Below are 57,671 nucleotides of genomic sequence, written 5' to 3' on the forward strand. Positions count from 1 at the left end.
TGGCGATGCGCACGCCGTCGACGTAGATGCCGATCTGCGTGTTGGCCGCGAGGAAGCCCATGCCGCCGGCGTAGTCCAGGCTGAGGGTGTAGGTCGCGCCGGCAATGGTGTCGACGCTGCGCTCCACACCGTGGGTCTGGTAGGAGGTGCTGCGCCGGCCGTTCATCAGCGCCAGCCATTGGCCACCGTTGCCGGGCATGGCCTGGACGGTGAAGCTGTTGCCGCCGACGTTGGTCATGCGGTCGCCGGATGCCCAGATTTCGAACGCAGCGGTCTTGCCGGTGGTCGGGGTCTGGAGGGTCCAGCCTTCCAGCACGCGGCCGGTGAGGACCGTGGCGGTCGTCGCCGTGTTGGCCGGCGTCTCCCAGCTGGTGGCCAGCAGCTCGCGGCTGACGGCGACGTCGCGCGGGCTCAGCACCAGCGTGGGCGCGTCGGCCACAGCGACGAACTGGGCCGTCACCACCTGGCTGGTGGTGGCATACGCGCCGGTGGCACCTTCGAGGGCGGTGGCCTGCAGTTGCAGGGCCACGCTGCCGTTGAAGTCACGCGGCGGCGTCAGCGTGAGGGCATCAAGCTGCCAGCCGGCGAGGTTGACGACGCGCTGCGTGGCCGTGGGCGTGAAGCTGTGGGTGCCGTCGGACAGCGTGAAGCCCTGACCATCAAGTACAGGCAGGCCGGTCAGCGTCAGCACCAGCGTCTCGGAGCCGTCGTTGTCGACGAGCCCGGCGACGATGGCGTGCAGCGCCAGCGCCACGTCCTCCACGCCGGCGACGGTGTTGCCGCCGGTGACGGTGAGGGTGGGCGCGTCGGCCACGGCCGCAATGTCGACAACCAGGCTGGCCGGCGCGCTGTAGAGCTCGCCGTCGAAGGCGCGGAAGCCGATGCGGGCGTAGTGCTCGCGGCGGTTGCCGTCGCCCGGCGTGGCATAGCCGGCGCCACCGGAGGCATTGGCCGCCGGCACGAAGCGCAGGCCGCGTGCGGCCAGGTCGGCTTCGGTAAAGCGCTCGCCAACCACGACTGCTGCCCAGCTGCCGTCGGGCTGCTGGCGTTGCAGCTGGCCGTCGGCGGGCAGGGCGGTGATCTCGATCTGCAGCGTGCCGGGTTGAGCGTCGGCGTCGCTGGCCGCGAACTGGCCCCAGGTGATGGGCAGCGCCTGGTCTTCCGTCCCCTGCACCTGGCCACCCGCCGCCGTGGGCGACAGGTTGCCGGACGGGGTGTCGGACAGCATGCGCACGTCGCGCACGGTGATGTGGCTGTCGGCCGCGGCGAAGCCGAGCAGGTCGAAGCTGAGCAGCGCAGACTTGCCGGCCAGCTCGGGCGCCAGCGTGACCAAGTAGGTGACGCTGCCGTCGGCGTTGACCTGCTTGCGCACGCTGGACGCCAGGCGCTCGACGGCCGGTTGGCCGTTGCGCGCGGTCTGGCGGTTCAGCAGCGCGTCGGAACCGGCCAGGTCTGCGCGCCCGGCCAGTGCCAGCCCGGAGTCGGCATCCAGCAGCGCGACCTCGAAGGCGTCGCCGGGGCCGCCGGCATTGGCCTGCAGGCCGGGACCGGCGATGGTGAAGCTGAGGACCCTGTCGCTGGCGCCGATGGCAAAGCCTTGCAGCAGGCGCGCCTGGCGGCCACCGGTCTCGCCCAGCGTGGCGCCGTCGGCCGAGAAGCTGACGTCGCCCTGCGTTGTCCAGCCGGCGCCGTTGGGCGTGCCGGACTGGCTGAAGCTGCCGTTGAGCAGGCTGGTGTTCACCGCGGTGGCGAACTGCGGCGCAGGCGTAACGTCGCCTGTGCTGCGGCGTGCCAGGCGGGCGCCGGACGCGCTGCGAGTACCGCTGGGCAAGCCCGGCAGGTTCGGTGACGACGGCACGAACGGCCCGTCCGTGTTGCCATCACGCTCTGCCTTCAACTCCGCAATGCGCTCTGCCATCCAGCCAAGCTCGGCCTCAGTTGGCAGGCGGCGCACGCCAGGTTGCAGCGTTGCCGCCATGAAGTCCGCCGAATCGCCGCTGTGCTCCAGCCCCAGCACATGGCCGTACTCGTGCAGCAGCACCGAGAGCAGGTCCATCTTGCCGTCGGCGGCGCTGCCGGCCTTGGCTCGCCAAATGGTCCTATCGGCCGTGGGGAGGAAGTCGTCGGTGTTGTCGAGGGGGGTGGGGGCGAGGTACCAGCCGTGGCCGGCTGCCGTCGAATTCAGCGCGATTGAGTAGGCAGCGCCATTGAAATCTGTTTGTCCAAGTATTTGAGACGAAAGACGTTCAAGAGAAACCTTGATCGCCCCAGCCTTGCCGTTCGCAGGAATAAATTGGGGATCCGGGCAGACGGCTGCGCCCCCATTCGCGCCATCTTCCCCAAAGGTGCGCAAATCCATCTTGATGGCGTATTGAGTTTGACCAATGCGAGCGCGGAAAGTCGCTAGGTCAGCACCTAAGTAGCCCGGCTCCGGATAATAAGCAAAGGTGTTGTTTCCATCGATTTCAATTCGCTGCAGTGTCCCATGCGCGGGTAAGGTGACGACCTCAACAGGGACGCTTTGACGATCCACGGATACGTTATTCCTTTCCTTTAAATATTCCAACAACTCAAAGGCGGGTGAAATTACGTGCTCTGCCGAGCCCGGCTCCATGTGATCAGTGAACTCTTTGCAAACAATGAGCGTGCCTGAGGTCAAGTCACCTTTCCGCCTAGGTGTCGAATTCTCATTCCGGGAGTCTTTGCTAACGGCGCTGAAGTAAGAAGGTGCTGGGTCCACAGGACCCCCGAAAAATCCAAAGGCATCCAACATATTCGATCCTGCAAAAATGTTTCCGTCATTGATCTCGGACAGCAACTCCACCAATGATGAGCCACTTGGCTCGGTCGATACAGCGCTGGGAGCCGCCTCTTCTGAGTTTGCAAACAGATGCGAGGTGCCACCGGCACCAATAGCAACCAGAGAAGGCACACGCAAATAGACGTGGAAGTGGTCGACGTTGTCCAGACCCGAAGGTATGCCTAGCTTTTCAAAAATCGCATGTATGTTTTCGTAACGATTTTGCGGGACAACCGTTTCAACGTTTTTTCCGTTTTTTTCTTCTTTCTTCGTAATGTCAGGCTTGCCCACAATAACTCGGCTGACCAAGGCGGAATTGGTCGATCCATCGCCGAACAAAGCAGCGCGGACCATGTTTTTTCGAGCTGCATCCGACTCACTTGTTATTGATATATTCTCCCAACTGCCAGCCGATGCCGCAGGATCGCTGCGCACGCTGGCATATATCGACAAAACATTTCTAATGGCGGAAACCTGGTCATTCAAGCTGACGGCCGCTTTGGCTGGGGTGCTTCCTGAGGCGGGCGTTGCGGCCTGCACTAGCGCGGGGAGATTTGCAGAATATGAGACTGCATTCGCAATACTCCAATAAGTCGTTTGCAAGGATTTTATTTCATCCGTTAGCGAATCGACCGTATCTTGATACTCCTTGCTAATGTGATTTCTTAGGCCGACATCCATTGCCATGCCGACATCGTGAGAATAATGTCCTGCCTGTTTGGTCGTGTTGCCAACGGTTTTCGTATGCGGTGGCGTAGCAAAATAATTCGCATCGGTCGCGCCGTTGAAAAGAATCTTCTTTTCCGTGCGCAGTGTTGGAGCTGCTTCATTTTGAAGCATCAATAGATCGCGCATCCAACTAGTGCCATAGACCTCTACATTTTCGTCATATGCCTTGAGCTGTGTATTCTCCCAGCGCTTGAGTGTTGCACTATTGACCTTATAAGGTTCAAAAATATGAACCCAATGTGGTGCGTTGTATGCATTCAACCAGGACAAGGACTTCTGCAGCTGATCGCCCGAAGCCTCCAGCATTCCGTCGGCACCTTGGCTTGACGTGCTGAACCGGGTGGAGGCTCGTGCATCAGCAATCGCTTTTTCTTTTGCAGCCTTCTCGGCCTGATTACGTGCCCGCTCCTTTGCGAGCTCTATGACTCGGGCTTCCTCAATCTCTTGCTCTGCCTTGTTAGCCATCGGTGTCTTTGATGGCTTGACCGCCACCTCATATTCAGGCGCGCCGTTCTGAGTTGTCGCCTCCGTTCCCTTCAGCGCTCCTAACGCGGTATATGAGGCCTTTGCTGTAACTGTGGCAATAGCGTATTTGCTATCGACCACGGTAGTTGTTACCTGAGCATTCGCAGAACCAACACCGATGCCATAGCGAACCACCTTCTCGAAAAGCTTGAGCGCCCGCTCTTCCTTGTCTCCGAAGGTCCCATCTACATCAAATGATTGCGGGGTGTTGTTGGAGGCGCTGGCTTGATATCCAAATGCTGGATATCCGAGATACATCAAACGTTGCTCAACTCTAAATACATCCAGGGGGTCATTTTCCTTGCGGCCTGACCGAACCTCGCCAAGCAGTGTAAAGGGCGAATAGCCAGGATTATCCAATGGGCGATCCCCAAACAAGGCAGCGGAACGCCTGTCGTAATCCAGGGCCACGATCCCCAGCTTCACCTTCCCCTCATATCCTGTGGGGCTGATCGGATAGTCACCAAATTCGCCGACGTTCCCATTGAGCTTGTAGGAAAGCTCAATATTCATCCATTTGCCGCCTGGCGACTCGCTGGAGTGCAGACGCTCCAAATCACTTTTGAGGCCATCTGTGGTGATCTTGGGGGCGACGTAGAACCTTCCCGTGTCGGAGAAATTTGCCTTTACTTCGGTTTTTCCATGGATTTCTCTGGAGTAGGGATTTTTCCCATCCTTCACCAAACTAAATTGGCTATTGTTTTCATCAAATTTATTGATTTCCGTGTTGGTAAATCCAATATCGAGGTTGTCTATCAGTATTTGGATCTTGTCTTTGTTGGCAGCAATTTCCGCAGCTTCTTCAGCCGTTAATTTCTCGCTGGGCATCGCAAGTCCCAGTAGCGCGTGCGCCACCAGACGCTTTGTATCTATCTCCAACACATCGCCTATATTTCCAAGCACGCGAATTTCAACGGGATCGTCGTCAAAGGACGTTCCTGCTGGCGCGAACCCGTCGCCGGCGATCAGTTGCTCGGCGCCCTGGGGCAGCTTGATGTGCTTTTTGAGCCTGTCATGCTCCGGTTGGGCATTGGCCGCCTCAATAAGCTGCTTGATGTTCCAAGCCCCGCTTTGATGCGGCAACTGCTTTGACCATTGGTCGCGCGCACTGAACCCGCCGTTGAGTTGCCCCAGCAGCACCTTGTGATCGGGTGACAGGCTGAGGTTCTGGATGCCATAGCCGTCCAGCGGCAAGGTGGCGCCCAAGTATTTGGGCTCGCCCTTGAGCCCGAACGGGTCCTTGACGATGCCCAACTTCCCACCCACGGCGACCTTCTTGGCGTCGACGCTGCCGCCCACCGCAAGAGGGAAACCTTTGGGCGTGAAGACGAAGTTCGGCACTGCAAACTGCGCCATGTAGAGCGGATCTCGGAAGTTGTAGTTGTCGTCCGCCACGACGGCGTATTCCTCGCCATCGAGTTCCACCAGCACGGCGCTTTGTGCGCGCTGGATGTCGAGCCGGTCGATGAGAGTGTCCTGGTCGGACTGGAACATCCGTACGGCGTTGAGGCTGGCGCTCATCAGCTTGCCCGTCTCGTCGTCTCGCTTGATGGTGAGCGTGCCCAGGCCGCGGTCGTAGTCCATCACGTTGTCCACCAGGAAGCGGTCTGAGTCCCGGGTCGGCGTAATGACCTGCGGCGCCTTGCCTGAGATGCCGTCGTTGGGCAGCGTGGCGATGATCGGCGCATCGATCTTGCCGGTGCGCAGATTCAGCGTGTCGAGGTCGAAGACGAGGACATTGCCCCGCTTGTTGCGATCAGGCATGCCGACTGTGTTGGCTTGGGTGGGCGCCGCTACAACCAGGGTGCGGCCGTCGGGGCCGATGGCCATGCCGGAGACGCCGAACGGGCTGCCGCTGAGTACGCTGCTGCCGATGTTGAACGTGATGGGCCTGCCGTACTGCTCGCTGTCCGGCGACGTGTTGATCGCCAGCAGGCGGTAGTTGCCTGGTGCGCCGCCGGCCGCACCGAAGCGGTTGCCTTCCCCGACGATGAGAAGGTCACCCACCGACGCCAGACTGGAAATATTCGTGGCATCGGCGGTGCTGACTGAGTACCCGTCCATGCGCCAGCGGTCGAGCACCTTGTAGGTCACCGTGTCGATGACCCAGATGACGCCCTTGCCGGCGACAAAGACGGTCGTGTTGTCGCTGCTGTAGACGATGGGCTGAACCTTGCCGCCGGTCAGGTACTGCTCGAGGTTGAATGACTCGAGGTGGTCAAGCAGCGTGGTGGTGCCCAGGTTCTCCCTGATGCCCTGGGTCTCCCGCACGAACTCGATGCCCGTGCGCGTGAGCACAGCGGCCATGTTGGCGATGGGTTCGAGCTGGCCGGTATTGCCCAGGACCTCAATGGGGTCGCCGTAGACAAGGCGTCCATGAGCGTCAACATCGACCATCGGCACCTGGCGCACAAGCTGCCAGCGGATCTTGCCCAGGGGGGCCTTGGTGAGAGCCTGCGTGAGGGCGGTGATCCCTGACTTGCCCTGGCTGGTGTTGACGATGTCCGGCGCCGTGATGCTGACCGTCATGCTCGTTGCTGAACCGGAACTGGCGCGGTACTGCACCCAATCCCCGCTGGGCAAGATGGCGCGAACCACGAGTTCCGAGGGGAAGCTGCTGCTCGAAGCGGGGGGACTCGTCGTCAACGTGACTTGGCCCTGACCATCCTGACTGAGAGTGACGATGGCAGGCGCTGCGACCTTGCCGTATGGCGTCTGCACCTCGGGTGCCGGTGCCAAGCTCATCACGGTCTTGGTGCGGCCCGCCACGGTGACCTGTTCGAACTTGACGTCGCGGAACTGCGGCACGCCAAAGTGGTATTCCAACGCCGAGGCTTGCCGTGCTCTCGCGGCGACGATCATGATCATGTCGATGGTCACCATCTCGGCCATCAACCCATAGCCAAACGTCATGCCGGCCATGCTCATCAGAATGTTGCCCGCGTCGGGCACCGCTTCGAAGGCACTGGCGGGAATGCCCGGCAGCTTCTTGCAGACCAGGTACTCGCCGGAACTGTCCAGCGTGGGATACGGCGGGCTGGCGGTGCGGATGACGCCATCGGCACCGATAAAGCCGTTGTCAACCACCCACCAGGTGTCGGCCATCCCCGTCGGCGTCTGCACCTGGCCCTTGCGCAGGATCAGCACTTCTTCGCCGGCGGTGTAGTCCGGACTACCTTGCATCGGCACCGCCATCTGCAACGCCGCGTTGGTGATCTGGCTGCCGATGTCGAGCCGGAAGGCGGCGACGGCCTGCAGCGTTTCCGGCGCGGGCAGGGGCAATCCCAGCGTCTGCGCGATCGTCGCGACATCGATACGCTCGATCTTGACCGCCGCGTCCTCCTTGAGGGCGCCCGCGCCGATGAGCACCGTTTCCCCAGTGGGCGCTGCCACGATGCCGCCTTGGGCCGCCTGCACGGCGATCCCCGCGGACGCGGCGATCTGGGCAGCCTGCACATTGACCCACATGTCCTGCTGGCCGACGACCTGCCAGATCACGTGGCCATCCCGGTCATGGCTGCTCGCGAGGTGGATGACGCTGACGATGACACGCCCGTTGGTGCGGGCCGTGATCAGGCCATCGGCGCTGACGGTGGCGACACTGTCGTCGCTGGACACATAGCGCGTGCCGGTTGCCGCATGCACATCCCGGGTCTCGCCCGTGTCCACATCCGCCACCTTGACCTTGAGCTGGCGGGTGCCGCCCAGCGCCAGGCTGATGGTGCCGGGGTAGACGTCCGGTTCGACGATCAGTGGCTCGGCTTCTCCCCCTTGATCTTCGCCGTCTTCATCGAACACCGGGTTCACTGACTGGGCGACGTTGATCACCGCCACAGCCCGCACCACACGCCCGTCAATGTCACGCCGCTCCACCTGCACCAGCGCCGGCCCGGCCTGGCGGGCCATCACGCGGTCGTGGGCGTCGTCGATGTCGACGGCATTGCCCATGACCGAGCCTTGCGGCGCCAGGTCGAGGGCGCTGAGCTTGAGGTAGCGGGCATCGGTGATCGCCACACCCTTCTCATCCTCGAAGTCTGCACTGACCTGCACGGCCAGGCCCTGGCCGGTCAGCATCGAACCCATCGGCCGCAGATGCAGGGCCACGAGCTTCGAACCGCTGACGTTGAAGTTCAGCGTGATGGGGCGGCTCGCCCCGTAGCCGTCGTCGGCCTGCAGCGTGATGGAGCCCAGGCCGGCGTAGCCGGCGTCGGGTTGGAACTCGATGCTGTGGCCGTCGGCGCTCAGGCGCGCCTGGCCGTGCTGGCTGCCGAGAACGCGCCAGAACAGGCGGTCACCCTCCATGTCCAGCGCGGCGGCGTCCAGGCTCAGCGTCTTGCCGAGGTCCACGTGGGTCAGCACCGGCGTGGTGCTGCTCACGTCGACGGGCGCAAGGTTGGCGCGCCAGCCGTAGTTGGCATAGAGCGCCTGGCGGTCGGTGTCATCGGCGGCGCCGTCACCGTTGATGTCCACGCCCGCGGTGGCGAAGGCGGCGGAATCCGTACCGTCGACCTTGCCGTCGCGGTTCAGGTCGCCGGCGATGGTGACCTTGATGCCGGCAGTGCCCGCCCCGGTGAGGCTCAACAGCTTCAGGCCGGACTCGGTCACGCGGATCAGCGTCACGGTCTTGCCGCTCTGGCTGGCCTGGCCCAGCACCGTTGCACCTTCCACGGCCAGCGTGGTGCCGGCCGTGGTTTCGACGGTGACGATGAGCGCGCCTGCCGCGCCCGGTGTCTTGACGGTGCTGGCAAGTTCGCTGTCGCGCACGACAAAGCTGAAGCGAGCGGTGGAGCCCGCCGTCAGGTTGCCGGTCCAGGTGTTGGTGGTCGTGGAGGCGCTGGCCATCCAGCCGGCAGCCGTGCCCAATTGCGCGGTGATGGGTTCGCTGATCACCGAACCATCGGCGTGGTAGCCGATGTTCTGGTTCAGGTCCGTCGCGCCAAACAGGCTGCGCGCCAGTGCCAGGCGGCCTTGCGCGTCATAGCGGTAGACCAGTGCGGCATCGCTGCCGCCAGCCTCGCGGCCGACGATGCGCTCGATGCGGCCTTGCGTGTCGCGCTCGAAGCTGACGCGGTTGGTCGGGTCGCTGCTGCCGGCCAGGGCCACGCCCGCGTCGGACACCAGCCATTGCTGGCCGTCGGCGAATCGAACGCCCTGCACGCGGCCTTGGGCATCGAGGCGGTAGCGGGTGCCATCCGGACCGGTCAACTCGTAGCCGCTGGGCTGCCAGGGCAGGCCTGTGCTGCGGTCGAGCAGGCGTTGGCCCTGGGCCTGCAGGGCCACGGACGTGGTCGGGTCGGCGTCCAGCGCGGTCAACGTCCACCCTGGGGTGTTGCCGGTGAAGATCGGGCGCAACACCTTGGGCGCGGTTGCGTCTGTGGACAGTGGCTGGCTTGCCGTGCTCAGGCTGAAGCTGAGGTAGGCGGTGGCCGCGTTGGCCGTGGCCAGGCTGGCTGGCATCTGCAGCCAGACGCGCGCGCCGAGCAGCCAGGCGGCCGAGCCGCCCAGGCTGTCGCCACCCGCCTGGTCATGGGTCAGGCGGGTGTCCAGCAGCGGGAGGGTCCAGTTGCCGAGGTCCCCGTGGCCGTTGACGTCAAGGCTTCGGGTCAGCGCCAGGTCGTGGTTGCCGAGGTGGAAGACCGCGTCGGTGGCTTGCGCCTGCACGAGCTGCTTGTTCGCCGAATCGACCAGCACGCGGGTGGTGATCTCGGTGGTGCGGCCGGTCAGGTCCCAGCCGCGCAGGCGCAGCAGGTAAACGCCGTTCGCCCAGCGCGACGGGTCCAGCGAGGCCAAGGTCACGTTGGCGTTGAGCGCTGCGCCGGCCAGGTCGGCCTGCGTCAGCGTGCGCCAGGCGGACTCATCCACCCGGTCGCCGTTGGACGGTGCGGCCTCGAGCACGTAGCCCATCAGCTGCAGGTCGGCGATGTGTGCGGACAGCGACGTGGTGCTGCCGATCACCGTGGGCGCCAGGCTGCCGGTGTCCAGTGCGCCGCTGAAGCTCAGCTGGGGCGCCGCGGTGTCCAGCGGGTCGCGCACGCGCACGGTCTGCGTGGTGGTGGACGAGAAGCCGTCGGCGTCGACAGCAGTCACCTGCAGCTCGACGAGGCCAGGCTGCGTGGGCGTGATGCGCACGCGACCCAGGCCGTCCAGCGTGACGGGTACCCAGTCGGCCTGGCCGAGGCCCGCACCGCGGACCTGCACATCCAGGCGGGCGACCGGGCTGAAGGCGTCAGCTCGCACGGTGGCAAGCACCACCTGGCCCGGCAGTACCGGGGTGCTGGGCGTCAGGTTGACGAGCAGCCTGGGCGCGTTCGCGGCCACCTCGGCAACGACGCGCAGCACGAAGCTGCCGGTCATCGTGTTCTTGCCGTCGCTCACTGTGGCAAGCACGGTGAAGTCGCCCACCTGGCCCGGGCCCGGGGTCCAGTTCAGGCGGCCATTGGCCGCGTCGTAGGCCGCGCCTTCGGGCAGCCCCTGGAAGGTGACAGCCAGTGCCGCGGTCTGTGCGCCGCCGTCGGCATCGGACACGCGCAGCGCGCCGGCAGGGCTGGTGGCGCCCTTGACGACCGGCAGCGAGAACGCCTGGCCCACCAGCAGCGCATGACTGGCGGTGCTGATCTCCGGCGGGCGGTTGGTGTCGAACACGCGCACCTGCACCGAACGGTTCACCGTGGCCTGGCCGTCGGTGGCGGTGAAGTTGAACGTGAAGGCGCGGGTGCCGGTGGTCGCGTTGTCGACGACGTCAGCGCCCGGCGTCCACTCGAAGTAGCCGGTGGTGGGGTCGAAATTGACGCCGCTGGGTGTGTTGGCGTCGTAGACCAGCGCGTAGCGGATCGCGTCGTTGTCACCGTCGTAGGCGCGGACGTTGAAGTTCAGCGTCTGGCCTTCGGGCACCAGCTGCAGCGGCAGCGGCAGCAGCAGCGGCGCCTGGTTGACGTTGGCAACGACGATCTCGAGGTCGCGCGAGAAGCTCGCGCTGCCGTCGCTGGCCTTGAGCTTGAGCAGGTAGTGGCCCGGAGCCACGCCATTCTGGTTGTCACTTTGCGCAGCGAAGAGGCCAGGTGTCCAGCGCAGTTGCAGGCGCGTCTGGCCGCCGCTGCCTTGGGCTGGCGTGAGCTGCATGCCCGCGGGCAGGCCTTCCACGGTCCAGTCCAGCAGGTCGAGGTCGGCGTCGATGCCGGCCAGGTCCAGCGTCAGCGGAGCGCCTTCGTCGACATTGACGACGGTGCGGTTGCCGGCGAGCGGGTCGCCCTGGATCGCGCCGCCCGTCGCGGCCACCGCGAACAGCGTCGGCGCGGCATTGCTGGCGCGCACGACGATGCGCAAATCCTTGACAGACACGTTGGGGACCGGTGGGTGGTCCGGATCCACGACGTAGCCGGCATCGGCGGGCGGCAGGCCGGCGTCGGTCACGGCCAGGCTGATGTCGAAGTTGCCTGTCGTGCCAACTGGTGGTGTCCACACCAGCGTGGCGTGCCCGTAGCGCGGGTCGCTCTCGATGCGGGCGCCGGCGGGCAGGTTGGTGGCGGCGTAGCTCAGGGCATCCTGGTCCAGGTCGGACACGAGGATGGGCAGGCGCAGTTCCGCGCCTGCCACGGCCACGACACGGCTGGGCAGCGTGATGACCGGGGCCTCGCTGGGGCTGCGCACGCTGACCACGAAGCTCTTGCCAGCAGCCAGTGCCTGGTTCTCGTCGCCATCACCATCGTCCTGCGCCACCACCGTGATGGTGTAGTCGCCACGCTGGTTGGCGCCGGGTGCGAAGCGGATCACGCCGGTCAGCTTGCCGGCCTGGTTCAGGGTCTGCGTATAGGTTGCGAATGAGGGCAGGCCCTGGAAGGTCAGCAGCAGCGGATTGCCATCGGGGTCGACGGCCTCGACCGGGATCTCCAGCACCGCGCCACGGTCGACGAAGGCGTTGGTGATGTCCCTGAACTCGGGCGAGCGGTTGGCGTTGGCCACGACGATGGGCAACGTCACCTGGCTGGTCTTCGGCTGGCCGGTACCGTTGCCGTCGTCGGTGGCGGTGACGGTCACGTAGTAGGTGCCGGCCTGCGCGTAGCCGGGCGTCCACAGGATTTCGAGCGTGTCGGCGTCGAAGGTTGCACCAGCAGGCAGTCCGCTCACCGAGTAGCTGACGGTGGCGGTGCCACTGCCGTCGAGCGCAGGGCTGCCCGGATTCAGGCGGATCTTGGGCTCGAAGCTCGGGTTGTCGGGGTCGAACGCGAACACGCTGATGCGCAGCGGCTGGCCTTCCATGACGCCCCAGGTTTGCACCGGGTCGAAGATGGGCGCGCCATTGGCGTTGGCGATGTCGAGCCTGAGGTCACGCTTGACCGAGGTGCTGGTGGTGGTGCCGTCGGGCGCGGTGAAGATGGCCGTCAGCGTGAGCGGGAGCGTCAACTGGCCCGCCTGGGCGTAGCCGGGCGCCCATGCGAACCAGCCGGTGTCGCTGTCCAGCGTGGCGCCGCCGGGCAGCCAGGCGGCATCCCATTGCAACCTGACGCTGCTGCCGTCGGGCTGCTGCAGGCCGCCCGGCACGCTGCCGGGCAGCTGCAGGCCGAAGCGATCACCTTCTCGCAGCGACTGGGTGGCCAGTGCCGGGAAGACCGGCGCCGGCCAGCCCTGCTCGACCGTGATGTTGAAGCGGTACTGCACCTCGTGCTTGCCATCGCTGGCGACGACGGTGACGTTGCGATAGGTGCCGGCCTGGTCGTACCCAGGCGTCCAGCTCAGCACGCCGCTGGCGGCGTCATAGAAGGCGCCGGCGGGCAGGTTGCGCAGCAGCACGGTGACGTTGTCACCGTCCGGGTCGCTGGCCAGCAGCGGCAGCTTCAAGCTCTGGCCCTCGACCAGCGTCATGTCGCCAAGCGACGCGATGACCGGCACATGGTTGGCGCCGGCCACCTGCAGCATGAAGCGTCGCAGCGCGACGCCGCCGCGACTGTCGATGACGCGCACCAGCACCTCGTTGTCCGCGCGATCGGTCGCCGTTGGCGTCCATTGCAGTTTGGCCTGGTTGCCGTAGCCGGTGGCACCGCTCTCGACGAGGGCATCCTGCGCGATCGTCATGCCGGCGGGCCCGCTGACGATCTCCCAGTAGAACAGCGTGCCGTCGGTATCCAGCGCGGACACACCGGTCGACCAGCTCTGGCCTGCCAGGGCCGGCGGCAGCGCGCTGGCCGTGACGTCCAAGCTGCCGTCGTCCCGGAGCAAGCCCAGCTGCGGTGGCGTGTTGTCATAGGGCACGGCGTACACGCCATGGCCCAGGTTGAACTTGACCAGTTGACCCGAGCCCGGCGACGTGCCGAAGCTGGACGCCGGGCGCACCTTCACCGTCTGGCGCGACAGCGTCTCACCGGTCTTCAACGGCTTGCCGCTCAGTGCCGGCGTCAGGTCCAGCACCCACAGGTCGGCCTGCGCGCCGTCGCCCACGGCAGCGCCAACGATGTTGCTTCCGAAATAGCGCCCCGGGTCCAGCAACAACATCAGCGGACCCTTGAGGTCGACGACGCCGATGTTCGTCAGGGCAACGTCGTAGCTGATCGTGCCCGTCAGGCGGTCGGCGCGCGTGTCGATGAACTCGATGCGCACGAGGTTGGAGATGTCGGTGACGGCCGTGAACACGAGATCCCAGTCGTCGCCCAGCTCGACCTGCTGCGCGCTGCGCAGGCCACCGTCCACCTCCAGGCGCCAACCGCCCGCAGGCAGGTTGGGCAGCGTCAGGATGGCGCTCTTGCTGGCCACGTCCCAGCGCACGCTCTCGGGCTGCAGCGTCAGGTTGACGTTGGCGCCGGTCGCGATGAGGCGGTAGTTGGCCGGGTTCAGCACCGAGGACGGACCGGTGGTGTCGGCGCCGTCGGCGCCGGTCCACATGGCCTGGTCGAAGCTGATGGCGAGTTGCGTCAGCGGCAGCGGCACGAGCGCGCCCTCGCCGATGCTGGATGCGACGACCTTGGGCGCCTTGACGGGCGCGAGTTCGTCGATGCGGGTGGTCTGCGCGATGAGGATGCGGCCGTCGGCGGTCGCGACGATGCTCTCGCCGCGCGTGCCGCCGTCGGCGAGCTTGAGCGCACGGCGGCTGCTGAGCTCGATGGCCCAGACGGCGCCCTTGTGCGCGGCCGTGCTGCTGCCGTCGGCGGCCGTCGGCCGCTGCGGCGTGTTGCTGCTGGCCAGCAGCAGGCCCGCGAGGCCCGTGCCGGCCCTGCCGAAGGTGATGCTGTCGACCAGGCCGGCCAGGCGGTACTCCAGCTCGGCGCGGCCCTTGGTGGCGCCGCTCATGGGGAAGCTGACGATGTCGGTCGTCGCCTCGGGCAGCGCGCCGCGCACGTCGCTGCCGGTCCAGCGCACCGCCCACAGGCGGCCGTCCGGGCCGAAGGCGAGGTCACCGACGCGGGTGTTGCTGAAGTGGGTCCAGGCGCGGTTGGCTTCGGCCTTGGGGTCGAAGATCTCGACGCCGTTGCCGCTGGCCACATAGATGAGGCCGGTGCCGGGCTGGATGGCCAGCGCGTGCGTCAGCGGCTCGCCGGCCGGGGCGCGGGTGCGGCTGATGACGGCACCGCTGGCGGCATCGATCATCATCAGCTCAGCGCCGGTCATGACCCACAGGTTGCCGGCGGCGTCCAGCGCCATGTCGAGGATGGCGGCGGTGGTCGTGAACAGCGGCTGCACGGAGCGGCCGCCGTCCTTGCCGAAGCGGAACACCTCGTTGCGCTCGGTGCCGGCGCTGGCCAGCACGCTGCCGTCGGCCAGTTCGACCATGGCCAGCGCACCGATCTCGCCTTGGCTGGCGGCGAAGCCGCTGGCGAAGCCGCGCAACTGCAGTGGCGCGAGCACGGACTGCAGGTCGCTGCCCAGGCCGCCCAGCGCGGGCGTGATGACGAAGCCGGGCAGGCGCTGTGCGGCCTGTGCGAACAGGTCGCTGGCGGTGTAGTTGCGGTCGGGCGCGGCGGCCGGCAGTTCGGCGGTCTGGTCCAGCGTGTCGGTGACGCCCAGGCCCTGCTGGGCCTCGCTGCGGCTGCCGTCGTCGGGCAGCACGGCGTTGCTGACGCTGGCGGCCTCGCGGTTGCCGGCGTTGTCGGTGGCGACCGCCAGGAACTCGTAGCGGTGGCCGGCCTGGCCGGTGAACAGCGCGGTGCTTTCGGCGCCGGCCACCTGCTTCTGCCAGATTTTGAAGTCGCCGCCATCGGTGGCGACGTAGACCGTCACGTGCTTGACGCCCGAGGCGTCGTCGGCAGCCTTCCAACTGACCTTGTAGGTCGGTTGGCCGCTGGCGTTGTCGCCGCTGCTCGTGACCGTCACCGTGGTGACGGGCGCGTCGGCATCGAGCGTGTGGCTGATGGCGGTGCTGGCGATGGGCGGCGTGGCGTCGAAGAACACGCGGGCCGAGGCGGTGATGTTGGCACCGCTCTTGGCCAGCTCGCTGGCGCGGATGGTGTACGACACGAAGCCGCCGGCGGCGCGGCCGTTGGCGTCCGGCGGCAGCAGGCCACGCGACGGATCGTGCATCACTTCGCCGGTGTCGGGATCGATGGCCTGGATCAGCCAGGTCGCGACACGGGCGCCGGCGTCGATGCCGGCGCTGACACGCAGCACATAGCCTTTGGAGCCGGTGAAGTCGAAGTCGCCCTGGAAGACGGCCTGGCCGTCGGGGACGTGGATGTTGATGTCGCCGACCTTCAGGTCGCCCAGGCGCAGGCTGTAGGCGTCCAGATCGCTGTCGATGGGTGTCACCAGACGGATTTCCCCCACCGGGCCATTCGTCGTGTTGTTGAAGTTCAGTGTGTAGGGCAGCGCATAGTCGGCCGGCACATAGGTCGAGCCGTTGGCCGACGGCAGCACCTGCGGGCCGCGCACGCTGATGGCGGCGGCCGCGTTGGCCTGCGCCTGCGCGGCTTGTTGCAGGTAGCTGGTCAGGTTCAGCGCCTGCGGGCCGACGGGACGGAACTCGCCGTCCAGCACGCCGATGCTGCGCAGGTACTCCAGCTCCGCACGGTTGCCCGCGAAGACGTCAAAGCTGATGAAGTGCGTCGCCTGCGAGGCGTGCTGGTCGTAGTCGGCCGGGTTGGGTGCGACCGGCACGGGCACCTCGACAGAGCTGCCGTCCGACACGTCACGGACTTCGACAGACCCCACCGGCGCATGCGCAGCCTTGTCGTCGCCGGCATAGCGTGCGGTGTCGCCGTACCACTGCTGCACCTTGGCAAAGAAGCCCAGCAGGTCGGCCTGCGTGCGGTAGCTGTCGCCGGCCTTGCCCAGCAGGATGCCGGTGGCCAGCGTGGCGTTCAGGCTGAGCACGAGCGCGTCGCTGCGGATGGCGGGCGCCTGGCCCTCGGGGCGCAGCAGGCCTGCCGTCTCCAGCGCGCCCAGCCAGCCCTTCACCCACTGAGCCTCGTTGGCGGCCAGCACGGCCAGCGCGTTGGGCGCGGTCGCGTCCTTCAAGATGGCGGCGCGCAGCGCCTTGGCGTGCCGGGTCTGGTCGGCGATGAACTCGGCGCGGGTCAGCGTCGTGACGCTGGCCAGCGTGTCGAAGCGGAACGGCATGGCCACCGATTCCGTCTCGGTGATGTGGTCCTCGTCATGGGACAGGAACTTCTTTGTCAGGCCCTTGGAGATCTTGTCCAGCCCGCTGACGCCTTCGTCCAGGATGCCCGAAGCCTTCCAGTCCGGCCGGATGGCGTACAGCTTGTCGCGCAGGCCCTCGAAGTCCCAGGCCATCCACTCGGCCAGCCCCGGATAGGTCTGCACCTTGAACGTGGCGCCGGCAAAGCCGTTGGCGGTCAGGTCGAAGGCGTAGCCGGGCGCGAGGTTCCAGCCATTCGTGTTGGTCATGCCGTCCAGCGCGGCCCAGGGCACGTCGGCGCGCACGCCGGTGGTGGGCGTGGTGCCGTAGGACTGGGTATTGCCATTGCCCGCTTGAACGGCGCCGTCGGGCTTGCCCCCCACGTTGGTGCCGAACACGACGTACGGCAGGTTCAGGCCTTCCAGCACGTCCTTGCTGTTGCCCATGTCGCTGGCACCCACGTCGAAGCGAACGTAGGGCGTGTCGACGTTGGTGAGGCTTTGCAGGCTGACGCTGTAGGTCGCCGCCTCGCCGGGCTCGATGTTGCGCGGGCCGCCGATGCCGATGGCGGCATCCACCTCGATCATGCGCTCAACGAGGTAGCGGTAGGGCTCGACGACACGCGTGCCGTCGGGGTTGGTGACGATGACGTCGAACAGCCCCATCGGCACGTGGCGCAGGTCGAACACGGCGCGGATGCGGGTGGCGTCCAGCACCTGCCAGCGCTCGGGTTCGATCTCGAACTCTCCCGGGCGTGCCAGCTTGACCAGAGCGCCCGCCGCGAAGCGGGCGCCTTCAATGTCCATGGTGACCCAGCGATGGTCGTCGTCGCCGACGCCGCCCTGGTCAGGCGTGACCTTGGTGATGGACAGCGGCAGCAGATCGGCGCGCAGCGTGACCGGCACGGCGTCGGCTGCCTGCGTGGAAGCGCTCTCCGGGCGCGAGCGCACCAGGATGTAGTAGTCGCCCGCCTTGGTCGTCGGCACCAGCAGGGTCTGGTCGGGCGACACAGGGTTGCTGTAAGCGACGTCGAAGGCGCTGCCGGTGGGCACATCGTTCCAGCGAACGTAGACCTCGTTCGCACCGGCGGCGGCCGTGGAGTCGAGCAGTACGCGCAGCGTTTCGCCCGCGGCGACGCTGACTTTGTAGACCTGAGTCTGGCCGCTCGACAGCGTGGCGGCCAAGGATTGGCCCACCGTCAGCGTGGGGACCTCGACATGCAGCGCCGCGCCGGAGGCGATGCGGTTGTTGGCCTCGCCCGGCGGCAGATTCAGTCCCGTGTTCGTGTAGGTGATCTTGCCTTCGAAGACCTCGTTGTAGAGGTCGGGGCGCACGATCACGCGCCAGCTGCCGTCCTTGAGTGCGGGCAGCTTGGCTTTCAGCGTCGCGGTGTAGGTGCCATTCGCGCCCAGATCGCCCACGTGGGCCACCTTGCCGATCTGGATGTCGCTCAAGTCCCACGCAGCGTCGGCAGACAGGTACAGCGCATCCGTCCAGCGACCGTAGGCGGGGTTGATGGACTGGTTGGAGACGGTGAACGTGATCTCGATCTCGTCGCCTACCTTGGCGCTGCCAGGCACCACGACGTTGGTGACCACGAGGTCGGCTGGCGGAGGCGTCTCGATCCGCATGGGCTGCGCAGCCGCGGCGTTGTTGTTGTCGTCCTTGCCGAACTCCAGCACCTGGCCGGTGTCGCCACTGCCTGACACGCGGGCCGGGTCGGTGACAACGAACACGTAGTAGCTGCCCTCCAGGTCGCGCGGCGCGGTGTACGTCAGGCTGCCGCTGTAGCTGGCGCCGGCGGCGAGGCCGCCGCTGTGCTGCACATAGCCGAGGTAGCGGTCCTTGTTCAGATCCAGGAAGCGGTCCTTGGACAGGTAGACCATGTCGTACCAGCTGCCCTGGTCGTTCGGGGTCTTGCCGCCGAGGTTCTGCACGGTGTAGCTGACCGTGAAGTTCTGGCCGGCGATGACCGAGTCCTGCGCGGTGACGGCCGTGACCTGCAGGTCCGGTGGCGTGGCGAGCGTGATGGGGAGCAGGATCCTGGCGGTGTTGTTGCCCTCGTCCCTGAACTCAGGCACGCCGTTGGTGCCGCTTTCGCCGATGGTGGGCAGCCCGGCGCGGACGCTGCTGACCGCGTTGTTGTTGGCGATGCCCTGGAAGACGCCGGTGTCGGCCTTCACGATGAGGTTGAAGTCACCGCTGATCGACGTCGGCAGCGTGAAGGTGGCGGTCTGCGTGTAGCTCTCGCCGGGCTTCAGCGTGCGCCGCGGATTGGCGGCGTCAGTGGCCAGATTGACCTGGCTGGCATGCAGCATCACTTCGAGGCTGGAGCCGCGGTCCACCAGCGCGTAGTCGGTGGGATCCAGCGTGCCGTCGCGCGACAGATAGATACCGTCCATCCAGCCGGCAACGCGGGTCTCGCGGGTGCCACGGTTGGTGACGGTCCAGGTCGCGGTGATGGTCTCGCCCGACCCGGGGTTGGGCTTGTCGACGGTGATCGAGTCGATCTGCAGGTCGGGCTCGCGATAGATGATGCTCAGCGAGCCCTTGCCGAGGTTGTTGCCGGCATCGCTCTCGAAGGCCGACGTGACGTAGCCGACGTCCCGGGTGTAGGCATTGCGGTCCGAGTATTGGCTGTCGGGCTTCTGCCACTCGCTCTGCGCGGCGTAGTACCAGTCGTGCGAACCGAAGAACGGCGCGAGCTCGGACTCGTAGTGCCGGGCGTCGGTGATGACGTAGATGTAGTACTTGCCATCCGTGCCCGGCGGCAGCTTGACGACGGCACTGGCCGTGTAGCTCTGTCCCGCGCCGAGCGTCGTCGCGTTGCTGTGCACGACGGAGGCAAGTTGCGTGGCACGCGACGGAATGAAGGTGGGATCGGCGCTGATCCAGACGTTGTCTAGCCAGCCCTTGGTGCCGCTCCACACGGCCGCGCCGAAGTTCTGCACCGTCCAGGTGACCGTGCTCTCCTCGCCGGAGTAGTTGACGGGCAGCGTGGTGACGTTGGTGACGCGCAGGTCGGCCGGCGCGTTGGTGACGCTGGTCACCGCGCTGTTGATGTTGTTGGCCTCGTTGACCTCCGTCACGTCGTTGCGGCCGGTGTAGCTGTAGCCGGCATCGGTCTGCACGACCAGGTAGCCGCCACTGACCGACGGACCGAGGTTGACAGTCTGGCTGACGCTGTAGGTCTCGCCATTGCCCAGACCGCGCTGCTGCTTGAATTCGCCGAGCAGCCAATAGACCGTGGCCTTGGCAGGGTCGGGGTTGTCCATCAGCCAGACCTTGTCGGTCCAGCTGCCGTTGAACGCGTCGCCACGGTTCTTGACCGTGTAGTTGAAGGTGTAGCTGCCAGCGGCCTGTGCCGCGGCGGGCGCGCCCACGCCCGTGACCACCAGGTCAGGCGGCGTGATGCCCAGCACCGAGATGGCGCGGGCCTTGTAGTTGTTGTTGTCGGCCTGAGTCGGGTCGTCGGGGTTGATGTTGCTGGAAAGCGTGTCTTCCAGAATGGCGTCGTAGGTGTCGCTCCAGACGGTGACGTAGTACTGGCCCGTCTTCACGTCGTCCGGGAGCTGCACGTTGATCGAGCCCAGGTAGTCCTCGCCGACGGCGAGGTGGCCTGTGTGTGTGATCTGCCCGATCTTGATGTCGCCCTTGCCCGGATTGGGGCGGGACTTGTCGACGGTGAGCCAGACGGTATCGGTCCAGCTCTGCGTGGTGGCGGCATCGCCGCGCGTGACGGCCGAACCTTTGTTGGTGACCTTGTAGTCGACCTGGAAGCTGGCGCCGTGCACGGCCTGATCGGGCGCGACGACGTTGCTGGTCACGAGGTCGGCAAACGGAATGGCGTTGACGTGGATGCGCTGGGCGCGGGCGTTGTTCGCCTCGTTGGGATGCTCGTCGATGCGGTTGGCGCCGTCGGCGACCACGATGAGGTAGACATCGCCGCGGTAGCGGATGGGGATGTCCACGCCGTTGACGGTCGTGGTGTAGGGCTCGCCGCCTGGTGTGAGGGCCGAGCTACTGTCCACGCGGGCCAGCAGCAGGTCATCGGCGCTGACGATGCCGTCCAGCGACAGGTAGACGTAGTCTTGCCACCGGCCCGCCGTGGCCTCGGTGCCGACGTTGGCGACGGTGAACTTCAGGCCCGCGGAGGTGCCGGCAGTGACGTTGTCGGGCGCCTGGATGTCGGTGACGCGCAGGTCGGGCCGGTCGTTCAGGCTGATGGCGATGGCGTCCGTGTCGGTCGTCGCGTTGTTGTCGCGCGCAGGGCCGTACTCATAGACCTGCGGGTTGCCGCCGGTGCCGCCCAGGCTGTTGGTGATCACGCGCAGGCGGTAGCCGCCCTCGATCTTGCTCGGCAGGCGGACCTGCTCGGTGCGCGAGTAGCGCAGGCCAGCGTCCAGCCCACGGTCGTAGACGTAGGTGCCCAGCACGACGGTGGAGCCGTTCGGCGCGAGCAGCAGCACGGCGTCCTGCCATTGGCCGGCGGCGCGGGCGACGCCCTGGTTGAGAACGGTCCACGTGACGTCGATGAGCGCGCCTTCCTTGGCCGTGGCCTGGGTGTCCAGACCCTCGACGACCAGGTCTGGCGAGTCGCTCAGCGTGACCGGCACGGCCAGCGAGTGGCCCACGTTGTTGTTGCCGTAGACGAACTCGTAGACGCCGTTGTTGACGGCCGTCGACACGTTGAGGTACCAGTCGCCCGAGATGCCATCGGGCAGCCGCACATTGATGCTGCGGTTGTAGCTGTCCCCAACGGCCATCTGGCCGAGGTGGGCCGCGTTGCCCAGGTCAAAGCGCTGGCCGCTGCCGTCGGCATTGCGGCTGAGCCAGACACTGTCGGTCCAGCTCGTTGTGTTGGTGATGCCGATGCCGCGGTTGGCAACGCTCCACTGCACGGTCAGGTCACGGCCGCTGTAGGCAACGCTGGGCGTGCTGACCGACTCGACGCGCATATCCGCGTAGGCGACGGGCATCAAGTCGGTGGTGTGGCCCGCGCTCTTGACGTTGTTGGCTTCGCTGTCGCCTTCCCACACGGCGCCCGTGGCGTCGCTCTTCACAAAGACGGTGCCGCGGCGGCTGAAGGTCGGGCCGAAGCTGTAACTCAGGCTGCCGTCGTACCTCGCACCCGCGGCCAGGCCGCCGCTGTGCACGACGTTGCCCAGCACGATGTCGTCTCCGTCACCCAGCACGTCGTTCGTGCTGTAGATGATTCGGTCCGTCCAGGTCCCCGTGCGGCCAATGCCCGGCCCCGTGTTCTGGACGGTCCACTCCACCGTGATGCTGGCCGGGTCTGCGATGACCTGGGTGGGCGCGCTGACGCTGACGACGGTGAGGTCGGCGTAGGCGTCCTGTGCCACATCGATGGTCAGCGCTTGCTGGTTGTTGCCCTCGTTGGTCGACTCGTTGTTGGCGTTGCCCGCGTCGGTGACGACGATGAGACGCCACGAGCCCGACAGGTCGGCGGGCAGGGTGAAGGCCAGCGTGCCATCGCTGGACGCGCCGGCGCCAAGGCTGTCGATGACGCGCTCGCCCAGCAAGGTGTCACCGCCGTCGACATTGCCGTCGCGGGACAGGTAGACCTTCTCGCGTACGTTGGCCGCGGGCGCGTTGCCGAGGTTGCGCGTCTGCCAGTTCAGCGTGATGGCTTCGCCACCCTGCAGCACACCCGCGGTACCGAGGCTGCGCAGCGCCAGGTCGGGAGCGCTGACCGCGACGCTGGCTGTCGCGACGTTGTCCGCTTCGTTGGACTCGGTGACGTAGTTGCCGCGGTCTGCCACGACCTCCAGACGCCAGTTGCCGGGCGGCAGTGCCGGCACGCTCAGTTGCAGGTTCTGTGTCAGCGTGCCGCCCGCGGCCAGCGAGCGTGACGCCCAGGTCGTTGTCAGCACCTGGGTTGCTGCCACGCCCAGCGTATCGACCAGGCGGATTTCCTCGCCGAAGAAGCCGTTGACCGGGTCGTTGCCGCCGTTGCGCACCGTGTAGCTGAGCTGCACGGTCTGGCCCACGCGCCAATCGGAGGGCGCACTGAGGCCTTCGATCTGCAGATTGGGGCGGGGTTCGGCCTGTACCGTCGTGGGCTGCGCCGCAACGACGATGTTGTTGCCGCTGCGGTCCAGCTCATAGACCGCGCTGAAGGCATCGGTCTTGACGATGAAGTAGCGAGCGCCCGAGGCGTCGCGGGGCACGGTGAAATCCAAGCCGGCGGTGTAGCTGTCGCCCACGGCCAGCGCGCCGACGTGTGTCACCGACCCCAGCAGCGTGGACTGCGCCGTGAGAGTGGGCGTGCTGCTGAGGTAGACCTGGTCGACCCAGCGATTCACATCGGTGGCAATGGTGCCGCCGTTGCGGACGGACCACTCCACACGCGCGCCGCGGTTCGCATACAACTCGGCCGGCGTGCTGGTCAGTGCGGGCACGAGGTCGGCATAGGTCTGCGTGATCGTGATGGCATCGGAGATGCGGCGGTTGTCGGCGCGTGTGTCGGGCTCGCGCACGCTGGCGTTGGCGTCGGTGACGACCGCGATGCGGTAGCTGCCCTGGATGCGCGCCGGGATGCGGACGCTGACGCGGGCCGTGTAGCTGTCGCCCACAGCCAGCGCGGTGGTGTGCGTGAGCGCGCCCAGCAGCACGTCGTCGGCGTTGCCGATGACGCCGTCGCTGCTCAGGAGGATGCGATCCACCCAGGGCGCGTTCGCGGCAGCCGCACCTCGATTGGCGACGGTCCAGCTCACGTCCACGGTATCGCCCGAAGGTGCCGTGGCCGGTACGACGAGGCCGCTGACCGACAAGTCGGCGTACAGGCGCAGCGTCGCCTCAAAGCTGCCGGTCCCGGCGTTGTTGTTCTCGGCGTCGCCGGCAGCGTTGGTCTCGAACAGGATGCCGGCGCCATTGGCGGCGCTGTCGGCGGTGATGCTGATGTCGAAGGACCCGGCGCCCAGTGCACCGTCGGGCAGATCGAACTGCAGGCTGCGCGCACGCGACTCGCCTGGCGCCAGCGGCAGGCCGGCATTGCCGGCGAATGCGACCAGCGTGTTCAGCACGACAGCGCCAGCACTGCCGTCGGCGTTGCGCTGGCGGATGATGACGCGGTCCTGGTAGGTCACCGGCGTCGGCACGCTGCCTTGGTTGATGTCCTCCCACAGCAGCGTCACGCGGTCGCCGGACTGCAGGCCGGCGGCCTGCTGCAGATGGACATTGCGAACGGCCAGGTCGGGGCCGACCTCCAGCGTTTGCTGGGCGGTGTTGTCGTTCTCCAGCGAACCGCTGGCGTCGTACTCGGGCACTTGCGACAGCGCGTCGACGATGACGCGCAGCTGGTAGCGCCCGATCGCGTTCAGCCCGGCGGGCCAGTTGAAACTGGCATGGCGTGCGACGGAGTCGCCACCGTCCAGCGCCTGGGCTGTGAAGGCCTGACTGATGTTGGCCACCACGACGCCGGTGGTCGTGTTGATCAACTCCATGCGCTCCGTCCAGGCGCCACGGGCCATGGCATCGCCCGTGTTGACGGTCGTCCAGCTCACCGTCACCGGGGCGCCGCTGGTCCAGTCTCCGGCGGGGTCGATGCCCAGATCCTGGACCTGCAGGTTGGCGTAGTCGGCCAGCGTGCTGCTGAAGGAGGCAGTGCCGCGGTTGTTCTCCTCGGCGCGGCCGTTCTCGGGCTGGGTGTTGTCGGTGTCTGTCTCCACGGTGACTGCCAGGTCACCCACGCCGGCCGGGCCTTCTGGCAGGCGCAGCGTGACGCTGCGCGCCACGGACTGGCTGGCGGCGAGCGCGCCCGATTGCGCCTCGACGTAGGGCAGTTGCACCTGCGCCAACACCTCGCCGGTGCCGGCTCGGCGCACGACGACGCGCTCGTTGAAGTCGCCCAGCGTCGCGGAGACGCCCTGGTTGAGCGTGACCCAGCTGATCTGCACCGTGCTGCCGGACTGAAGCGCGCCGCCGGTGGCCGGTGCGACGGCCACATCGTTGACGACCAGATCCATGGCCGTGGGTTTGGCGGACAGGTCGATCTGGCGCGGTTGCCCCTGGCGGTTCACGAATGCGGCCAGGCGATAGGCCACGGGTGCGTCGGCCCGGTAGGCCGTGTCCAGCAGCAGCGTGTAACGGCCGGACACGCTGGCCACCACCTCGGCGTCGGCCAGCTGCTGGTTGTTGACTTCACGCCCGTAGGGGTCGATCACGCGCACGTAGGACGTGTAGTTGTAGCGACCGGTGCTGTAGTTGTAGGTACGTGCAGTCAGCTCGCGGAAATCGACGAACAGCCGGTCGCCAGCCAGCGCGTCGATGGCGTAGCTGACCATCTCGCCGGTGGGCTCGATGCGGCCCTCGACGACCTCGGCATCGGCCAGCGGCGTCGCGGCGCTTGCATCCAGTAGCCGGAAGGCATAGGTGTTGGCGTTGAAGTCGCTGCTGTTGATGTTGAGCGTGTAGCTGCCGGGCGCCAGTGTCAGCACCCTCACATCGGGCGTCTGGTTGCCAGCGTATAGCTGGCCACTCTGGCTGTCCGCACCGTAAGGGCCTGTCAACGACCAGGTGAGTGCGTAGTAGTTGGTCGATGTGCCGCTGTTGAGGCGATCCATGATGAGCGTGCGCGGCTCGGTCAGCGTGAAGCTGTAGCTGCGTGACTGGGTGACCGCGTCCAGCGTGCCCGAGACGGTCTGCCCCAACGTCAACGCGGTCGGCGTGCTGCCTGTGCCGACCTTGTCGACCTGGAAGGACATGCCGCCGCTGACGTTGCTGCCGTAGGTGTAGCCGGCCCAGTCAAAGACCAGATAGACCGGACCGCTGCCGGAAGCCGGTACGGCGGTGCCGTCGATGTTGGCGTTGCTCCAGCCGCTCAACGGCTGGCCGTAGCCGTTGAAGAACGCCCAGCGCGGAATGCTGCCGGACCCGGTCGACAGTGCGTTGAAGCGCAGCAGGTCGCCGGCCTGGGCATCGAGGCGCCAGACGCGGGCCTGGTAGTCCGAGGCCGAAGGGGCACTGACGGACTGGCCGAAGTCCAGCCGCGGGGTGGCGGCGTCGTCCATGCGGCGCCATGTGAAGTCGTAGCTGGAGCTGCTGTACTGTGCGGTGATCTCGACGGTGTAGACGCCCGCCGTCAGCAGGTAGGGGCGGTCCCAGCCAGTGCCGATGACGGCACCATTGGCGTCCAGCACGCGTGCGGTGTTGTAGTAGAAGCTGTAGTAGTCGGGGATGCTGTTGCGATCCAGGTACCAGGTGCCGGCCTCGGTGACCTCGAACTGGTAGCTGATCTTGCCGTTGGTCGCGAGGCTGCCGCGGGCCGACGTCGTCGAGACGATGGGCGTCGACGCGGCGCTGCTGCCCCAGCGGGCTTCCAGTGCCCAGGCGTTGTCCGCGCTGCCATCGCTGGCCGGGCGCGTGGCGCGCAGCAGCCAAGTGCCCGCAATGCTCAGGTCCAGCTCCAGCGCGGCGCCTGTCGGGTTCCAGGTGGAGACAAGACTGCCATTGGGGTCGATCAGCTGCACCGCGCCGCTGCCTGGCCATTGGCTGGCAGCAAGGTGCAGGTGGTCTCCGGCGGCGACAGGCAGGCTCCACAGCGTGACCGTGTCGGCGCCGGCGCCGGCGGCGGCGGTCAGCGCGCGGTTGACCTCGGGCTGGCGGTTCAGCTGGTTGGGCGAGGGCACTTGCCGGGGCGTGAAGCGCACCGTGCTCGTGACCGCGTCGGTCGAGCCATTGATGCGCACGATGTAGTCGCCTGCACCGAGGAAGATGCGGCGCACGCTTGGGGCCTGCCCGGCGCTGACGTAACCGTCGCTGAGCGAGGTGCCGTTGGGCGACAGCAGTTGGATGCGGCCTTGGCCCACGTCCACGCCCATGCCTTGCAACTCGACCCAGCCGGCGGTGGCCAAGCGCAGGCTCAGGTCGCGCTGGTCTTGCCGCGTGGCAAGCGTCGTCGCCACGGGGGTGTCCCAAGCGAGAGCGTCGGAGCGGGTGGAGGGCTGCCGCAGCGTGGCCTCGAAATGGACGGGGCTGGACGTAGGGTAGTACTGCTTGGCGATCAGGTAGACCGGCCCGGTCTGGGCGGCCGTGAAGCCGACGGAGCTGGCGTAGGTCCAGTCGGTGCCCGTCACGGTGCGGCCTGCCGCATCCACCAACGTGTAGCGGAAATAGTCGGGGTAGGCCGTGGGCGTCGTGAAATCCAGGTTGTAGGCCTGGCCCGCGACGACATCGAAGCTGTGCGACACCAGCGTGCGGCCGGCGGGCAGGTCGCCGCTGATCTGGGTGGCATCGCCGTGCGAGACGGCCGCGGCTTGCAGATCCAGCAAGCGGAACGCATAGCCAGGCGTTGCGGCATTGGACAGGGCCGTGATGTCGACGCTGTAGGTGCCGGCCGGCAGGCGGCGTGCGTAGTAGCTCTCGACGCTGGACAGCGACAGGCTGGCGACGTCGCCACGGGGGCCCGTCATGCGCAGATTGGCCGAGCCGGACTGCGGGTCGATGAGAACGGTGCGGTCTTCGGTCAGTGTGAAGCTGTAGTGATTGATGTCACCCGGGTTGGCGATGCTGCCGGACACGAGGCTGCCCAGCGCCAGTGCCGTGCGTGGCTCGCTGTAGCTGCGCAGCGTGAAGCTGCCGTTGATGGCCGAGGTGTCGGTGCTGCTGCCGTAGGCGTAGAGCACGTAACGGCCGGTCTCGCCCAGCGTCACGCGCTGCGAGTAGTCGCTGTTGCCAGACGCGTTGCCATTGACGACCGTGTTGCCGCTGGGGCCGACCAGCGTGTAGGAAAGGCTGCCTGAGTTCAGCCGGGCATCCAGCAACAGCGCCTGTCCCTGCGTGCCGTCGAGCTGCCAGGCCTGGGCCTGCTGTCCTTGGGGCAGGCCGATGATGGCTGGCGTGCCCACGGCAATGGCGGGCAGGCGGGCCTCGGTATCGGCCAGAACGCGCCAGGTGCCGGGGTTCTCGCGCGAGGCGGTCAGTCGCAGCTCGTAGCTGCCAGCCGGCAGGTCGAGCAGTTGGTGAACGTCGCTGTAGTACAGGTTGGTCCTGGACAGCGGCGTGCCGGCTGCATCGGTGCGCACCAGCGTCGCGTCGTAGTAGTCGCCCGAGGCGTTCAGCCACAGGCGCGTCGGGTCGGTCAGCGTGAAGCGCAGCCGTTGCTCGTCCGCAGCATGCAGCATGTTGCCGATGGCGCTGCTGCCCAGCACCAGATCGGACACCTTGCGTTCGACCTGCTGCAGCTTGAAGCTCTCCGTCGCGGTCAGACCCGAGGAGTAGCTGCTGGCGCCAAGCGCCAGCGTGTAGCTGCCGCTTTGTGCCGCCGTGAAGCTGATGGCCTTGTTCGCGTCCCACCAGTCGCCACCGAAACCGCCGTACAGCACCTCGGCACCACTGCCGTCGAAGACGCGCACGCGGTAGCCGCGGTCATAGGGCGGCACGGTCGTGGTCGAGAAGGTGTAGGTGCGGCCCGCCTCGGCATTGAAGCGCAGCAGGCCGTCGGCCACGCCGTCGGTCCAGCTGATGTTGAAGCCCGTGCTGGGATCGATGTTGCGCACGGCGCCAGCCGTCAGCGTGGCGCTGAAGCGGTCGTCGGCGCCGGGCACCGTGTAGTAGTCGCTGCGCTGCACGCGCACGGTGTAGCGGCCGGCAGCCAGGCCCCAGACCCGCGTGCCGCCGTAGGACAGCACATCGACCGTGTTGCCACTGGCGTCGAGAACCGTGTAGTTCTTGGCAGAGCCGGTGGAACTGAGTGTGTCGATCAGCAGTTGGCTGGCGCTGCTCAGGTTGAGGCTGAAGTCGCGCGTGTCGTAGGACTGCAGGAAGCGACCGCTGATGGTGTCGCCCAGCGACACGCTGGGTGCGGTCAGCGGAGCGGTCGACAGCTCGAAGCGCAGCGCGGTGGTGCCGGCCGAGAAGGTGTTGCGTGCCACGGCCAGCAGGTAGTGGCCGTCGCGCGGTACGTTGAGTGCGACGGGCGTCTGCGAGGACGGGTCGCCTTGGGTCAGCAGCGAACCACCCTGGTCATACAGGCGGAACCAGTTGTCGGCGCCTGCGCCGGCGATACCGCGCAGATAGGTCTTCACGTCGGCATCCAGCACGACGTCGAACAGCTCGTAGGCATCGCTGGCTGCCAGGTCCACCGACACGGCGGTGTCCGTCGTGATGGGGCTGCTGTGTGCTGCGTCGCGCAGGCTGAAGCGGGCCGGGCCGCTGCCGCCGGATAGGCTGAGCGTGTATTCGCCGGCCGGCAGCCAGCGCACGGGCGCCTGCCAGCTGCGGTTGCGGCCGTCGTAGAAGGATTCGCGCCAGGTGCCGCTCGCCTCGCTGCCGCGCGGGCCGCTCAGCGACCACTGCGTCCAGTTGCCTTCCTGCCACTCCATGGCGAACCAGCCGTCGGTGGCCTGCGTGAAGCGGTAGGTGGGCGTCGCGACGTCGGTGTTGGACGTGCTGACCTCGTTGCCCAGCGTCACGGCCACGGCTTGCGGCGGCTGCACCGGTATGGCGGCGTTGCGTGTGATGCGCAGCGCCACGCTGGCAGCGCCGCTGCCGGCCTGCCGCACCAGGCGCAGGAACACGGGGCCGTTGGCTGCGCCCTGGGTGACGCTGGTACCGCCCGTCACGGCCAGCGCGCGGCCGAAGGCGTCGTAGGCCAGCACGGTGAAGTCGGAGGACGGTGCCGACAGCGCGAGCGTGAAGCGGTCGCCGGGGGTGGCATCGAGTCGCCACAGTTGCGACTGCCCGATGGCCAGGTCGCGCAGGTTGTTGTCGCCGTCCATGGCGGCAGTAGCTGCGCTGGAGAAGGGTGTCATCGTGACGCCGACGCTGCCTGTGGAGAGGCCGGTGGCGCGCATCTCCAGCCGGTAGGTGCCTGGGGCCAGGTAGCGCACCGGTGCGGCGCTGCCGCGCTGGTTGCTCAACGTCGCCCAGTCGAACTCGGTACCGCGCGGGCCGGTCAGCCGCCATTGCGCGCCTTCGAAGGCGGTCGACGGCTCCAGCACGAATGCACCGCCGCTGCTCACCACGAGGTCGGTCGCGACCACCTGGCCGCTGTAGCCGAGGTCCAGGTTGACCTGCAGCGGACTTTCTGCCGCAACCGCCTGGATGCCAGGCGTGGCCGGTGTCCAGGTCGACAGGCGCAGCTGCCCCCGTTGCGCGCCATTCGTCAGGTGGGGGTCTGCCCAGATGTAGTAGCTGCCGCTCTGCGGCAGGCTGACCGTGGCGACCTGGCCCACCACCACGCTGCCGCCGCCGACGCGGGTGCCGTTCGCGTCCGTGACGATCCAGTTCGCCGTGTTGGGCGCCTGGTTGCGGGCTCGCTCTACCGTGACGCTCAGCGTGCCGGTCGGCGCATCGCCGCCGCTGCCGGCTACCAGGGGATTGAAGCCCATGTTGCCAAAGGCGCTGAAGCCCAGCACGTACACGCCCGTGCGCGGCACGGTGAAGCTCAGCGGGCTGTCGTCGGTGCTGCTGACCTGGTTGCCCGCCAGATCGAAGACGCGCAGGTAGCCGTCAAAGCCGGGGCCATTGGGCGTGGAGACCTTGAGGACCTCGCCCGCGCTCAGCACCATGCGATAGAAGTCGACATCGCGCGTGGGGAAGCTCCCGTCGCCGATGCGCATGTCCAGCACCGTGCTGGCGCCAGGCGCGACCAGTGCGTCGACCGCCTGCGCCAGGCTGTCTGGCGGCTCGGTCGCGGTGACGGAGCCAGCCGCCGCCGTGCGCCTGACGGTCAGTGCAACCTGGGCCGCGGGCACCGTGGCGCCCGCGAGCGGCGCGGTCAGCGGGTCATAGCTGGTGTTGGCGGAACGGCTGGTACCGAGGTAGACCACCCCCGTGTTGGTGGCCGTCCACAGCAAATGCCCCGAGGTGGCGCTGGCCAGCTGATGGCCGGCATCATCGAACAGGCGCAGGGCCCAGTCCGTGACGCCGTCCGGCAGCGCGATATCCAGCTGATCACCGGCCGCTACCAGCAGCCGTTTCAGCGACACGTCCAGCATGCCAGCCGGGTTGCCGCCCAGCGAGAGCAGCAGGCTCCGGGTCGTCCCGGCTGCTACCAGCAGTTCGCCGGCCGAAAGGATGCTGTTGTCCGTGTTGACGGCATCTGGCAACCCTTCGTAGCCCAGCGACAGTTGCTGGGCGCCGTTGGCTTCCACGCGTACGACCTGACCACCCAGGGCGACGTCTGCAGGCACTGGGAGGTTGCTGCCGCTGGCCGCGGCTGGTGCATCGGCTGCGGACAATAGGCGAAAGCCCACGGTGCCGGTGGCTCGGGCGGAGCCCTTCAGTCGCAACACGTAGCTGCCGGCTGCCAGCCGCATCGGGTCGCTCTGGCCATCCTGGCTGCCGAAGCTGCCGGTGCGCACCTGCGTGTCTGTGTCTACGCGGCGCAGCTCCCAGTTCAGGTCACTGCGCGGCTGGGACAGCTGGTCCCACTGCACCAGCGTGTTGCGATCCACGTTGAAGCGATATTCCACGCCATCGCCGGGCTGGGCAAGGTGGGCGGTCGTGGCCTGACCCAAGATCAGATCGAACTGCTGCAGGGGGCTGCGCCACAACGTGACGCCATAGTCCAGCGCTGCGGTTGCACCACTTGTCCCCTCGATCGACAGCCAATACGTGCCCGTGCTGCTCGCCGTGAACACGTCGCTGTCGGCGGCCAGCGATCTGGGGCCCCACGCCGTCCGTGCCTGCGGATCGAACAGCGTGAAGCTGCCGCCTGTGTTGCCCGGCGCGGGCTGCATGAACAGGCGGTCTCCGGCCGTCAGGTTGATGCTGTACATCGCTGCCTGAGTGCCGGCTTCAAGCCTTCCTGTCACTGGCACGCCGGTCTGCAAGACTCTGGATGCTTCGATGCCGAGCAGCCGGAAGCTGTAGTTGCCGGTGCGGTCGCCCACGCCGTCCACGGTGAGCGTGTAGGTCCCGGGGTTCAGGTCGAGGAAGCGATCACCGGTGCCATCCAGGGCGCGGAAGCTGAACTGGTCGGTCGCGTTGGGTCCCTCCAGTTGCCATTGGATCTGTGTGCCCTCGGTGCCGTCGAACAGAAAGCGCGTCTGTTCCGTCAGCGTGAACTGGTAGCGGTCCTGCTCACCCGGCTGGTCGATGGCGCCGGCGATCTGATGTACGCCTGGCATTGCGTCGGCTGACAGCAGCAGCTTGGGCTCGAGCGTCTCGATCTTCCAGCTATGCCGTCCGGTGTGCGGCGCGTGTGCAGATGACTTCGTGGACGCACGACGCAAAGCAGCGGCCGCGCGGGCGCGCAAGGTCTTGACCGACATCACTAACTCCCTGAAATTTGTTTGGGCCTGCTCTGCGATTTCAGATGCTCGCCGACGGCAGAAGCCAGGCCACGGGCAGCAGGGAGGCCGCTAAATTCTGGAGGAGCAATGTGTCGGACCAGCTCATGCAGACCTCCAATCAAGGGGGCTCGCGTGTCCCGAAAGGCAGTGACTCGCTTGCCCCTAGAGGCGATGCTTGAGTTCCGACTGCTTGCGAGCAGTCCCCGACCAGTCGCTGGATGAGATTGCCCACAAGCCTGACTTGATGGATTCGGGGGGCTCGTCAGTCGAACCTGGCGATCGCTGACGTGCAGACCGAGACCAGGCGGCCGCGCTCCGTTTCGTCGCCGGCGAGCGGATTGCGTTGCGAGGCGCCGCCGACTGATGTCAGGCGTAGCGCGTCGCGCGCCCCTCGCGCACGAAGGCCCACAGCTGCAGGCCCAGGTCGCGCGCGGTCGCGATGGCCAGGCTGCTGGGCGCCGACATGCAGGCCAGCAGCCCCACACCCGCCATGGCTGCCTTGTGCACCAGCTCGTGGCTGGCGCGGCTGGACATCAGCACGAAGCCGTCGCCCGTGTCCACGCCGCGGCGGGCGAGGGCGCCGGTCAGCTTGTCCAGCGCGTTGTGGCGGCCAATGTCCTCGCGGGCCAGCAGCAGCGTGCCGTCGGGCTGGCACCAGGCCGCGCCGTGCAGGCCGCCGCAGCGGGCGTTCAGCGGCTGGGCCGCCGGCAGCGCCGCCAGCGCGCGGGCCAGTGCGCCGTCGACCAGCTCTGGTGCCGTGACGGCGGCGGGCCGCACGGCGCCCAGCTGCGCCAGGCTCTCCACGCCGCACAGGCCGCAGCCGGTGCGGCCCGCCAGCGTGCGGCGGCGCTGCCTCAGGCGCTGCTCGCAGCCGGCCGTCACGGTCAGCGCCAGCTCGATGCCGTCGGGCTGCGTCGTGGGCTCCACATCCAGCAGCTCACGCGGCGAGGCGAACCAGCCCTCGGCAATGCCGAAGCCCAGCGCGAAGTCGTCCAGGTCGGCCGGCGTGGCGAGCATGACGGCCTGGGAGACGCCGTTGACGGTCAGCGCCACAGGCGTCTCGACGGCCACCTCTTCTTCCGTGGCGGTGTTCAGGGGTCTCGATCTCAGCAGCGCGTCCATCGCGGCGATGATAGAAGTCCGACCTTGCTGGAGCTGCCGTGTACCTGCCCCAACATTTCGATTCGACGGACCTTGGCCATGCGCTGCGGCTGATCGCCGAGCATCCGCTGGCCCTGCTGGTCGGGCCGGACGCCGGTGGCGCGAGCTTCGGCAGCCACCTGCCGCTGGTGGCCGAGCCGACGGGTGACGGTTTCATGCTGGAAGGCCACATGGCGCGTGCCAACCCGCACTGGGGCTGGCTGTCGCAGCAGAAGTCGCTGCTGGCGGTGTTCAGCGGGCCCAGCGCCTACGTGAGCCCCCGGCACTACGACTCGCTGCAGAACGTGCCGACCTGGAACTATGCGGCCCTGCATGCCTATGGCGACATCGCGCTGGTCGACGGCGCCGCCGACAAGGACGCGCTGCTGAAGCGGCTCATCCGGCAGTTCGAGCCCGGGTACGCGGAGCAGTGGCGCGGCCTGCCTGAGGCCTACCAGCACAAGCTGCTGGGCGCCATCGTCGGCTTTCGCATCCGCGTGACGCGCTGGGAGCTCAAGCTGAAGATGAGCCAGAACCGTGCGGCCGTCGAGCGGCAGCGCATCCGCGAGGCGCTGGCGGTGTCGGAGTTGGCCGACGACCGGCTGGTGGCGGCCTGGATGGCGCGGCTGGCGGGCTGAGCCGCCGCGGCAGTGCGGGCTGGGGGGTGAATATCCCCGGCCAAACGCGCAAGCGCTTGACCCGGTGTTGCAGCGCTGCGGCGCTACCGTCCGGCCGGTTTCAGGCCCGACGAGAACACCTCATGAACGAGACAAGCTGCGTGAAGACACCGCCCCGGCTGGTGGCCGTGGTGCTTGCCCTGGTGCTGCCGCTGCTGGCGCCGCAGGCGCTGGCCGACGGGGCCGTCACGGAACCCGCCGTTCGGGCGCTGGCCGCGACGGGGCCGCAGTGGGGGTTCGAGATGTCCGGGCGCACACCCGACCCGGCGGTGCGCTTCGGCCGCCTGTCCAACGGGCTGCGCTACGCCCTGCAGCACAACGAGACGCCCAGGGACGGCGTGGCCATGCGTCTGCGCATCGGCTCGGGCTCGCTGCAGGAGCGTGACGAGGAGCGGGGCCTGTCCCACTTCCTGGAGCACATGGCCTTCCGGGGCAGCGCCAAGGTGGCGGACGGGGAGGTCGTCCGCATGCTGGAGCGCCAGGGCCTGCGCTTCGGGGCCGACACCAATGCCACGACCGGGCTGGACCAGACGATCTATCACTTCAACTTCCCCAGGGCCGATGCGGCCGCGCTGGACACGGGGCTGATGCTGTTTCGCGAGATCGGCGAGCGGCTGGTGCTGGACCCGCAGCTCATCGAGCAGGAGAAGGGCGTCATCCTGTCCGAGGAGCGCGTGCGCGACCTGCCGCCGCGGCGAGCCGGCGTGGCGCAGTTGCAGCAACAGCTGGAGGGCGCTCGGGTGGTCCAGCGCCTGCCGATCGGTCGCATCGAGACCGTCCGCGCCGCGACGGCCGAGCGCCTGCGCCGCTACTACACGGCCAACTACCGGCCGGACAACGCCACGCTGATCGTCGTGGGCAACATCGACGTGGACGCGGTGGAGCGCCAGATCCGCGATCGCTTTGGCGACTGGCGCAACAACGCATCGCCCGACACGGTGGACCTGGGCGTGGCCAGGCCCACGCGGCCCGTCGTCGAGCTCGTGACCCCGGACGGTCCCAGCGCGCTCGCGCTCACCTGGCTGCGGCCGGTGGACGTGCGTCCGCACACACCGGCGGTCTCGCGCGAGTTCCTGGTGCAGGGGCTGGCGGTCGGCGCGCTCAACCAGCGCCTGAGGGACCGTGCGCAGCAGCCGGGCAGCCCGCTGCTCGGCGCCACGGCCAGCGTGCAGGCCTCGGTATACGGTGCGGCCGGGCTGGCCCAGCTGACGATGCAGGCCCAGCCGGGGCGATGGGCCGACGCGCTCGACGCCGCGGTGGCCGAACTGCGGCAGCTGCTGGTCCACGGCGTGACCGAGGCCGACATGCAGCGCTTGTTGCCGGGCGTGCGCAGCCAGATGCAGGCCCGCCTGGCTCAGGAGCCTACGCGGCCCCATGCGGCGATTGCCGACCGGTTGCTCAACGCGGTCCACCCGCATTCGCCCTACCTGAGCGCACAACAGGCGCTGGCCGAAACGGAGCCGCTGCTGGCCAGCCTGCGCCCCGAGGAGCTGACCGCCGCGCTGCGCGACTGCTTCGGAAGCCCCGAGCCGCTGCTGTTCCGCGGCACGCAGTCCGGCGCCGTCGGTGTCGAGGCGCTGGCGCAGAAGCTGGCCGACGCGATGGCGCGGCCGGTGGCCGAGCCGGTGGTCGTTGCGCCGGCGGACTGGCCCTACACCGACTTCGGGCCGCCCAGCGCCATCGTCGCCCGCACGCAGGACGCCGAGCTGGGCACGACGAATGTCCGGTTCGCCAACGGCACGCGCCTGGTGGTCAAGAGCACTGCGCAGCAGAAGGACAGCGTGAGCGTGCGTGTCCAGCTGGGCCATGGACGCGCCGGCATCGCCCCCCGGCATTGGCATGCCATCTGGGCGCTGGGCTCTGCCGTCACCATGGGCGGCACCGGCCAGCGCTCGGCGGTGGAAGTCCAGCAGTGGCGGCAACGTGGTGGCAAGCGCATCTCCGTCGGCTTCGGTGTGGGCACGCAGGCGTTCACGCTGTCGGGCACGACCCGTCCCGCCGACCTGCTGGCCCAGCTGCAGCTGCTGGCCGCTCACGCGCGGGATCCCGGCTTTCGTCTCGAGTTCGGCGAGAAGCTGGCCGCGCTGGGCGGCAGCCTGGTGGGTTCGCTGGAGGCGCGGCCGGCGGCCGTCCATGATCGCGAGGTCGCGCGCGTCATGAACCGCGGCGATGCTCGCCTGGGCCTGCCGATCAGCGCGGCCGACGTGAGAGCCACGCGGGCCGACGAGCTCCCGGTCATCCTGAAGCCGGCGCTGGCCAGCGCCCCGGACATCTTCATCGTCGGCGACGTGACCGAAGAAGCCGCCATCGCGGCGGTGCAGGCCACCTTCGGCGCCGGCGACGAGCAGCCCCGCCAGCCGCGCGCCGAACTGAAGCTCGAGCCCGTGGCAGGCGGCGGTGCGCCCCATGTGGTCTACCACCGCGGTCGGGCGGACCAGGCGGTGCTGGGCTGGTACTGGTCCATACCCGACCACTGGGCGGACCCCGCGCTGTCCTATACCGGCCGGGTGGCTGGCGCGATGCTGCGGGCCCGCCTGACGGACACGGTGCGGGCGACGCTGGGCATCACCTATTCGCCGCAGGCGGGGGCGGGCGGCTCGATGGACGTGCCGGGCTCGGGGCGCCTGTTCGTGACCATCGAAACGCCGCCCGAGAAGTTTGAGGTCGTTCGCGAGTTGCTGCGCACGCAACTGCGCGAACTGGCCGACCAGCCCGTCAGCGCCGACGAGCTGGCGCGCGCCAGGCAGCCGCACGTGGAGAGCGCGTTGAAGGCGCCTGAGAGCGCCAGCTACTGGTTGCTGTGGCTGCCGCGCATCCAGGCGGACCCGCGCATGAAGGCCGCCATGCAGGCCGAAGTCGCCGGCTTGCAGGCGGTCACCGCGCAGGACGTGCAGGCGTACTTCCGCGATCACATCGCGCCGCGTGCGCCCATCGAGGTGGTCGCGCGCGCGGCGGAGCCGGTGGCAGCGAAATAGAGCTCTGAGAGCTCAGGCGGGGACCGTCTCGCCCAGCGCCCGCCGCAGCGCCATCGCGGCATGCGGCGCGCGCTCCTTGGCGCCGCTGATGAAGAAGACGAACACGTCGCGCGGCGCGGCGGCCGGGGCGGGCGGCTCGATGCGCGGCACGCCGTCGGGTTCGCCGCCCTGCGCCCAGGCGTGCGCGGCGCCGGCCAGCGCCGGGAAGACCTCGGGCCGGCAGCCCAGCGGCTCGTCGGCCTGCGTGCGCATGATGCGGGCGTAGACGAAGTCGCCCGTGGGCTCGGCGATGGCGGGGTAGTCGTCGGACTCGGTGAACACCGTCGCCGCCTTGTATTGCCGCGCCAGCGCCAGGTACTCGGGGCACTGGAAGCTGGCGTGCCTCACGTCCAGCGCGTGGCGCAGCGGCAGGCCGTCGACGCTGGCCGGCAGCAGTTCCAGGAACGCCGTCAGGTCGGCCGCGTCGAACTTGTGCGTCGGCGCCAGCTGCCAGACGATGGGGCCCAGCTTGTCGCCCAGCTCGGCAATGCCCGAGTCGATGAAGCGCCTGATGGAGTCGGCGCCATCGGCCAGCACGCGGCGCTGCGTCGCGAAGCGGATGGCCTTCAGCGAGAACTGGAAGCCGTCGGGCGACTCCTGGCGCCACTTGGCGAAGGTGGCCGGCTTCTGGGCGCCGTAGTAGGTGCTGTTGATCTCGATGGCCGTGAGCCGGCGGCTCGCGTACTCCAGCTCGCGCGCCTGCGGCCAGCCCTTGGGATAGAAGTTGTCGCGCCACGGCTCGAAGTTCCAGCCGCCGATGCCGACCCTGATCTTTCCTTCGCTCACGCTGCCTCCTCGCCGATGCCTGTATGGAAAACCAGTCTATCGGCGCGCCGCGCTGCCGGCAACAAAAAAGCCGGCGTGGCGCCGGCTTCGAGTTGGGGGCTTACATGCCCGCGTAGTTGGGGCCGCCGCCGCCTTCGGGCGTGACCCAGACGATGTTCTGCGTCGGGTCCTTGATGTCGCAGGTCTTGCAGTGCACGCAGTTCTGCGCGTTGATCTGCAGGCGCTGGCCGGCGCCGGCCTCGTTGGGCACGAACTCGTAGACACCCGCCGGGCAGTAGCGGCTCTCGGGCCCGGCGTAGGTGGCGAGGTTGACCTGCACCGGCACAGCGTCGCTCTTCAGCGTCAGGTGGGCGGGCTGGTTCTCCTCGTGGTTGGTGTTGGAGATGAACACCGAAGACAGGCGGTCGAAGCTCAGCTTGCCGTCCGGCTTGGGGTAGGCGATGGGCTGGCACTCGGCAGCCGGACGCAGCGCCTGGTGGTCGGCCTTGTGGTTGTGCAGCGTCCACGGCGGCGTGGCGACGCCCAGCTTGGGCAGCAGCCACTGCTCGATGCCGGTCATCAGCTTGCCGACGGTCTGGCCCTTCTTGAACCAGAGCTTGAAGTTGCGGCTCTGCTGCAGCTCCTCGTTCAGCCAGCTCTTCTCGAAGGCCGCGGGGTAGGCCGTCAGCTCGTCCTGCGCGCGGCCGGCGTCCAGCGCCGGGGCCAGGGCCTCGGCGGCCAGCATGCCGCTCTTGATGGCCGCGTGGCTGCCCTTGATGCGGGCGGCGTTCAGGTAGCCGGCGTCGCAGCCGACCAGGCAGCCGCCGGGGAACACCGTCTTGGGCAGCGCCTGCGGCGTGCCGTTGTTGATGGCGCGCGCGCCGTAGCCGATGCGCTTGCCGCCTTCGATGTGCGCGCGGATGGCCGGGTGGGTCTTCCAGCGCTGCATCTCCTCGAAGGGGCTCAGGTAGGGGTTGTCGTAGTCCAGCCCGATGACGAAGCCCAGCGTGACCTTGTTGTCGGCCAGGTGGTAGAGGAAGCCGCCGCCGAAGGTGTCGCCCTCCATCGGCCAGCCGGCGGTGTGCACGACCTTGCCGGGCTGCGCCTTGTCGGCGGGGATCTCCCACAGTTCCTTGATGCCGATGGCAAAGGTCTGCGTGTCCTTGCCCGCGGTCAGGTCGTACTTGGCCAGCAACTGTTTGCCCAGGTGGCCGCGCGCGCCTTCGGCGAACACGGTGTACTTGCCAAGCAGTTCCATGCCGAGCTGGAAGTTGTCGCCGGGCTCGCCTTCCTTGGTGATGCCCATGTTGCCCGTGGCCACGCCCTTCACGCGGCCCTGCTCGTCGTAGACCACCTCGGCCGCAGCGAAGCCGGGGAAGATCTCGATGCCCAGGCTTTCAGCCTGCTGCGCCATCCACTTGACGACGTCGCTCAGGCTGATGACGTAGCAGCCGTCGTTGTGGAAGTTGCGCGGCACCAGCGCGTCGGGCGTGCGCGTGCTGCCGGTCTCGCTCAGCAGCAGCACGTCGTCGCCGGTCACGGCCTGGTTCAGCGGGGCGCCGAGTTCCTTCCAGTTCGGGAACAGCTCGGTGATGGCGCGCGGGTCCATGACGGCGCCGGACAGGATGTGCGCGCCGGGCTCCGAGCCCTTTTCCAGCACGACGATGTTGGCGTCGGGCTTGATCTGCTTGAGGCGGATGGCCGTGGCCAGGCCGGCCGGGCCGCCACCGACGACGACCACGTCGTACTCCATGGACTCGCGCGGGCCGAACTGGGCGAGGATTTCTTCTGAGGTCATGCCGAGTCTCCGGACTTTGAATTGGGCGCGATTCTAAGGACGTGGAATCAAAAATAGAACGGTCGTGCTTTTCTAGTGCCGCGCCTCTAGGCCGGTAGGATCGGCAACGCATCACGAAGAGGCAGTCTCATGAGTTACTCCATCAATCTCGAAGGCCGCGTGGCCCTCGTCACCGGGGCGTCCAGCGGGCTGGGCGCGCAGTTCGCGCGCACGCTGTCGCAGGCCGGCGCCTGCGTCGTGCTGGCCGGCCGCCGCCTCGAACGGCTGAAGGACCTGCGCGCCGAGATCGAAGGCAACGGCGGCGACGCCCATGTCGTGCAGCTGGACGTGACCGACGTCGCCAGCATCAAGGCTGCCGTGGCGCACGCCGAGACCGAGGTGGGCACGCTGGATATCCTCATCAACAACTCCGGCGTCAGCACCACGCAGCGCCTGACCGACGTCACCGAGAACGACTACGACTACGTGATGGACACCAACACGCGCGGCGCGTTCTTCGTCGCGCAGGAGGTGGGCAAGCGCATGCTGGCGCGCGCACGCGGCGCGGCGCCGGGCTCGTTCGTCGGCGGGCGCATCGTCAACGTGGCATCCATGGCGGGGCTGCGCGTGCTGGGCCAGATCGGCGTCTACGCGATGAGCAAGGCCGCGGTCATCCACATGACCCGCGCCATGGCGCTGGAGTGGGGCAAGTACGGCATCAACGTGAATGCGATCTGCCCCGGCTACATCGACACCGAGATCAACCACCACCACTGGAGCACCGAGCAGGGCAGGAAGCTCGTGGAGCTGCTGCCGCGCAAGCGCGTGGGCCAGCCGCAGGATCTGGACACGGCGCTGCTGATGCTGTGTGCCAACGAGAGCCATTTCATCAATGGCGCGGTCATCCAGGCTGACGATGGCTTCGGAGTCTGAATGCTCAAGCGAGACCTGACCCCACTCGAAGCCCGCGTCCTGGCCGTCCTCGTCGAGAAGGAATCCACCGTGCCGGACAGCTACCCGCTGTCGGCCAACGCGTTGACCGCGGGCTGCAACCAGAAGACGGCGCGCGACCCGGTCATGGACGTCAGCGAGGCCGAGGTGCTGGCCACCATTGAGGAACTGAAGTCGCTGAGTCTGGTCAACACCGTCAGCGGCAGCCGTGTGGTGCGCTACGAGCACAACTTCGCGCGCGGCGTCGGCGTGCCCGGCGCGGCGATGGCGCTGCTGACGCAGCTGATGCTGCGCGGCCCGCAGACGGCGGCCGAGCTGCGCCAGAACACCGAGCGGCTGCACCGCTTTGCGGACGTGTCGTCGGTGGAAGGCTTTCTGGAGGAGCTGTCCGAGCGCGAGCGGCCGTTGGCGATCAAGCTGCCGAAGGCGCCTGGCGCCCGCGAGGCGCGCTGGGCGCAGCTGCTGTGCGGGCCGGTCGCGTCCGTCGAGCAGGCCATGGCCGCGGCCATCCCGAGGGACGAGGAGGTGGCGCTGCAGAAGGTGGAGATCGCCGCGCTGCGCGCCGAGGTCGCGTCGCTGCGCCAGCTCGTCCACCGCATGGCCGCCGAGCTGGGCATCACGCCATGAGATACGCCGTCCCGGCGGCCAAGAAGCTGACCTTCGAGTTGCGCATCCAGATGCGCTGGGGCGACATGGACGCGATGGGCCACATCAACAACACGCTGTACTTCCGCTACCTGGAGATGGCGCGCGTGGACTGGCTGGCGAGCATCGGCACGCCGCCCAACCCGGGCGGGCAGGGGCCGGTCATCGTCAACGCGTTCTGCAACTTCTACCGGCAGCTCAAGTGCCCGGGCGAGGTGCTGGCGAAGCACTATGTCAGCGACCCCGGCCGCACCAGCTTCGAGACCTGGATCACGCTGGAACGCGTCGACGAGCCCGGTGTCATCTACGCCGAGGGCGGTGCGACGACGCTGTGGTTCGACGCGCAGACCGACAAGGCCATTGCGCTGCCGGACCGGGTGCGCGAACTCGTCAGCTGAGCGGCGTGTGGACCGGCTGCAGGCGATGGGCATCTTCGTCGCCGTGGTGGACCACGGCGGCTTCGCCAGCGCGGCGCGCCAGCTGTCGCTGTCGCCGCCCGTCGTCACGCGCGCCGTGGCCGACCTGGAGCAGCACCTGGGCCAGCGGCTGCTGACTCGCACCACCCGCGTCGTGCGCGTGACCGAGGCCGGCGAGCGCTACGCCGCGGAGTGCCGGCGCATCCTGGCCGACATCGCCCGCGCCGAGGCCGAGGCCGGCGCGCAGAACCTGCAGCCGCGCGGCACGCTGAGCCTGACGGCGCCCGTGCTGTTCGGCCAGTACTACGTGACGCCGGTGCTGGTGGAGTACCTGAAGCGCCACCCGGAGGTGGACGCGCAGTGCATGTTCGTCGACCGCATCGTCAACCTCGTCGAGGAGGGGCTGGACGTGGCGGTGCGCATCGGCGAGCTGCCCGACTCGTCACTGCAGGCGCGCCGCGTGGGGCAGGTGCGGCGCGTCGTCGTCGCATCGCCGGCCTACCTGCAGGCGCATGGCGAGCCGGCCACGCCGGCCGAGCTGGACAGCCACCGGCTGATTGCCGCGACCGGCGCCAACCCGGCGCCGGAATGGCGCTTCGCCGGCCCGCGCGGCAAGCCGCTGGTGCAGCGCATCGCGGCGCGGCTGCGCACGACGACGGTGGGCGCGGCCATCACCGCGGCCGAGGCGGGCCTGGGGCTGACACGGCTGCTCAGCTACCAGGCCGCACCGCTGCTGCGCGACGGCCGGCTGGTGCGCGTGCTGCAGGGTTTCGAGCCCGCGCCGCTGCCCATCCACCTCGTGCACCACGAGGGCCGGCACGCCAGCCCGAAGCTGCGCGCGTTCATCGAGCTGGCGGCGGAACGCTTCAGCGCGGACCCGGAGCTTCGCTAATCCAGCTGCCCGTGGCCAGGCTGCGCGGCGACCAGCTCTTGAAGGCTAAGCCCAGCGGCAGCGCGTCGCGCAGCCATAGCCCCTCGTCCAGCTCGAAGCGCCAGGCGCGCTCGGCGCCGTCCAGCCGCTCGACGTCGGGGCCGTCGAACACCAGTTCGACGCGGCCGGTCAGGCTCAGCAGGTCGCCACGCTCGAAGTCGATGAACAGCAGGCCGGCGCGCGGGTGGCTGACGAAGTTGCCCAGCGTCATGAAGAACAGGTTGCCGCTGAAGTCGGGCACCAGCAGCCGGCCCGGGCCGTCCACACGCACGAAGCCGGCACGGCCGCCGCGGTGCGACACGTCGCTGCGGCCATGCGCATGGCTGGCGACGAACAAGGTGTCGGCCCCCGCGATCAGCGCCTGCGCCTCGCCGTCCAGCGCCGTCAGCGGCTGCACGGCGCGGGGCTGCTGGTCGGCCGGGTCGCGGCGCCAGGCCAGCTCGCGCTGCTGGATGTACTGCGGGCAGTTGCCGGTCGTCTCTTCCACGTCCAGCAGCCAGCCGCTGGCGTCGACGCGCGCCACATGGCCGTTGACGCGGTTGCGCCGGCGCGTGGGCAGCTCGATGCCCAGCAGGCCGAGTGCCGCGCCGGGCGCGAGGTGGCGGGCGAGTGGGTCGCCGGGCATGGGCAGGGCCGTGCTGGCGAGATGCTGCGCGTCCGGCGAGCCGAGGAAGCCCGGCTCGCCCACCAGCAGGGACGCCCAGGGGCGCAGCGCGTCGTCCACCGAGCCGACGAGCACGAAGGGCAGCTGCGCGTAGAACTGGCGGTGCTGGTCGGGCATGTGGTCGCGGATGACGCGCGAGCCGATCTCGCCCATGCGCTGAGCGATGCCCAGCCGCTCGTGCATGGCCCGCTCGCCGGCGTGGAAGGCGCCCATGGCTCAGGCCGCCCGCAGGCCCACGGGGCTCTGCGCAAAGGGCACGAAGCCGGGCAGCGCCTCGATGCGGGCCAGCCAGCCGCGCAGCGCCGGGTAGCCGGCCAGGTCGACGTTGCCTTCCGGCGCGTTGGCGATGTAGCTGTAGGCCGCCACATCGGCGAAGCTGGGGCGCTCGCCGATGAGGAAGGGCCGGCGCTGCAACTCGCTCTCGACGACGGCCAGCAGCGCGTGGGCGCGCGGGATGACTTCGTCCGGGTTGAAGCGGGCCGACACGACATGGATGAGGCGCGCCGCCGACACGCCGTAGGCGATGGGGCCGGCCGCGGCCGACAGCCAGGCCTGCACGCGGGCGCGGCCCACCGGGTCGCGGGGAATCCACTGGCCGTCGGTGTCGTAGCGCTCGGCCAGGTAGACCAGGATGGCGCCGCTGTCCGGCACGACGGTGCCGTCGTCGTCCAGCACCGGGATCTGGCCGAACGGGTTCATCGCGAGGAACTCGGGCGTCTTGTGCGCGCGGGCCGCGAGGTCGACGTGGATCAGCTCGTGCGGCAGGCCCAGCAGGCTCAGGGCCAGTTGCGCGCGGTGCGCGTGGCCGGAGATGGGGTGGTGATACAGCTTGATCGGGCGGCGCGTTGTCATGGCAGGGCAGGGCAGTGAAGAGAGGTCTTCACTGTGCCCAGCCCGCCGCGCTGCGTGAATCCGCGCGGCCCGAAAGTCAGACTTTCGTCGTACGTAACAAACCGGGGGTCACTGCATCGTCCATCTGGCGCTGACGTAGGCGTAGCGGCCGCGCGTGTCCGTATAGCTCGGGTCATAGCCCGAGATGAAGAAATAGGCCTGCTGCGAGAACGGCGGCGCCTTGTCGAACAGGTTCTGCACGCCGGCACGCAAGGTCAGCGACTTGGTGGCGGCCCAGGCCCCGGACAGGTTCCACAGCGAATAGGCGGCCACCTTGCGGTCCGGCTTGCCGATGACGTGCTGGTCGCTGTAGCCCTTCAGATAGCTGTTGGACAGCGTGAACGACAGTGCACCGAGGTCGTAGTCGATGCTGGCCGTGTGTCGCCAGCGCTGCACGACGCCGTCGTTGATGAAAACGCCCAAATTGCTGACGAAGGGATCGCCGTTGCCGGTCTGCTGCTCCGACTTCAGGGTCAGCGTGCCGTTCAAGCGCAGACCGAACTGGCCGATGCCGGTCTTGAGCTCGCTGAGCGCGACGCCAAAGTCCAGCCCTGAAATACGCTGTTTGCCGCGGTTGTCCTTGATCAGGTCGATGGCGTCGATCTTGCCGCTGGCGCGGCGATGAACCAGCGCACCGTACTTGTCCAGGTTGCCCAGGATGACGTCCACGCCCAGCGTGCTGATCAGATTGCTCTTCTCGATGTTCCAGTAGTCAACGTTGACGGTGACGCCGGGTTTGGGCTCGAACACGACCCCGGCGGAGAACTGGCGTGACTTCTCGGGCTTGAGCTTGGCGTTGCTGTAGTTCAGCGTGGTCCAGATGTCGGAGCAGTCGGTGACCGTGTTGCTCGGGTCGTCGGCCAGGCAGACCGGGTCCACCAGCGTGGCTGACGAGCCCTCGGTGACGGGCCGGTAGAGGTCGGACAGGCTGGGCGCACGGAAGCCCTTGCCGACCGAAGCGCGCAGCAGCAGCTCGCGCGCCGGCGTGTACTTCAGGCCCAGCTTGGGGCTGGCGGCGCCGCCGCTGACCTGGTAGCGCTCGTAGCGAAGAGCGGCCTGCAGTTCCAGCTGCTTCGTGATGGGAGCGCTGATCTCGCCGAACGCCGCTGCCACCCGGCGCGACTTGCCGAAGTCGGAGTCCGGACCCTGCGAGGTCTCGCCCAGGATCAGGTCCTGCTTGAGCGCGTCGGACTGGTGGTAGTTCTGCTTCTCGCGACGCAGTTCACCGCCCACGGCCAGTGCCAGCTCGCCGCCTGCCAGCGTAGCCAGCGCCTTGGACATCTTGAAGTCCAGGCTGTCCATGGTGCCGGTGGCGCGGCGTACTTCACCGCGGATCTGGGCTTTCTCATACAGCGCTTGCCCCGCGACGGCCGAGGGCCCGAAGGCGTTCAGCGTGCCGGCGGCGAAGCCGTCCATGACCATCTGCTCGTTGAGGTAGCCCTGCGAGTCGCGGTCCGAGACCTTGCTGGTGCTGTGGTTCAGCGCCCATTCATAGTCCCAGCCGGCCAGCAGGCCATTGGTGCCCAGCACATAGCGGTTGGTCGACGACACCAGCTCGCTGGTACGCAGGCCCGCCTCGGTCAGCCGCGTGCGGACGACCAGGATGCGGCGATCGTCGCCGGCGGGGAAGGCGGCGATGCTGCTGCTTTTCAGCGCCGGTACCAGTGAGACGTCCATCTCGGCATCCACGCGGTTGGGCGTGCCGGTGTAGAAGGTGCGTGCCCGTGCCAGCGAGGCCTCGGCAAAGAGCTGGTGGCCACCCCCGAGGTCGAGCACACCGCGGGTGAACAGGCTGCTCTTCCTGGACTTCGGATACAGCTCGATGTCGCGCATGTAGTCGAAGGTGCAGCCGTCCACGCCGCCGATGCCGTCGGGCAGGTACAGGCTGCCATTCGCTGGGTTGCAGCCGGTCGCGGCGGACGGGTTGATGCGGTAGGTGCTGATGACGTCCTTGCCGTTGGCCTTGTAGCCGTCGGCGATGAGTGCGTCGCGCTGGTCGGAGTCCGGCAGGTTCTGGTCCAGCAGGATGTTGCCGGGGAAGGGCGCGCTGGACAGCAGGTCCGGCAGCCGGCCCGGGATGTCGAGGTCTTTGATGAACTTGCGGTTGTTGGCGTTCAGGCTGCTGGTCTTTTGCACGTCCAGCACGGCCATCACGTTGAAGCCGTCGCGCGCGAAGCTGCCGAAGCCGCCGGCCAGCGTCGCCGAGCGCTTGTTGCCACCGCCCTCGCTGGTGTTGCCGACCAGCGCGCTAATTTCTGCGCCGATGAAGTCCTTGCGCGTGATGAAGTTGATGACGCCGCCGATGGCGTCCGAGCCGTACAGCGACGAGGCGCCGTCCAGCAGCACCTCCACGCGCTGGATGGCCGCGGCGGGGATGCTGTTCAGGTCCACGCCGGCGGCGTCGCCGGGCGACGCGAAGTTGGCCATGCGCCGGCCGTTCAGCAGCACCAGGGTGGACGACACGCCCAGGCCGCGCAGGTTGGCCGCGTTCAGCCCCATCTGGTCGCGAAAGCCGCCGTAGCCGATGCTGCCGCCGTCCGTCAGGTTGTTCGCGCCGGCGCTCAGGCGCGCCATCAGCTCGGCCGCCGTCGTGACGCCGGCCTTGTCGATCTCGGCCCGCGTGATGACCTGCACCGGCAGCGCCGTCTCGCCCTCGATGCGCTTGATGGCCGTGCCCGTGACTTCCACGCGCTCCAGCTTGTCCTGCGCCTGCGCGGCCAGCGACAGGCCCAGCAATGTGGCGGCCAGGGCGATGTGGGAGGGACAGGGCTTCTTCATCTGCAGGCTCCGGTAGGCTGTGACGTTTGGCGCGAGTCTAGGCACGGGTTCGCGCGCTGCCGGTCTCCAGGGGTGAGATTCGTCTCGCGCACGCCACGCCGTTATCGTTTGGATTAGGGGCCGACGGTCACGAACCGTCTGTCATCATGGGCGCGAGCAAGCAAGGAGGATGTTGGGCATGAGGGCATGGATCTGGGCCGGGTTGGCCGCAATGGCACTGACCGCCGGCGTTCACGCGGCACCGCCGACGCCCGCCGCGCCGGCCAGCGCGGCGCAGGGGTTCCGGCTGTTCCGCCCGGCGACGCCGGCACCTGCACCGGCGCCACGCGCGGTGGCGCCAAAGGCTGCGCCGGTGCCGACTGCCACGGCACCGGCGCCTGTCGTCGTCGACACCGAGCCGCCCATCCGCGGTTACGCGGTGCCCATCGGCGGCGCGCTGAAGGCCGACAACGACGAGGTCTGGCAGCGCATCGTGCAGCTGGCCGGCGGCAAGGGCGCACGCTTCGTCGTTTTCGGCACGGCCAGCGAAGATCCCGAAGCCAGCGCCAAGCAGGTCGTCGACCTGCTGCAGCGCCGCGGCGCGGTGGCCGAGGCGCTGCCGGTGGCGCCCAAGTTCCTGTGGGTGGACCTGAACAAGGTCGTGCGCGACCCGGCGCTGATCGCCAAGGTCAAGGCCGCCAAGGGCATCTTCTTCACCGGCGGCGTGCAGGAGCGCATCGTCGACGTGCTACAGCCGGGCGGCCAGAGCACGCCCATGCTGGAGGCCATCTGGGACGTCTACCGCAAGGGTGGCGTTGTCGCCGGCACGTCCGCCGGCGCGGCCATCATGAGCACCATCATGTTCCGCGACGCCCCCAGCGTCATCAACGTGCTCAAGGGCCGTTTCGCCGATGGCAAGCAGGTGGACCGCGGGCTGGGCTTCGTCGGCCCGAACCTGTTCGTCGACCAGCATTTCCTCAAGCGCGGCCGCTTCGGTCGCATGATCCCGTTGATGATGGCCAAGGGCTACAAGCTGGGCCTGGGTGTGGACGAGAACACCGCGGCCATCATCCGCGGCGACGAGATCGAGGTCATCGGCGACCGGGGCTGCCTGATGGTGGACCTGACCGAGGCCCGCACCGACGCGACGCTGGGCGCCTTCAACGTGCAGGGCGCGCGCATCTCCTACCTGGAACACGGCGACCGCTATCACATGCGCGCGCGCTCGACGACGCCGTCGGCGCCCAAGCTGCGCGGCGAGGTGCATGACGCCGAGTCGCCCAGCTTCAAGCCCTATTACACGGACGATGTCTTCCACCTCGACATGCTGGGCGACTCGACGATCTCCAATGCGATGAGCCGCCTCATCGACAGCGTGCGCAAGGAGGTCAAGGGCCTGGCGTTCGACGTGCTGCCGCGCACCAACGACCCGCTGGCCGAACTGGGCTTCCTGTTCCGCATCTACAAGGGGTCCGACTCCATGGGCTGGAGCACCGAGGAATTCGGCGGCGAGCAGTTCACCGTGGCCAACCTCTACCTGGACATCAGCCCCGTGCGGCTGCCCATGCCGCTTTACGGCGGCTGGGGCGGCATGCCCAAGGTGCAGCCGCCGCTGCCGGTGGAGGCGGCGCAGCCGGCCTCGGCGCCTTCGGGTCAATAGGGCAAATCCGGGCGGCGCGCAGCACCTGGACACAGGCGTTGCGTTTCGCGGAGCTTGCACGGTCGTCCGGGAGTCTGCGCGGGCTGCGATCATGACGGGCTTGTGAATCCCGTCCGTCCGGCACCTGTGCCGGGCGCCCCGCGCCCATCTTGCAGACCCCTTCCCAGCCCGGCACCGTCGTCGTCATCGGCGGTGCTTTGAAAGCCGGCAGTGATGCCGTCTGGCAGCGCATCGTCGACGACGCGGGTGGCCCGGGCGTGGCCATTGCCGTGTTCCCGACGGCGGCGTACGAGCCGGAGCGCATCGCCGCGCAGATCGTCGGCGCGTTGAGCCGTTGCGGCGCGCGTCCCGAGGTGATCCCGGTTGCACCGCACCTGCACGGCGTGGACCTGCAGGCGCAGCTCAACGACCCGACGCTGATTGCCCGCGTGGCGGCCTGCCGCGCGGTGTTCTTCTCCGGCGGCGCGCAGGAGTACATCGTCGACACGCTGCAGCCCGGCGGCGTGGCGACGCCCATGCTGGAAGCCGTCCGCGCCGTGTTCGCGGCCGGCGGTGTCGTCGCCGGCACCAGCGCAGGCGCGGCCGTCATGAGTCGGTTGATGTTCCGTGACGCGATGGACAACCTGGCCGTGCTGCGCGGGCAGTGGCGAGACGGGCGCGAGTACGACCGGGGCCTGGGCTTTCTGATGCCGGGCCTGCTGGTGGACCAGCATTTCCTCAAGCGCGGCCGTATCGGCCGGCTGCTGCCGGCGCTGCAGCGGCTGGACTGCCGGCTGGGGCTGGGCGTGGACGAGAACGCGGCCGTCGTCATCCAGGGCTCGGTGCTGGAGGTCATCGGTGGCAGCGGCGCGGTGCTGGTAGACCTGGGCCACGCGACGCACGACGCCGCGCTGCCCGCCTTCAACCTGCGAGGCGCACGGCTGTCCTACCTGGACCATGGCGACCGCCACGATCTCGCCACCGGCCAGACCACACCGGCCGAACGCAAGCGCCGCGAGGCCCGCATCGACCCGGCCGCCGCGGGCTTCGTGCCGACGCTGGACAGCCACCGCTACTACCTGGACATGCTGGGTGACGGCTGCCTGCTGGACGCGCTGATGCAACTGCTGAACGGCCCCGCGAGCGAGGTGCGTGGGCTGGCTTATCGAGCCAACGCGCGACCCGGCGACCTGTTGCCGGACATCGGCTTCGAGTTCCGGCTGCAGCGGGGGGCGGGGCTGGTGGGCTGGCGCGACGGCGGTGACGGTTGCACCGTGCTGGGGGCGCAGCTGGACGTCGTGCCCGTGCGTGTGGCCAGCCCGCTGTTCACGCCGCTGGCGGCGGAGTCCGGCCGCGTGGTCGAATCGGTGCCAGGGACCGCGCAGCACAACCCGTCAGGAGACGCCTCATGAAACTGATCCCTCTGGCCTTGACGGCCTTCACGAGCTTGCTGGCCGCCAGCGCGGCACATGCCACCGATGTCGGCGTGTCCGTGCAGGTCGGCCAGCCCGGCTTCTACGGCCGCATCGACATCGGCAACACGGCGCCGCCGCCCGTCGTGCTGCGGGAGCCTGTCTGGGTGCAGCGCCGGCCGGTACACGTCGAGCCGGTCTACATGCGCATTCCGCCCGGTCATCAGAAGAACTGGAGCAAGCACTGCGCGCGCTACAACGCCTGCGGCATGCCGGTCTATTTCGTCCGCGAGGACTGGTACCAGGACCGCTACGAGCGCCGCGACGGCGACCGCGGCCACGACGACGAGCATGGCAAGGGCAAGCCCGGCAAGGGTCATGGCCATGGCAAGGGCAAGGACCGCGATTGAGCGCGACACAATCGGGGCATGGCTGAGACAGACAACCGCCCCGAAGGCTTTCAACGCGTCAGCGCCGCGCTGCTGGCGCTGCAGCACCCCTACCAGCCCTTGTGGCTGGACGTCGCCGCGCGCACGGCCCAGGAGGCCGCCGAGGCGCTGGGCGTCACGCTGGGGCAGATCGCCAAGTCCGTCGTGTTTCGCCGCAAGGCCGACGAGTCTGCGGTGCTGGTCATCACCTCTGGCGACAAGCGCGTTGACGAGGCCAAGCTCAAGCCGCACACCGGCGCGCTGGGCCGTGCCGACGCCGACTTCGTGAAGGCCCGCACCGGGTTTTCCATTGGCGGCGTGTCGCCAGCCGGCTTTGCGCCCGCCGATGGTGCAGCGCCGCCGCAGCTGTTCATCGACCGCGAACTGTTCCGCTTCGACGTCATCTGGGCCGCGGCGGGGCACCCGAACGGCGTGTTCAAACTGACGCCGGCCGACCTGGAGAAGATCACGGGCGCTCCGGTCATCGACGTGGTGCAGGCATGACGCGGGCCGAGGCCGCCTCGGGGGATGGCCGCGCGTACCCGCGAGGCGAGGGGTGGGCATGAAACCGCCCGTCGTTTCGCCCTGCGTGAACGTCTGCCAGATGGACGCTGCCAGCGGCTGGTGCCGTGGTTGCGCGCGCAGCATCCACGAGATCGCCGGCTGGGGCGGTGCGCCGGAGACGACGCAACGCCACATCCTCGACCAGTTGCCAGCGCGGCGCGTCGAACTGCACCACCACGGCCTGTGGCTGGGGCCCTGGCCACAGCGTGAGGAGCACGATCGATGAAGCGGCTGACCTTCTACTTCGACCCCATCTCGCCCTACGCCGCGCTGGCCTTCGAGGCCCTGCCCGAGGCGTTGGCCGGACACAGCGTTGAGGTGGTCTACCGGCCCATCCTGTTCGCGGCGCTGCTGCAGGCGCTGGGTCAGAAGGGGCCGGCCGAGATCGAGGTCAAGCGCCGCTGGACCTTCCGCCAGGTGGCGTGGCTGGCGCACCGCCAGGGCGTGGTGCTGGACCCGCCGGCCCAGCATCCATTCAACCCCTTGCCGCTTTTGCGCCTGGCCTGGGCCAGCGCGGCGCCCGAAGGCCAGCCCGGCGACACCCCGGGGCGCTGGGTCGTCGAGCAGCTGTTCCACCACGTCTGGCGTGGTGCTGGTGCCGATGCCAACGACGCAGCGCGGCTGACGGCCCTGACCGAGCGTCTCGCGCCCGTGCAGGATCCGGCCAGCGAGGCCGTCAAGCAGCGCCTGCGCAGCGAGACCGAGGCCGCGCTGGCGCTGGGCGTGTTCGGCGTGCCCACCGTCGAGCTGGACGGCCGGTTGTTCTGGGGCCAGGACGCGCTGCCTATGCTGCGCGCGGCGCTGGACGGTGACCCGTGGTTCCGCAGCGGCATCTGGGAGTCGGCCGCCCAGCCGCGGCCCGGGGTGACGCGGCGCCACTGACGCTCTCGGGACTTACCCGGGACGGCGCCAGATTCCCGCATTGAGAAATGCAAACTGCGGGTTGCTGCGGAGTTTGTCAGCCTGGATTCAGACTGGCGTCAGAACACGGTCAGAGGCGGTGGCAATAGTCGCGTCGCAAGGAACTCCCCGCCGTGGGGTGGTCCGACAACAGACGGAGACTTTTCAACATGGCAACTGCAGCAGCTTCCGCCGCGGCGCCGATGACCAAAGAGGAAAAGAAGGTCATCTTCGCTTCCTCCCTGGGTACGGTGTTCGAGTGGTACGACTTCTACCTCTACGGCTCGCTCGCGGCCATCATCGCGAAGCAGTTCTTCGCCGGCCTTGAGCCCGGCGCGGCCTTCATTGCGTCGCTGATGGCCTTTGCCGCCGGCTTCATCGTGCGCCCCTTCGGCGCTCTGGTGTTCGGCCGCCTTGGCGACATGATCGGCCGCAAGTACACCTTCCTGGTCACCATCCTGATCATGGGCCTGTCGACGTTCATCGTCGGTGTGCTGCCCACGTACGCCACCATCGGCGCTGCAGCCCCGGTCATCCTGATCGGCCTGCGTCTGCTGCAGGGCCTGGCCCTGGGCGGCGAGTACGGCGGCGCGGCCACCTACGTGGCCGAGCACGCACCGCACGGCAAGCGCGGCGCCTACACGTCGTGGATCCAGACGACTGCGACGCTGGGCCTGTTCCTGTCGCTGATGGTCATCCTGGGCACCCGCACGTCGCTGGGCGAGAAGGACTTCGCCGAGTGGGGCTGGCGCATTCCGTTCATCGTCTCCATCCTGCTGCTGGGCATCTCGGTGTGGATTCGTCTGTCCATGAACGAGTCGCCCGCCTTCCAGAAGATGAAGGCCGAGGGCAAGACCTCCAAGGCGCCGCTGTCCGAGTCCTTCGGCCAGTGGAAGAACCTGAAGATCGTGCTGCTGGCGCTGTTCGGCCTGGTCGCCGGCCAGGGCGTGGTCTGGTACACGGGCCAGTTCTACGCGCTGTTCTTCCTGACGTCGGTGCTGAAGGTGGATGCCGCCAGCGCCAACATCTGGATCGCCATCTCGCTGATCCTGGGCACGCCGTTCTTCGTCGTGTTCGGCTCGCTGTCCGACAAGATCGGCCGCAAGCCAATCATCATGGCCGGCCTGGTGCTGGCGGCGGTGACCTACTTCCCGCTGTTCAAGGCGCTGACCGCCGCGGCCAACCCGGACCTTGCCAAGGCCCAGGAGACGTCCAAGGTGACGCTGGTCACGCCGCTGGCAAGCTGCTCCTTCCAGGGCAGCCCGGTTGCGCGTGAAGTCGACTTCACCAGCGCCTGCGACATCGCCAAGCGTGCGCTGGCCCAGTCGTCGGCCAGCTCCGAGACCGTCGAAGCCGCTGCCGGTGCCGCCACCGTCGTGCGCGTCGGCGACAAGGAAATCGCCGTCCCCACTGCCAGCCGCCTGACCGAGCACAAGTTCGACGAAGCCTCCACCAAGGCCATCGCCGCCTTCAAGAAGGAACTGGCCGATGCGCTGAAGGCTGCCGGCTACCCGGCCAAGGCCGACCTGTCCAAGGCCAACGTGCCGCTGGTCATCGGCATCCTGTTCGTGCTGGTGCTGTACGTGACCATGGTCTACGGCCCGATCGCGGCCATGCTGGTGGAACTGTTCCCGACCCGCATCCGCTACACGTCGATGAGCCTGCCGTACCACATCGGCAACGGCTGGTTCGGTGGCCTGCTGCCGTCCATCACGTTCGCGATGGTGGCGCAGAACGGCAACATCTATCACGGCCTGTGGTACCCCATCGTCATCGCGACGGTGACGTTCGTCATTGGCGTGCTGTTCGTGCGCGAGACCAAGGACGTGGATATCTACGCGAAGGACTGACCCCCTCGTCTGGTCACGCCGCTGAACGCGGGTGTGTCCAGCCGGGACCGCTCTGCGGCAGTGCCGCAGAGCTTCAGCAGGCACAGGCGGTCCACTGGACGCCCTGTGTCCGGCCTCAGCCCCGAGGCGACGGCGATGCAAGCGGTATTCAGCCGCTTGCACATCGCCAGACGGGCCGGCCTGCGAGCGGCCCGGCGCTCGGACTGCTGACCAGATCGACTCCGAAGGCCGGCTTTGCCGGCCTTTTTTCATGACTGGCGCAGCGGCTGCTTGTCGATTGCACGCGCCCCTGCGACGATGCCGGCGATGCCCAAGTCCAAGGATTCCCCCGCAGGCAGCGCCAGCGAACAGCGGCGGCTGCAGATGGTCGACATCGCCCGGCTGGCCGGCGTGTCGGTGTCCACCGTGTCGCGCGCGCTGAACGGCAGCGAGCTCGTCAACGCCGAGACGCGCCAGCGCGTGGCCGACCTGGCCCGCTCGCTGAACTACTCGATCAACTTCGGCGCCCGCAACCTGCGACTGCAGGAGAACAAGACCGTGGCCGTCGTCGTGCCCTACGACGCCAGCTCGCGCCAGCACATCTCCGACCCGTTCTTCCTGTCCATCGTCGGCTCCATCGCGGATGCGCTGACCGACCGCGGCTATGACATGTTGCTGTCGCGCGTGGACGCCGAGCACCTGGACCTGGCCTCGCACTGGTTCGACTCCGGCAAGGCCATCGGCCTTGTCCTCATCGGCCAGTGGCGCCATCACGATCAGCTCAACGAGATGGCGGCCCGCAAGCTGCCGCTGGTGGTGTGGGGCGGCGAGATGCCCCAGCAGCTCTATTGCAGCGTCGGAGGCGACAACGTGCTGGGCGGCACGCTGGCCACGCGGCACCTGTTGCAGCTGGGACGGCGCCGTATCGCCTTCGTCGGCGACGCGCAGCTGCCCGAGGTGTGGCTGCGCCGCCAGGGCTATGCGCAGGCGCTGCGCGAGGCGGGGCTGGACGTGGACCCGGCGCTGGAGCTGCCGGCGCCGTTCGAGCCCGGCGTGGCCACCGGCGTGCTGCGCGACTTCTGCGCCCGCGAACAAGGCTTCGACGCCGTCGTCTGCTGCAGCGACGTGCTGGCGCTGCTGACCATCCAGGCCCTGCGTGCCGCCGGCCGCAGCGTGCCGGGCGACGTGGCCGTCATCGGCTACGACGACATGCCGCTGGCCGCCTATTGCGATCCGCCGCTGACGACGGTTCACCAGCCCGTGGCCGAGGCGGGTGCCGAACTGGTGGAGGCCTTGCTGGGCCAGCTGCGCGGCGAACGCGCGGGCCCGCGCACGATGCCGGTCTACCTGAAGCTGAGGGAGAGCGCGCCGGCGCCCTGACGGCAACCCGCCGGCGGCGGCGCGCGGACCGCGGTCGGCTGCATGCGAGGCAAATTGCCAATCGATTTCAATCGTGCGGGTACCAACTCTTTGCTTAAAAGAGAAATACGTGTTTCTACTGAAATGCAATCGATTGCAAAACGAATTTCTCGGTCGCAGAATGACGACACGGATCAACACCGCCCACGGTGGCCCAGCCCGACATCCGCCCCGCAGAGGGCGCTCGAATACCGACAACCAGGAGACACCATGTCCAGCTCTCGCGTTCTCTCTCGCCGTCCCACCGTCCAGCCCCTGTCCGCCGCCATCGCGCTGGCCTTGCTGAGCGCCGCGGCGCACGCCCAGCAGGGCGCTGCCACAGAGACTGCCGACGGCCTCAAGCTCGATGCCGTCGTCGTCACCGGCGCGTCCACCGCCAAGTCCAAGATGCGTTCCAGCGTCGCCATCTCGACCATCGAGAGCGAGGGCGTCGGCGCCGTCACCGCGGCCAGCTCGACGGACCTGCTGCGCGGCGTGCCCGGCATCCGCGCCGAGGCCAGCGGCGGCGAGTCCAACGCCAACGTGGCCGTGCGCGGCATCCCGGTCTCGGCCGGCGGTGCGCGCTACATCCAGTTCCAGGAGGACGGCCTGCCGGTGCTGCAGTTCGGCGACATCGCCTTCGCCACGCCCGACACCTGGATGCGTGCCGACGCCGGCTTCGAGCGGCTGGAAGTGGTGCGCGGCGGCTCCGCGGCGCTGCTGGCCACCGGCGCGCCGGGCGGCATCATCAACTTCATCACCAAGACCGGCCTGGAGCAGGGCGGTTCCATCCAGCTGACCAAGGGCCTGGACTTCGACCAGACGCGTGTGGACTTCGGCTACGGCGGCCGCCTGGCGCCCAAGACGCGCTTCTTCGTCGGCGGCTTCTACCGCGTTGGCGACGGTGGCCGCCAGGGCGCCGACGGCACCGAGAACGGCGGCCAGGTGCGCGCCAACGTGACCTTCGAGCTGGAAGGCAAGAGCTTCGTGCGCTTCAGCGTCAAGCACCTGGACGACCACACGCCCACCTTCATGCCCACGCCCGTCAAGTACGTGAACGGCAGCATCCAGGAGCTGCCCGGCCTGGACCCGCGCCGCGCCGCGTTCTACGACGTCGCCTGGCCCATGGACAACACGCTGACCAACACCAACGGCCGCGCCACCAGCAACATCCGCGATGGCCTGTCCGCCAAGAGCGACGCCTTCGGCGTCGAGATGGACCTGGACGCCGGCGGCGGCTTCCGCCTGCAGAACAAGTTCTCCTGGAGCAGGAACTCCGGTCGCTTCATCGGCATCTTCCCCGGCGACGACGTCAGCGCCGCGCCCGCGGGCACCACCATCGCCACCGGCCCCGACGCGGGCACGGCCTACACGGGCAACCGGTTCACCGCGGTCGTCTTCAACACCAAGGTCGACAACGCCGGCCTGATGGCCAACGACCTGAAGTTCTCTCGCGGCTTCGACGTCGGCAGCGGTGCCAAGCTCAACGCCGTGGCCGGCCTGTACACCTCGGTGCAGCAGCTGGACCTGACGTGGAACTTCAACCAGTACTCGCTGTCCGCCAGCGGTGAGGGCGCCCGTGTGCTGAACGTGCCCGGCGTCGTCAACGGTTCGCCCGGCTTCGGCGGCTGCTGCAGCAACACGCAGGACAGCAAGTACACGACCAACGCGCCCTACCTGGTGCTGAACTACGAGGCCGGTCCGCTGTCGGCGGACATCGGCGTGCGCCGCGACAACCAGAAGGCCAGCGGGGCCTACTACCAGTCCAACGCCGGCGTCAGCTACGACCTCACCAAGCCCAACGCCATCGACTACGACTTCGGTCGCACCTCCTACTCGCTGGGCGGCAACTACGCGCTGAGCCAGGACCTGTCCGTCTTCGCCCGCTACTCCGATGGCGCGGCCTACAACGCCGATCGCATCACCTTCTTCAACAATCCCAACCTCGTCAACGGCAAGAGCCCCACCATCCCCACCAACAAGGTCAAGCAGTCCGAGGTGGGCGTGAAGATCCGCGGCAACGGCATGAGCCTGTTTGCGACGCTGTTCCACGCCAAGACCGACGAGGTCAATGTTGACGTGACCACCAGCCCCATCGTCGCCAAGGCTAACAGCTACCGCAGCAACGGCCTGGAACTGGAGGGCTCGGCCCGCTTCGGCGTCGTCAGCCTGCTGGGCGGGCTGACCTATACCAGCGCCAAACAGGCCGACGGCCGCGCGCCGAAGCGCCAGGCCAAGGTGGTCTACCAGCTCACGCCCACGGTCAACCTGAACGATGCGCTGACCTTCGGTGTCGGCATCGTCGGCACCACCAAGAGCCTGGACGACGGCCCCGGCGGTGCGCTGACGATCACGCTGCCCGCCTACACGGTGGTCAACGCCTTCGCCAGCTATGCCCTCACGGACAAGGCCACGCTGTCGCTCGCGGCGAACAACCTCTTCAACGAGATCGCCTACACCGAGAGCAACGACGGCCGCGGCGCCGCGCGGGCCTACACGGGCCGCACGGTCAAGGCTTCGCTGCGTTACAGCTTCTGAGCGCGATGAGCCCCGTCCTTGTGCTGGGCGAAGCCCTCGTGGACGAGTTTCACGACGGCCCGGTGGCCGGCGGCGCGCCGTTCAACGTCGCGCGCTCGCTGGCCGCGTTCGGCGCGCCGGTGCGCTTCGTCAGCCGCATCGGCGCCGACGACGTGGCCGGCCGGCTGGTGCTGGACAGCGCGGCGCGCTTCGGCCTGGCGGTCGGTGGCATTCAGCGCGATGCGGCCCATGCCACCGGCCGCGTCAGCGTGCACGAGGACGCGGGCGGCGGCCACCGCTTCGAGATCCACGCCGATGCGGCGTGGGACCATCTCGAAGCGCCACCGGCGGCCGACGGCTGCTTCGTCTACTTCGGCAGCCTGGCTCAGCGCCATGCGGTGTCGCGCGCGGCCATCCGCGCCGGCGTCAAGCACGCGGCCGGCCCGCGGCTGCTGGACCTCAACCTGCGCCCCGGCACCGACA

General features: G+C 68.2%; 23 protein-coding genes (1 of these 23 running past the window's edge). 16 read left to right on the top strand and 7 right to left on the bottom strand.

Annotated elements, in window-relative coordinates; translation table 11 throughout:
- On the bottom strand, window positions 1-31,852 hold a 31,852-nt coding region (locus ACG04Q_RS19730), incomplete at its 3' end, for a CARDB domain-containing protein (RefSeq protein ID WP_394513012.1).
- Window positions 31,853-32,239: 387 nt separating this feature from the next.
- On the bottom strand, window positions 32,240-32,995 hold the full coding sequence (fdhD, locus tag ACG04Q_RS19735) for a formate dehydrogenase accessory sulfurtransferase FdhD (protein WP_394513013.1): 756 nt from the start codon (window positions 32,993-32,995) through the stop codon (window positions 32,240-32,242).
- A gap of 38 nt (window positions 32,996-33,033) precedes the next feature.
- Here fdhD and ACG04Q_RS19740 point away from each other — a divergent pair, with 38 nt between their 5' ends.
- A complete protein-coding gene (locus tag ACG04Q_RS19740) occupies window positions 33,034-33,651 on the top strand; it encodes an FMN-binding negative transcriptional regulator (protein ID WP_394513014.1) in 618 nt (205 codons plus the stop codon).
- Between the two features lie 122 nt (window positions 33,652-33,773).
- Window positions 33,774-36,665, top strand: coding sequence for a M16 family metallopeptidase (locus ACG04Q_RS19745; protein WP_394513015.1), 2,892 nt, complete (start codon window positions 33,774-33,776; stop codon window positions 36,663-36,665).
- A gap of 12 nt (window positions 36,666-36,677) precedes the next feature.
- On the opposite strand, the gene ACG04Q_RS19750 is transcribed toward ACG04Q_RS19745, so the two are convergent.
- Window positions 36,678-37,490: a DUF72 domain-containing protein gene (locus ACG04Q_RS19750; RefSeq protein ID WP_394513016.1), complete on the bottom strand. Its 813-nt coding sequence runs from the start codon at window positions 37,488-37,490 to the stop codon at window positions 36,678-36,680.
- A gap of 100 nt (window positions 37,491-37,590) precedes the next feature.
- Window positions 37,591-39,267: an electron transfer flavoprotein-ubiquinone oxidoreductase gene (locus ACG04Q_RS19755; protein WP_394513017.1), complete on the bottom strand. Its 1,677-nt coding sequence runs from the start codon at window positions 39,265-39,267 to the stop codon at window positions 37,591-37,593.
- A 129-nt stretch (window positions 39,268-39,396) separates the two neighbouring features.
- Between ACG04Q_RS19755 and ACG04Q_RS19760 the strand changes: the two genes are divergently transcribed.
- Genes ACG04Q_RS19760 through ACG04Q_RS19775 form a run of 4 tightly spaced genes read left to right on the top strand, consistent with a single transcriptional unit; the run spans window position 39,397 to window position 42,150 of the window.
- Window positions 39,397-40,179, top strand: coding sequence for an SDR family oxidoreductase (locus tag ACG04Q_RS19760; RefSeq protein WP_394513018.1), 783 nt, complete (start codon window positions 39,397-39,399; stop codon window positions 40,177-40,179).
- Complete coding sequence (locus tag ACG04Q_RS19765; protein ID WP_394513019.1) at window positions 40,180-40,824, top strand: YceH family protein; 645 nt, start codon at window positions 40,180-40,182, stop codon at window positions 40,822-40,824.
- Entirely contained in the window at window positions 40,821-41,240 is a 420-nt protein-coding gene (locus ACG04Q_RS19770; protein ID WP_394513020.1) for an acyl-CoA thioesterase, read from the top strand. Before ACG04Q_RS19765 ends, ACG04Q_RS19770 begins: the two co-directional genes overlap by 4 nt.
- Window positions 41,241-41,247: 7 nt before the next feature.
- Window positions 41,248-42,150, top strand: coding sequence for a LysR family transcriptional regulator (locus tag ACG04Q_RS19775; protein WP_394513021.1), 903 nt, complete (start codon window positions 41,248-41,250; stop codon window positions 42,148-42,150).
- Here the strand turns inward: ACG04Q_RS19775 and ACG04Q_RS19780 are convergent.
- From ACG04Q_RS19780 to ACG04Q_RS19790, 3 genes are all read right to left on the bottom strand, one after another.
- Window positions 42,125-43,066, bottom strand: coding sequence for a pyridoxamine 5'-phosphate oxidase family protein (locus tag ACG04Q_RS19780; RefSeq protein ID WP_394513023.1), 942 nt, complete (start codon window positions 43,064-43,066; stop codon window positions 42,125-42,127). The two genes, ACG04Q_RS19775 and ACG04Q_RS19780, sit on opposite strands and share 26 nt — an antisense overlap.
- A gap of 3 nt (window positions 43,067-43,069) precedes the next feature.
- The gene (locus ACG04Q_RS19785; protein ID WP_394513349.1) at window positions 43,070-43,687 is read right to left on the bottom strand and encodes a glutathione S-transferase family protein; all 618 of its coding nucleotides are present in this window, start codon (window positions 43,685-43,687) and stop codon (window positions 43,070-43,072) included.
- 126 nt (window positions 43,688-43,813) lie between these two features.
- Window positions 43,814-46,522: a TonB-dependent receptor gene (locus ACG04Q_RS19790; protein ID WP_394513024.1), complete on the bottom strand. Its 2,709-nt coding sequence runs from the start codon at window positions 46,520-46,522 to the stop codon at window positions 43,814-43,816.
- 178 nt (window positions 46,523-46,700) lie between these two features.
- Here ACG04Q_RS19790 and ACG04Q_RS19795 point away from each other — a divergent pair, with 178 nt between their 5' ends.
- From ACG04Q_RS19795 to ACG04Q_RS19840, 10 genes are all read left to right on the top strand, one after another.
- Window positions 46,701-48,161 carry a cyanophycinase gene (locus tag ACG04Q_RS19795; RefSeq protein WP_394513025.1) on the top strand — a complete coding sequence of 487 codons (1,461 nt, stop codon included), beginning with the start codon at window positions 46,701-46,703 and terminating at the stop codon, window positions 48,159-48,161.
- Between the two features lie 149 nt (window positions 48,162-48,310).
- On the top strand, window positions 48,311-49,552 hold the full coding sequence (locus ACG04Q_RS19800; RefSeq protein ID WP_394513026.1) for a cyanophycinase: 1,242 nt from the start codon (window positions 48,311-48,313) through the stop codon (window positions 49,550-49,552).
- Window positions 49,549-49,962 (top strand): hypothetical protein, encoded by a 414-nt coding sequence (locus ACG04Q_RS19805; protein ID WP_394513027.1) that lies wholly within the window; start codon window positions 49,549-49,551, stop codon window positions 49,960-49,962. Before ACG04Q_RS19800 ends, ACG04Q_RS19805 begins: the two co-directional genes overlap by 4 nt.
- Window positions 49,963-49,980: 18 nt before the next feature.
- Window positions 49,981-50,484, top strand: a complete 504-nt coding sequence (locus ACG04Q_RS19810) for a YbaK/EbsC family protein (protein ID WP_394513029.1) — start codon at window positions 49,981-49,983, stop codon at window positions 50,482-50,484.
- Between the two features lie 58 nt (window positions 50,485-50,542).
- Window positions 50,543-50,770 carry a DUF1289 domain-containing protein gene (locus ACG04Q_RS19815; protein WP_394513030.1) on the top strand — a complete coding sequence of 76 codons (228 nt, stop codon included), beginning with the start codon at window positions 50,543-50,545 and terminating at the stop codon, window positions 50,768-50,770.
- Window positions 50,767-51,426 carry a 2-hydroxychromene-2-carboxylate isomerase gene (locus ACG04Q_RS19820; protein WP_394513032.1) on the top strand — a complete coding sequence of 220 codons (660 nt, stop codon included), beginning with the start codon at window positions 50,767-50,769 and terminating at the stop codon, window positions 51,424-51,426. The genes ACG04Q_RS19815 and ACG04Q_RS19820 overlap by 4 nt, the downstream gene beginning before the upstream one ends.
- Before the next feature lie 188 nt (window positions 51,427-51,614).
- Window positions 51,615-53,294 (top strand): MFS transporter, encoded by a 1,680-nt coding sequence (locus ACG04Q_RS19825; protein ID WP_394513033.1) that lies wholly within the window; start codon window positions 51,615-51,617, stop codon window positions 53,292-53,294.
- Window positions 53,295-53,600: 306 nt separating this feature from the next.
- Window positions 53,601-54,653 (top strand): LacI family DNA-binding transcriptional regulator, encoded by a 1,053-nt coding sequence (locus ACG04Q_RS19830; RefSeq protein WP_394513034.1) that lies wholly within the window; start codon window positions 53,601-53,603, stop codon window positions 54,651-54,653.
- Between the two features lie 249 nt (window positions 54,654-54,902).
- Window positions 54,903-57,209: a TonB-dependent receptor gene (locus ACG04Q_RS19835; RefSeq protein WP_394513035.1), complete on the top strand. Its 2,307-nt coding sequence runs from the start codon at window positions 54,903-54,905 to the stop codon at window positions 57,207-57,209.
- Window positions 57,210-57,214: 5 nt separating this feature from the next.
- Window positions 57,215-57,671: the 5' portion of a PfkB family carbohydrate kinase gene (locus ACG04Q_RS19840; RefSeq protein ID WP_394513037.1), read on the top strand. It continues 425 nt past the right edge of the window; 457 of the gene's 882 nt are visible here — the first part of the coding sequence; its start codon is at window positions 57,215-57,217; its stop codon lies off the right edge, out of view.

Source organism: Pelomonas lactea (assembly GCF_043555885.1).
Classification (GTDB): Bacteria; Pseudomonadota; Gammaproteobacteria; order Burkholderiales; family Burkholderiaceae_C; genus Pelomonas; species Pelomonas lactea.

Bases quoted from the DNA above. Each gene is read 5' to 3' on its own strand.
- ACG04Q_RS19830 (WP_394513034.1), top strand. From the start codon at position 53,601: ATGCCCAAGTCCAAGGATTCCCCCGCAGGCAGCGCCAGCGAACAGCGG.
- ACG04Q_RS19795 (WP_394513025.1), top strand. From the start codon at position 46,701: ATGAGGGCATGGATCTGGGCCGGGTTGGCCGCAATGGCACTGACCGCC.
- ACG04Q_RS19770 (WP_394513020.1), top strand. From the start codon at position 40,821: ATGAGATACGCCGTCCCGGCGGCCAAGAAGCTGACCTTCGAGTTGCGC.
- ACG04Q_RS19760 (WP_394513018.1), top strand. From the start codon at position 39,397: ATGAGTTACTCCATCAATCTCGAAGGCCGCGTGGCCCTCGTCACCGGG.
- ACG04Q_RS19745 (WP_394513015.1), top strand. From the start codon at position 33,774: ATGAACGAGACAAGCTGCGTGAAGACACCGCCCCGGCTGGTGGCCGTG.
- ACG04Q_RS19820 (WP_394513032.1), top strand. From the start codon at position 50,767: ATGAAGCGGCTGACCTTCTACTTCGACCCCATCTCGCCCTACGCCGCG.
- ACG04Q_RS19755 (WP_394513017.1), bottom strand. From the start codon at position 39,267: ATGACCTCAGAAGAAATCCTCGCCCAGTTCGGCCCGCGCGAGTCCATG.
- ACG04Q_RS19805 (WP_394513027.1), top strand. From the start codon at position 49,549: ATGAAACTGATCCCTCTGGCCTTGACGGCCTTCACGAGCTTGCTGGCC.
- ACG04Q_RS19825 (WP_394513033.1), top strand. From the start codon at position 51,615: ATGGCAACTGCAGCAGCTTCCGCCGCGGCGCCGATGACCAAAGAGGAA.
- ACG04Q_RS19810 (WP_394513029.1), top strand. From the start codon at position 49,981: ATGGCTGAGACAGACAACCGCCCCGAAGGCTTTCAACGCGTCAGCGCC.
- ACG04Q_RS19835 (WP_394513035.1), top strand. From the start codon at position 54,903: ATGTCCAGCTCTCGCGTTCTCTCTCGCCGTCCCACCGTCCAGCCCCTG.
- ACG04Q_RS19780 (WP_394513023.1), bottom strand. From the start codon at position 43,066: ATGGGCGCCTTCCACGCCGGCGAGCGGGCCATGCACGAGCGGCTGGGC.
- ACG04Q_RS19790 (WP_394513024.1), bottom strand. From the start codon at position 46,522: ATGAAGAAGCCCTGTCCCTCCCACATCGCCCTGGCCGCCACATTGCTG.
- fdhD (WP_394513013.1), bottom strand. From the start codon at position 32,995: ATGGACGCGCTGCTGAGATCGAGACCCCTGAACACCGCCACGGAAGAA.
- ACG04Q_RS19815 (WP_394513030.1), top strand. From the start codon at position 50,543: ATGAAACCGCCCGTCGTTTCGCCCTGCGTGAACGTCTGCCAGATGGAC.
- ACG04Q_RS19765 (WP_394513019.1), top strand. From the start codon at position 40,180: ATGCTCAAGCGAGACCTGACCCCACTCGAAGCCCGCGTCCTGGCCGTC.